This window comes from Hyphomonas pacifica, from assembly GCF_000682675.1.
GTDB lineage: Bacteria > Pseudomonadota > Alphaproteobacteria > Caulobacterales > Hyphomonadaceae > Hyphomonas > Hyphomonas pacifica.
In genome coordinates this window covers 1-57,470 of record NZ_AWFA01000015.1, presented here as the reverse complement: position 1 = coordinate 57,470, position 57,470 = coordinate 1, and the positions used below count along the sequence as shown (strand labels likewise).

Genomic DNA, 57,470 nt, shown 5'->3' with positions numbered 1-57,470 from the left:
CTCATCCTGAGCGAAGTCGAAGGATGAAGCGACGAAGAGCCAAAGCCCGTCCATCCAGGCGCAAATCACCCCAAAACGGAAAAAGGCCGCCTCCTTGCGGGGGCGGCCCTTCCCTAACCTGTAATCCCGAAGGACTAGTCAGCCTGGATCGAGTCAACGGCGGTCTTGCCGTTGCGCGGGTCCTTGGCGGTCGTGAAGGAAACCTTCTGACCTTCGGACAGCGCGTGCAGGCCAGCGCGTTCCAGCGCAGTTGCGTGCACGAACACGTCGGTGCTGCCATCATTAGGGGCAATAAAGCCGTAGCCTTTTTGGTCGTTGTAGAATTTTACGGTGCCACTTGTCATGAAACACTCCTGTATAAAGATGCGGTCCTGCAACATGCTGGTCCGCGGGAATTCGAGTTTTGTCTGGGAGTTTCTGAAATGAGTGACAGAGTGAAACTCTGACAGTCTAGGCCTGATCGTCCGGCTAAAAGTCGAATGCCCTATGTAAACGGTATTTGTGTTCAAACAAGGGCAGCGCCGCTTTTATCTTCGCTGGGGCGCCGCAGACATGAAAAAGCCCGGCCGCATAGTTGCGCCGGGCTCTTGTATCTTCTACGGGGCGCCTGCCCTACATCAGGGCATAGCCCTTGGCGTTGATATAGGTGCGCAGCTCCTGCGCGCGGCGCACCGGGTCCGGGTGCGTGGACATGAATTCCGGCGGGCGCTGGCCCTTGGAATTGGCATCCATCAGCTCCCACAGCCGCACGGACTGGGTCACGTCATAGCCGGCATTGTGCATGTAATCGACGCCGAGGCGGTCGGCCTCCAGCTCATGCCGGCGGCTATAGGGCAGCACGACGCCGAACTGCATGGCCGCCCCGCCGAGCGCCGCGATCTCGTTGCCATAGCGGCTCAGCTGGTCGGATTGCGCAATGGCAATCTGCCCGGCCATCAGGCCCACCTGGCTGGCGGTGGAGACAGACAGGCGCTCTGCCGCGTGACGGCCCACAACGTGACCGGTCTCGTGGCCCAGCACGGAGGAGAGCTGGTCGTCATTCTCGGTCAGCTCGGTGATGCCGCGATAGACCCCCACCCGGTTGCCCGGCATGACGAAGGCGTTGACGTCATCGGTGTCGAACACGGCGACATCCCAATTGGCGTTAGGGTCAATATGGCCAGCTTTTACCGCACCATTGGCAGTGCGGTCCCACACGTTGAGCACGCGGTTCTTCAGGCGCGAATTTGAGACGGTCGGTGTCTGAGCCTTCATGTCGGTCCAAGCGGTTGCGGCCATGCTGGCGACTTCCGCATCCCCGAACAGGATCAACTGGTTGGAGCCGGTCGCCGGATTGGTCGTACAGCTGGAGATGAACGGGAAGACCGTTCCTGCCGCCATGCCCGTGATCAGCGCCCGCCGTGACAGGCGTACCTTGGGCGCGCCTGCGAGGGCCTCACCATCAAATTCGACCAGCTCTGCCATCTCAAATCTCCCTTATGCCTCAAAGCGGGAACGTAACGCGCGCCCCTCAAAAAGCAATCGCTCCAAAGTCCGATATGTTCCGAACGTGCCTGTTCCTGCATGAATTTTTCCTGAACGGCAGAGCCACCGCCCATACAAATAGCGCCGTGGATCAGGCGTCTTCCTCGGCCATGTCTCCGGCCAGGATGGCGGCCTGCTCGACCCAGCCTTCGCGCACGATGCGGCCGGAGAAGTTCAGTTCGCGGTCCACCCAGGCGACATTGTCCGGTGTCCAGGCGGCGATCTGCTCATAGTGCCAGATGCCCATGCCGTTCAGCAATTCCTGGATCTTGGGGCCGATGCCGCCAATCACGGTGAGGTCATCGGCATGACCGGCCACCGGCTTGTCGAGCGCGCTCGGCGCGATGCCGACCGGTGCGTCATCCTCAGGCTCGTCGTCTTCAGAATCGTCTTCCTCAAAGTCGTCTTCTTCTGAGTCGGACTCCTCTTCGGACTCGGCGTAGACGTCTTCGTCTTGCTCGTCGCCTGCCTCGTCACTGTCGTCTTCGGCGTAGAGGTCTTCCCCGTCTTCCTCATCGGACAATTCATCAGACTCATCGTCTTCGTCGTCTAGCGCATCATCGGCGTCGAGGTCGGACTCATCATCCTCATCATAGTCCTCGTCGCCGTCTTCATCGTCAGCGTCGTCATCATCATACTCGGACTCGTCGTCTTCATCTTCGTCGAAGTCTTCATCTTCCTCGTCGAAGTCTTCGTCCTCTTCCTCGTAATCATCCTCGTCATCTTCCTCATCATAGGAAGACTCATCATCGTCATCTTCGTCGTCGGACTCATAGTCCTCGTCAGACTCGTCCTCATCCTCATAGGACTCGTCTTCCTCGTCGAAGTCTTCATCCTCTTCGGCGTCGTCATAATCCTCGTCATCATCGGAGTCCTCGTCATAGGCCTCCTCATCGTCCTGGTCTTCTTCCGCCTCGGTCTCTTCAACCTCAGCATCATCGTCCAGTTCGTCTTCGGATTCTGAGTCGTATTCCTCTGTCGCCTCGTCTTCGGCTTCGTCCTCATCATCGAGTTCGAGCGCCGCTAGAATGGCACGGCTGGCCTCTTCGCTGGAAGCAAGCGGGGTCTCGTCTTCGCTCGCCTCTTCGGCGGCCTCGTCTTCCGGCGTGTCTGAGACGGTGTCTTCTACCGCGTCCGCGTCGTCAGCGAGATCGTCTCCGGCAAGCTCTTCTGTTTCGGCCTCTTCAGCCCCAACCGTGTCTTCATAAACATCCGCGACGGTGACATAAGCCTCAACCTCGCCAGCTTCAGCATCATCCGCGTCATTGGCCTCGGCCGTCTCTACTGCCAGGGCCTCCTCTTCCGGCTGATCCTCTTCGGCCTGTTCCACCTCGACTTCGGGCGCGACCTCCTCTTCCTGAACAGGCTCGACCTCTGTCAGCGCGCCGAAGGCCGGGGCAATCGCGACCGGCGGCTCTTCGTCTGCGACGGGTTCATCTCCCTGAAAGGTGAAGCTCGGCCTGTCCTCCGGCATGGCCTCTGCCGGGATGGTCTCCACAGGCTCTTCCTCGGCCTCAACAGCAGCAGCGGTCTCAGCTGCCACGTCCTGTGCGTCGCCCTCGAAATAGGCGAGACGGCCTTCCAGGAAGCGGTTGCGCCAGCGCAGGCGTGCCAATTCTTCCTCGATTTCGCCCTCGCGCGGCGTGTGGGCGGGCGCAGCCGCGGCCGGTGCCTCAACGGGCTGGGCCGCCGCTTCGGACTTGGCCGCTTCAGCGGCCTCAAACGCCTGTTTCGCTTCGCTTTCGGCCTTGATCAATTGCTCTTCCAGCGCCTCGACGCGCTGACGCAGGAAGCCGACTTGCCATTCTTCCTTACCGTCGTCCTGTGCGGCTTCGGCCTCTGCGTTCAGGCCCACTTCGGTCGGATCCGCATCCGCGCCGCTCATCAGCGCGGCTTGCGCAGTGGCCTGCTCAGCCGCCGCCGGGCCCGCAGCGCCCTGCTCGATCAGGCTTTCGAGATGACGCACGCGGCTTTCCAGATGGCGGTTGCGCCAGACCAGCGCCGGGGCCGGATCAGACGCGACAGCCTCGCTGAGAGAGCGCGGCGCAAATGATGCGGCAGGCTTCGGCGGCTCTGGCCGGTCCTTCAATTCTTCGAGTTGTTTCTTGGCGCGTTCCAGCTCATTTGCCAGGCGGCTGATCTTCACCTCACGCTCGGCCAGCTCTTCGCGGACATTGATCTCACCACCGCCAATCGGCTTGCCCCGCTGGGCGGCATAGAGGCGCTCAATCTCGTCCTTGGCCTGCTCCAGCTCGGTCATCGTGATGTCGCGTTCGACGGTCGCGCGGCGCATCTTGCCCACCAGCAGCATGCCGCGAATGGACCAGCCCAGAAGCAGACCGAACACGGCCACGCCTGCCAGCGCTGCCCAGATATGTGCCAAAAGCCACGCCATCACTCGCTCCGTTCTCGAACCTTGAAACTGATCGGGCGATTCTTCGCCAGACCCTCCTCAGTGTCATTACTCTGCACCGGCTGGTCGGGACCATACCCGATTACAGTCAGCCTTGCAGCGTCAAATCCTGTGGAAACCATATATTCCTTCACAGCTTCAGCCCGATCCACGCTCAGCCCGGCAACGCTGTCGCGGTCTCCTGTCGCATCCGCATGTCCGCCGATTTCGATCTCAAGTCCCGGCGCGCAGAGGCCAGCCACACGGGTCAGCTTGTCCAGTGCCGGCCCGCTCTGGCGGGTGATCGCGGCGGTGCCAGGGTCGAAGGACACATCGCTGGTTTCCATCACGGCATCAAAGGCCTGCTGGCAGGCCGCCAATGGGTCTGCCCTGAAATTGATGCCGTTGATCTCGTCCACAGCCATCCCCACGCTATCGGCGAAGACTGTGACAGGATAAGGGCCATCCAGGCCGGAAAGATCCTGTTGCAGATATTGCAGCGTTGACGGCGAGGCCTCGCCCTGGACGCTGAAGCCCGTTTCAGCCGGGTCAAACGCCATCTCACCGCGTGTGAAGCGACTGAATTGCGGCAGACCCGCGCGCACGCCGGTCATCCAGCCCTCATGCGGCTCTCCGGCCACCTGCATCTCGTCGCGCACCTCGCCGCCATAATATTGACGCGCAATGCCGGTGATCTCTTCGCGCTCTGCCTCACTTGCCACTTTGCCGGACAGGATCAGCACGCCCGGCTGATGCTGTGCGGTCCACAGCGCCGGGCCGCGGATCAATGGCTCCCCCTTGAAGGGCGCGACAATATTGGCGATCTCCGCCGTCAGCCGCGCGCGGATCGGGCCTTCCATGGACAGGCCGCTGAGGCGTACACGGGTATCGCGCAGGCTCGCCTCGCCGGTGTCCAGCTGCCCCAGATCCTCCAGCACCATGCGGGCCATGCCCTGCCAGTTCGCGCCGGGCGCACCGGCGGCCAGCTGCATCCGGTCTTCCACCGGGGCGCCCGCAGCCTGAGCGGTCGCCTGCTCGACCAGCTTCTGCCGCGTACCGCGCGAAGGCACATAGCCGGTCAGCACATAGCTGCCCTCCGGCGTCTTGATCGCGCGCCATATATAAGGAGACACAGGCGGCGCGGCATCGACCGCGCTTTCGACAATCGTCACCCCGCCCATGATCACGCCGCCTGCGCCATTGGAGGTCAGCACGGTTTCCGCCGCCGCCTGAACGGCATCGGCGGACGGGGCCTGTCCATGCAGTACGGCGCGCTGTCCGCGCATCTCCACGCTGGCCCAGTCAAAGCCGCCTGCCTCCAGCGCCGCGCTGGCATTCTGCTGCAAGCGCGCTTGAAGGTTTACAGGCGTGTTTGGAGACTGGTACACGGCCCACCAGCTCGTCACACCGAGCCCGATAAGCGCCACCAGTCCGAAAAGGTAGTCGAGCAGTCTCATAGAGGCCCCGCGACCTCCTCCATGTCTAATCCCCTGTGATTGAGGGATGCCCTATTCAGCATTTTGCTGCAAGAGTCCCCCGCACAGTCACCGAATGCCACACATACACCGCATGACACGCCCAATCGAGACCATAAGCAGCGCATCCAATCCGCTCATCAAGTCTTTGAAAACCCTGGAAAGAAAAAAGGGCCGAAATGAGACCGGCCTCTTTCTGGCAGAGGGCGCACGCCTGATCGGGCAAGGCCTGGCTAATGGCTGGAAACTGGACAGCCTGGTTGTCGCCGCGTCCATGGCAGACCGCCCGCACCTGTCGGATCTTATACAGAAGGCGCAGGATCACGGTGCCCGCGTCGTGCTCGCCGCCGACAAGCTGATGAGCCGCGTGACGCACAAGGATAACGCCCAGAGCGTGATCGCCGCCTTCGCGCAAAAGCACCTGACACTGGCAGATCTGCCACAGGACAAGGCAGGCCTGTTCGTCGCCCTGTATGAAGTGCGCGACCCCGGCAATCTGGGCACCATTCTGCGCACCGCAGACTGCGCCGGCATTTCCGGGGTCATTCTGGTGGAAACCTGCTGTGATCCCTACAGCTTTGAATCTGTGCGCGCGTCCATGGGGTCGATCTTCGACATGCCCTTCGCGGCGGCCTCGTTCGAGGCCTTCAATGCCTGGCGGCAGGGCCTTGGCCTCTCCATGAGCGCGGCCAGCGTCAATGGCACCGCGCGCCACGACCATACCGATTTCAAGCAAGGCTCTGTCATCATCATGGGCAATGAGCAATCCGGCCTGACGCCAGAGGCGGAAGCGGCCTGTGACCAGCTCTGCCTCATTCCGATGCGTGGCGGTGCCGACAGCCTCAACCTTGCGCAGGCCACCGCGATCATGACCTATGAAGCCTGGCGCCAACGGGATTTCAAATGAAGACGGACACACGCCTCCTCATCGCCGATGACTGGGAAGACTATGCCCTGCTCGATAGTGGCCACCTGCAAAAGCTGGAGCGCTTCGGCAGCCAGACCGTCATCCGACCGGACCCACAGGCCTTCTGGGAACCGGCCCGCCCGACAGACAGCTGGCGCGCCGATGCCCGCTTCTCCACCAAATCCAGCGATGATGACGGCGCCGGCAATTGGGAAGTTCTCTCCCCCAAGGCGCTGGACAGCTGGCCGATGCAATGGAACGGCCTGACTTTCGAAGCCCGCCGCACGGCCTTCCGCCATATGGGCGTGTTCCAGGAGCATTCCGTGCACTGGCGGTTTGCGCAGGAGAAAATCCGCACCGCCGGCCGCCCGATCAAGGCGCTGAACCTGTTCGGCTATACCGGCATGATGTCGCTCGCCTGCGCGGCGGCGGGGGCGGAGGTGGTCCATCTCGACGCCAGCCCGAAATCAAACGGCTATGGCAAGGACAATCAGGCGATGAGCGGCCTGAATGAGCGCACGATCCGCTGGATCGCCGATGACGCAATGAAGTTCACCGCCCGCGAAATCCGCCGCGGCAACACCTATGACGCCATCATCCTGGACCCGCCAAAATTCGGCCGCGGCCCCAAGAACGAAACCTGGCGGTTCGAGGAGAATTTGCCCGAATTGCTGGACACAGTAAAAACGCTGCTGAGCGACCGCCCCCTCTTCGTCATCCTGACGGCCTATGCGGTACGCCTGTCTTACCTTGCCCTGTCCCAGGCCCTGGCAGACCGGCTCTCGCCGCTCGGCGGCACGATGGAAACCGGCGAAATGGCCCTGCCCCAGCAAGGCACGGGTCGCCTCCTCCCCACAGCAATCTATGCAAGGTGGCACTCAATATGAGCTTACAGGCAGCCCAGGCAGCAATCACCCAGGCGCAAACCCTGACAGCCAATGGCAAGATCGGAGAGGCACGCCGCACACTGATCAATGCCCTGAACGCCACCCAGTCAGCAGATGCCCGTGCACAGGTGACCGTTGCCCTTGCCGCGTTCCATAGGAGCCAGGGCAACTTTCTGGATGCCGCCATTGCCTATGGCGAGACCAGCAAGATCGCGGGCCCCATGCCGGAACTTATCCTGTCAGAGGCCCGGTGCTGGACCTCTGGCGCGAAGCCCCTGAAGGCCATTGAACGCCTGAAGGACATGCCTGACGAAGCGATGGGGAGTTATGACTATCTCTCTATCCTGGCAGACGCCCAGCGCCGGGCCAATCACTGGGAAGATGCCGTACCGACAGCACGCGCGGCCCTGAAAGTGAAGCCTTCCAGCCGGAACATGAAGATCATCCTGGCCTCCGCGCTGGGCCGCCTGAACCAGTGGGAGGAAGCAGACCAGCTGTTTGATGAACTGGGCCCGGACAGTCCCCTCTGCATAGAGATGAAGTCTGCCGCATTGATCGAGTGTGGCCGCACAGAAGAAGCTGCCAGCCTGCTACGCCTGGCTGTTGCGGACCAGCCAACCCATGCGCGTCTGCACAAGGGCCTGGCCATGCTGCTTTGGATGCAGGGCGACAAGACCAATTTCGCCGAAACGCTATTGCAGGCAGCTGACGACTACCCGGAAGATATGGACCTGACGCTGAGCGCCGCCGATATGCTGCGCCGCGCAGACCGGCACGTGGACGCGCTGGCACGTCTGGAAGCCGCCAGCACACGACTACCCAGCCCAGCCATGGAAAGTGCGGTAGCCATTCTTCTTGCTCCGGCAGGCAGAGCCGAGGAAGGCGCAGAACTGGCGGAAAAATCCGTACAGGGCGCACCGGAAACAGACTGGATACGTCGCAATGCCGCCTGCGCCCTGCTGGCCGCCGGTCAATTCGAGGCAGCGGCCCGGCATACGGCATGGGGTCTGCAAAGAGACCCGACCGACCAGGAATGGATTTCACTGGATGTAGTGGCACGGCGCGGCCTGGGTGACGAGACCTATCGCTATTTGTACGATTATGATCGCTTCGTGCAGCCATTCGACCTGGACCCACCAGAGGGGTATGACACGATCGAGAGCTTTCTTGAGGCTCTGGCAACGCGCTTGCGGGAATTGCACGTCTTTAAAAATCATCCCCTGGACCAGTCACTTAGGGGCGGCTCGCAACTCGTGCTGAACCCTGATGTGCCACAAGACCCGCTGATCGAACTGTTCTTCAAAGCCCTGGACAAGCCTATCCGTGGCTATATGGCCCACATTGGCAACGACCCCTCGCATCCGTACACGGCACGAAATACCGGCGAGTATGACCTACAGGGCGCCTGGTCTGTTCGCCTGACGCAAGGCGGCTCTCACGTCAATCATATCCATTCAGAAGGATGGATTTCATCCGCCTTCTACGTATCCGTTCCCGACGACGTAACGCCGGATGCGGCGACGGATGATGGCTGGATCACGTTTGGCGAGCCACGCTTCCCCGTACCCGGAATAAGCTATGAGAAAAAGGTCTGCCCCAAGGTGGGTCGGCTGGTGCTGTTCCCCAGCTATATGTGGCATGGCGTGCGCCCCTTCCACCAAGGCGAAGAGCGCATGACTATCGCATTTGACATCATTCCCGCCTAGAAAAAGCCCGCAGAGTCAAAGACCTGCGGGCTGTTCCTGTCATTGTGCCGGAGAGATTATTCCTTCTCCCAGCCTGGTCCGATATTCTCACGGAAAAATTGCGAGGATGCCTGCAGGATCTGCCCCCATTCCGTGCCCTGATCCGGACGCAGATAATGGTCCATGTCTTCCAGGATCATGATCTTGTAGTCCACATTCGCCTTGTCCAGGGACTTGGCCATCATGAGGGACTGTTCCACCGGAACGGTCGTGTCGTTTTCACCGTGTACGATGAGCAGCGGCATGCCGACTTTGTCAGCATTCCGGTTGGCGGAATATGTGTCCAGCTTGCCTTTGTCATCATTCGGGTCACCAATCGCATTGGCCCAGTATTTATAGGACATGCTTTGGCGCCCGCCCTGTTCTTCACGTACCCAGTCCTGCATCTTGCGCAAATCCGAGACGCCTGCCCCGGCCATGGAGCACTTATAGAGATCCGTGTTCAGGAAGCTGGCCGTGAAGGCAACATAGCCGCCATGCGACCAGCCTGCGATACAGATACGGTTCGGGTCTGCACGGCCAGCAGCGATCAGCGCACGCGTTCCCTCATTGATATCTGACTGGATCAGCTGGCCCCATTGGCCCCAGCCGGCTTCCACCCATTTGCGGCCTGTGCCTGCCCCACCGCGGAAGTGCGGCTGGAAGACCAGATAGCCCTGAGAGGCCCAGTAATTCGACATGGGATCACCAGACCACACATCACGGCCTTCAGGCCCGCCATGTGGCAGCGTAATCATGGGCATGTTCTTGGTGTCTTTTGTCGCGCCCGGCGGAATTGTCAGATAACCCCACAGGCGCGTGCCATCTTCAGCCACATAATCGAAGATTTCCTTGCTCGGCAGAAGGGCCGGATCGGCCTGCATGCGGCGAGACTGGAAGAAGGACAGCTCACGGGTTTCCACATTATAGATGTAATACGCACCCGGCTCCTGTGGGCCGATCACCAGGATCATGAAGGTCTTGTCCAGATCACCGCCTGAAGCGAGATAAATCTCATTCTCTTCACCTACAGCCTGACTGAGACCATTCCACAGCGCCTGCTGCTTGGGATCGTCGAACATGCAGATATATTTGTAGGCGTTATAACAGCCTGCTATCACTTCGTCCGTAATCGGGTCGCGCAGCACGCTGAACACATCAAACGTGTCGTTCGAGTACAGCTCTTTCTCATACTCGCCGGTGGTAGCATCGTAGAGATAAAGCGCGTTCGTGTCGCGATTGTTCGGACGGGCAGACACGATGGCTGTACCAGGGCGTGTGCCGCGGCCAAGACCGCTGAATTCAGGCGCTCCATTGGCCCCCGAAGCCCCACGGAAACGAGCGATTTCCTGCCAGTTGCCATTTCCATCCTTGCGTAACCAGGCCGTTCCCCGGCCGCCGGACACCATATCCTGACGCAAAACCGGTTTGAGCTCGCTGTCCAGAACCCACTCATAGGTCCGCATACCGCCCTGTTCAAGGATATCGGACTCGCCCGTACGGATGTTGACACGACGCAGCTGTACGCCGCCTGTCGAAGGCGTCCGCATGAGAACGTGATCTGGATCACTGCGCAGAATGTTGCTGATATTCGCACTCAACCAGCGCGGAAAGTTCTGCTCTTCTGCCGGATCATAAAGGGAGATCAGGTTGCCACCATCCAGATCAGATGCGTAAACGCGGCTGACATAATTGAACAGGCCATCATCTTCCGCCTTGCGGCCAAGACGGCCACCGCCACTTCCGGAGACAATTTCGTATTTCTGCTGAAGACCGAATAGCAGACGATCATTCCCCTTGAACATCACAAAGGTCAACTGGAGGCTTTGATCCTCACGCGCACGCTGGACAGGCCATGTCTTGCCCGTTTCACGATCATGGACGATCAGCACATCACCACTATCGTCGCGCAGAATACCTGAAATGTAGCGGCCATCCGGCGACATGCCGATTGACCGCAAATTCTCAAAGCCAACAAATGTGGAAATCTGTGCACGCGGTACATCTGCCTGAGCACCACCTGCCATGATCGTCATACACCCCATGGCTACGGCAACAGCCGCCAGGGGCGTACGGATTGAGTTCATTATAAAGCGCAAGGCCCTCACCTCCTTCGTCCTGTGTATTTCAGGAGACTAACGTTAAACGTAAGCGAGTGGGAGTGAAATTGCAGTTCGGCAAACATTTCCTGCTGTGCTAACAGTCACTTACATGACGACACCTACTGCAACCCACCCGAATCCACCGCCCCCGCAGGACATGCAGGCCGGTCTTGCCTCTTGTCAGGCGATGATCCGCCAGGGGAACCTTCCCGGCGCGGCAGACCTTGCCCAAAATCTGGTCAAACGCGCGCCGACCTTTGGGGCTGCCTGGGTGATGCTGTGCCATGCCCTGCTGCAAATGCAGAATGCCGATGTCGACGAGGTATTGGAAGAAGCCCGCACCGTGGTTCCGGAGAACGATATTGCCTGGCAATTTCTGACGGTGGAGCTGTGCCGGCTGCGCGGTGAGCAAGGCCGCGGCAGTGAAGTTGCCAAACTGGCACCGCTGGTTTCGGACCGGGAAAATCTGACGCCTCTCCAACATCATGGCCTCAGCACGGCATTGTCACAGGCTGCCCTTTTCGAGCAAGCGTTAAAACATTCCGGTGCCGCCATGCAGGCACGGCCAGACTTCATTCTGGCGCATTACCACCATGGCCTGAACCTGCGCCACCTTGGCCGCCTTGATGAAGCTGAAGCTGTTTTTGAGGAAATCCTGAAACGCGACCCCGGCAATACGATCACCCATGTCGGGCTTGCGGACCTGCGCCGCTGGACAACGGAAACCGCACATCTTCAACGCCTGCAGGCCCTGGCCGAGCGCAAGGACATGCCGGACCATGACCGGGCCCGCCTGCTCTACGCCCTGTTCAAGGAAGCCGATGATGTCGGCGAAACGAATCTGGCCTGGTCTGCGCTGGAGGAAAGCACGCGACTGAGTGCCATTTTGAATCCTGATGACCAGGAAACACGCGAAGCCTGGACCGAGCAGATGATCTCGGAATTCACGGGCAACCTGGATGTCACACCGCCAGCTGGCTCCGATACACCTGTGCCCTTCTTCATCATTGGCTTGCCACGGTCCGGCACCACACTGGTCGAACGGATATTTGCTGCCCATCCAGATGTAACCAGCATGGGAGAAACCCACGCTCTGCAGATCTCGCTGCGCGATGCACTGGGCTGTCGCAATGGCGACAAGATCGACATTGAAGCCCTGAAACGTCTCGGCACAGTCAACTGGAAGGACGTGCGCGAAGGCTATCTTGAACGAACCGCCTATCTTCGCGGCACGACCCCCTATTTCACAGAGAAGCTGCCGCAGAATTACACGATGGTGGGCGTCGCGCGCAAGGCTTTCCCGGAAGCACGCTTCATTCACCTGCGCAGGAACCCGATGGATTCCCTGTTCGGCGCCTATCGCGTTGTCTTCGCACGCAATTCCTACACATGGTCTTATACGTTTGAGGGCCTGCGCAACAATTATCGCCTGTATCGCCAGCTGACAGACCATTGGCGCAAAGAGATCGGCGCCCCCTTCATGGACATCATTCTCGAAGACCTCATCGACAATCAGGAAACCGTGATCCGGGATATGATGGAACGCTCCGGCGTCGGATTTGTTGAGGGTTGCTTGCATCCGCACGAAGTTCGCGGCGGTGTCTCGACAGCATCCAGCACACAGGTGCGCAATCCCATCAATCGAAAGGGCATTGATGCCTGGCGAAAATATGCCAGGCATCTGGAACCACTGCGTGCCATGATGCAGGAAGACGGCTATGTTGATGCAGAAGGCAAGGCTGTCTGGCCACAGACAGAGTAACCTTCTTCCCGTTTCCCTTTAAGCAGAGACAAGCCCGCTCGGCAAATGCCAGGCGGGTCTGACGCTTTGCGACTGTCATGCACGGGCAGATGCCCCCTGCCCCCGCAACGCCAGAAAAGAAAAAAGGGCGGCGAACCTGAATTCGCCGCCCTTCTAATTTTTAAATTCAAATCCGATTAGAACTTGAACTTGGCGCCGATGGAGTAGGTACGGCCAACAACCCAGCCAGCGTATTCGTTGGCGTCGACGTTGCCCTGACCACCGCCGAGCACACCCGTGATCGTTTGCGGCGGAAGTTCATCCGTAACGTTGTTGATTGCACCGGACACGGAGAAGCTGTCCGTGACGTTCCAGCTGAATGCGAAGTCGAAGTTGCTGTACTCTGGAGCTTTCGGCACGCCGTTGTCTTCCTCGGTACCGTACCAGAAGAGGCTCTGGCTGAGTGCCGGGATGTAAGCGTGGGATACCTGGAAGTACCAGTCATCCAGACGATAGCCCAGTGTGGTGTACAGTTTGTAGTCCGGGAACGAACCGCTGACACCACCAAGCGTCTGACCAGCATAGTTGTCACCAGCATCCAGATATTCATCCGTGATCGTGGTAAGGTTGGTCAGGCTGAAGGAGCCAGGTGCACCAGCGAAGACTTCATCAAGATCGAAATTGTAGTCGATCTGGATGTCGTAGCCGGTGATTTCCGTCGTGCCGGCGCTGTTTTGCAGACCGGTGTTCACGGAAACGATCTGCCCCGTCAGCGGGCTACGAACGATCTGGGCACAGTCCAGAGCGGACTGAGGTGTAGCACCCAAATTGTTGTAGCAGCTGGACAGGACCGTATCGGCACCGCGGGTGACGATGGCGTTGTCCAGCTTGATGTTCACGTAGTCGAATGAACCACGCAGACGGCCAACCGGCAGGAAGTCAGGTTCAACCACGAAACCAGCTGTGATGGTTTCAGCTTCTTCAGCTTCAAGGTCTTCAGCACCGAAGGAGAAGGCCTGAACCTGCGTGTTCACCTGACCAAAGGTCGGAGCGAACGAACCAGGGACGAAACCGCTGGAGATGTTGCCATCTGTCGTACAGAAAGCGAGCAGGTCAGCGTTACCACCCGTACGTGTGGAGTTACACGGATCGGTGTAGCGTGGGAAGCCCTGGTCACCAGAGCGGAACGTTTCGTCTGCAGACGGAGCACGAACAGCTTTGTTGAAGATCGCACGAGCGCGGATCCAGTCAGTCGGCGCATAGTTGATGCCGTACTTGTAGGATTCAACGGTACCGACGCTGCTGTAGTCAGAAACACGGTAACCAAGCTCGAGGGACAGGTCGTCAACGAAGGTCTGGTCGGAAACCAGCGGCACACCAACCTCGGTGTAAGCTTCATACACATCGATGTTACCAGCGATGTTCTGAGCAGCGTTGAAGCCTGCGATCTCACCACGGCGCTGAGCGTCGTCGTTCACACGGCGAACATCCTGGCTGCGGTACTCAAGACCAACAACACCCGTCAGCCAACCAGCCGGAAGTTCGAACACGTCGCCACGGATGAAGCCGGAGATGGCGGTTTGCTCGAGCGTGTTCTGCGTCTGGATGTCCGTGCGCAGGAAGTCCTGCATTGCCGGGGTCGTTGTATTCGGACCGAAAATGTCCACGTCGACACAGTTCGGCAGAAGGAACAGCGGATCCACATTGTCACAACCGGCCAGCCCTTGGGCCAGAGCCACAGTGTTGGTGTTGTTGCGCTGGATGGAGTCGAAGTTCACCTTGCCGTAGCCGAACGACAGGTTCCAGTCGTAACGCTCGCTCAGATCACCGTTGAAGGACAGACGGCCAAGAAGGGAGTGGTTCTTGTACTCCGCAGTACGCGGACCGAGAGCCAGCGAACGCCATGCCATGCTGAAGTCAGCAGTCGGATCGGTACGCGAAAGCAGAGCTGCGGACAGGTCCGGATGCGGATCGTCTGCAGTGCCGATGATGCCGTCAGCACCTACGATGGCTGCGGAGGTCGGAGAAACAGCAATGCCTGTGACAGGTGTTGCTGCCAACTGAACCTGTGTTTCGGACTGCTGATATGAAAGCAGAGCTTTCATTTCGATCGTGTCCGTCAGATCGTAGGTCAGCGTGGAGTAAATGCCCGTACGTTCGGAAGGCAGGTAGATGTAGTTGTCCGGAGCATAGTTATAGCGGGAAGAACCGCTTTCACGCAGCGGCATCGTACATGCGTTCGGGTTACCGACGACATAGCCGGCACCGAGCAGCGGGCTCAAATTGCCATTCGCGTCGAAGGACAGGCTGCTTGCGGAGTCAACCGTGATATTCGGCGTATCCGGGTTACAGTCATGGTCAACGGAAGCGAACGCGCCAGAGGTTGCCGGGTTCGTGGACAGACCGTTTGCGGCATTGGTGGCACCAAGAGCAATCGTGCCCCATGGCGGGGTACCGGAACCACCACCATAGATAACCGGGAGAGCGCCATCGCCGATGATCTTGTCATAGGCATTGGTGAACTCGCCCAGTGTGTCGACGACATAGGCACCATTCATGTAACCGGTGTCATAGTCGTAGCCATACATCAGGGCAGCAGAAACGCGGGAGTAGTCGAACTCGCGCTGAAGAACGCCATCCTGGTTGGAGTACTGAACGAACATGGTTGCGTTACCGCGACCGTCATCGAAGTTGCCGCCGAACAGGCCGGTGACGATTTCGCTGCCAGCCAACTGGCCGTCGGTCGTTGCACCACGGCGAACCGTGATCTCACCACCTTCATAGTCGTCCTTCAGGATGAAGTTGACAACACCGGAGATAGCGTCGGAACCGTACACAGCTGATGCACCGCCGGTCACAACGTCCACGCGCTCGATTAGGCCGGCCGGGATCGTGTTAAGGTCAACTGCGCCGCTGACGGAAGACGGCGGCACGCGCTCGCCGTTGATCAGAACCAGCGTACGGGTTGCACCCAGACCGCGAAGGTCGATGGTTGCGAAGTCTTCGCCGCCAGCGTTGTTGGACGTAACCGTGTTACCCGGGATAACCTGCGGGAGGTCGTTCAGAAGGCTCTCGACAGACAGCGAACCGCTGAGGTCGATTTGTTCTGCGCCAACCGTCGTAACAGGGCTGATTTCTGCGTAGTTCGAGCCTGCAAGACGCGAACCGGTAACGAGGATCCGCTCCTGTACCGCTTCTTCGTCAGCAGTTTCCGACGTAATCTGTACAACGTCGTCATCTGCGTCCTGAGCGACAGCCGGCATGTATGCAGCAGCAGCAAAGACTGCCCCCGCAAACACGGATGTCGTCAGCAGACGCGATTTCAAATTGTGTTCGCTCACCTGAACCTCCGAATAGGATATTTACCTGAGTTGAGCCCAAATCGGGCAAATCTGGCCCCCATGCCAGACCTTACATGCCAGTAATGATGGCACCCCCCGCCTAGTCAATCAGACAGTGCTGTGGAATCCCGGAAATTGACGAGAGTGTGACAGAAACGCATCACTCAGTGGGCACATTTGTAGCAATCCGCAACAAACAGAGCAAAAACAGGCCGCGAATACTCAAGGTGCGCAGGTAATCTTTGCAACTGAATTAAAGTCTGCAAAGTTGCATCCTTATTGAACCAGAACAGGCCTCAGGAGGGCAAACATGTCTCGGGAAAGCCGGAAAATTCTGCTACTCACGGCGGCATTCGCTGCAATGGCTTGCCACGCGCAGGCGGAGGAGCAACTGCCTTCTGCCACCAAGGAAATTTATGCCTGCACGTCCATTTCCGATGATTCCGCACGCCTGAAATGTTTTGACGACGCCGTCGGAAAGTTTCGCCTGGCCGAGGAAACCGGGGATGTTCAAACCGTGAATCGCGCTGAGTTGAAGGCCATTGAACGCGAAGCCTTTGGCTTTTCGATGCCCAGCCTGCCGCAATTATTCAAGAAACGCGCTGAGGCAAAAGATTCTGCGCCGGACAATGACGAGTTGAAAGAGATCACGGTTGCGGTGAAAAAGATCGACACCAACCGTAATGGAATTGTCACTGTATACTTGGAAGATGGGCAGATCTGGCGTCAGATCGACACGACCAAGGTACCGCGCAGCATGGCCCGCAAGGCTGAAACAGCAACCATCAAACGCGCTGTGCTTGGCAGCTATCTGATGAAACTGGACGATCATTCAACCACATTCCGTGTCCGACGCCTGAACTAGGCCTGCGGGCACGATGGGGCGCGGCCAGCGCGTGGTGCCCCTGCCCCACTGCCGACAGTGCAATATATCAGACCAGATAGAAGCTGAGGATGACGAGGCAGACGCTGAGGGTGGAGAGGATGATGGTGCTTATGAGCAGCAGGATGAGTGTGCGCATCAGGGACATGAAGCGGCCCGTGCCATAGGTTACGCGCAGCTGTTTGTAGATATAGACGACCGGCACCGTCAGGCCGAACATGACAAGCCACCAGACGTTCTGCGGCAACAAAGCGCCGACCAGCAACAGGCCAGTCAGCATGAAATAGATGAAGGTCTGGATGTGCAGCGCCGTGATCACATGATCATAGATGTACTGCTTGCGGTGCCAGACATAGAGCAGCGCCAGCAACAGCGAGAGGATGGGCATGAACAGCAGGCTGAAGCGCGGCGCCCATTCGCGGATGCGCGCGCCAAACTTGTCCTGATTTTCATAAACCGTGGCGGCATGGTCTGCCGCACGCCACATCTGTTCGTGCGCTTCGGGGGTCGCCTCGGGGCCAACCCGCTCGTCCACCGCTTGGCGCAGGGCTTCACGATCCACCCTGCCGGACGGCAGCAGGATATTGTTCATGTTGATGCCACCCTGCGCAGCGGCAAGCTGCTTGGAGATCTCTTCCCGCCGCTCATCGGAAATGTCGGAATTGGCGAGTTCGTCGCGTAAGTCCTGAACGTAGGCCTCATCGATGACGGGAACGTCTGGCGCGTCACTGTCCCCATCGGGAACGTAAGTTATCGTACCCGGAATCTCTCTGCCGATCTCATCGCCGATATGCCAGTCGCTGTACCATCCGAGCCGGTCCCCCAGGGTGAACAGGGTAAGGAAAAAGAGAACGGAGCTGAGCAGGAACAGGCGGAATGGCGGCACATAGCGTGCGCGCTTTCCATCGAGATAGTTGCGCGTCATCCGTCCCGGCCGGAACAACAGCAGCGGCAGGGAGCGGCTGAGCCGCCCGTCCAGCGCGAAGGTGTCGGCCAGGCTGCTCATCACCAGATCCCAGACCGGCCGATGGAAGTTCGAGGCGAGCTGACCGCACGTGGTGCAGTAGCGGTCTTCGACAATGGTCTTGCAATTGGCGCAGGGCTGGCCGGAGCGCACCGGATGGTGCTCCCCATGTGACACTCCCCCGGCAGAGCCGAGACCCGCGACCTCCATTTCATGTTCCATGGGCTGCCCCCCCCTGCTGCCAGGAAAGTCTATTCGGCTGACTGCATGCCATCACGGCACAGGAAGCGCGAACGGTGATTATCCTTCGCGTTCTCTTCCCAGCCGGTCAGCGTAGGATCGACCAGATTCTTGGTGACCTGGAACCACATCGGCGTGATCGGATACTCGTTCAGCATCAGCTCTTCAGCCTCAGCAAAGATTTCTGCACGCTTTTTCAGGTCCAGTTCCGTGTTCGACTTGTCCAGCAGGGCGTCATATTCCGTATTGGTATAGTCGCCATAGTTCTGCTGGCCCGTCTCACTGTCGAGCAGGTAGAGGAAGTTGATCGGATCGTCGTAATCCGCGACCCAGGCTCCGTCCGCGAAGATGAAATCCTTCTGGCGCAGGCGGGCATAGAGGACTTTGGTATCCTGCTTCACGATGACCGGCTTAACCCATGGGGCAATATCGCTCCAATTGGCCTGAGCGACCGGGGCCACTTTCGGGTTGTCGTCCGAGGAGCGGTGAATGAATTCAAACTCCAGCGGTTTGTTCGGGCCATAGCCCGCCTCTTCCAGCAGGCGGCGGGCTTCCTCAAGGCGTTGCTCGCGGGGCATGTCCTTCCATTCGACTTGCGGACGGTCGACATCATAATTGTTGATGCCCGGCGGCACGAAGGAATAGGCTGGCAGATAGCCGGTCGTCAGCACGTTCTTGACCATGAATTCGCGGTCCAGCGCCATGGACAGCGCCTGACGCACGCGCACATCATCAAATGGAGCGGTTTTCGTATTAAACGTCCAGTATGTTGCGATCAGCGCGGGCGTAGTGCGCACCCAGCCCGGCAGTTTCTCGTCCAACTCGGTATAACGCGTACCGTCAAAGCTGTTATTGATATCCAGTTCACCCGCCGTGATCTTGTTCTCGATGGCCACCTGGTCTTCCAGTTCAAGATAGACAACCCGGTCGAAGCAGGCTTCTGCCGCGCCGAAGCCGGTCGGGTTTTTGTCGGAGACCAATTGGTCTCCCGTGCGCCAGTAAACCAGCTTGTACGGGCCGTTCACCACGATGTTTTCCGGCTGGATCCAGGCATCGCCATATTGCTCAACCGCCCAGCTTGGGATCGGGAAGGTCGTGTAGTGGCTGAGCAGGCCCAGCAGGTAGGGAGCGGGATATTCCAGCGTGATTTCAAGCGTCTTGTCGTCCAGCGCCTTCACGCCCAGCTCTTCCGGCGGCAGCTGCTGACTGCTGACCTTTTCGGCATTTTTGACCAGCCACAGCAGGGATGCGTATTGAGAGGCCGTTTCCGGATTCTGAATGCGGCGGAAGCCATAGACAAAGTCCTGCGCCGTCACAGGATGGCCGTCAGACCATTGATAATCACCCAGCTTGAACGTCCAGACCAGACCATCGTCGCTGACCTCATAGCTCTCAGCCATACCCATTTGCGGGCGGCCATCCGGACCATCTGTCGTCAGGCCGATGAACATGTCACCGATGATGATGTTTTCCCATTGAGCCGAGGATTTGTTCGGGTCCAGCGTGTCGACCTTGGCCGAGATGCCGCGCCGCAGGGTCGGCACATCTTCAGACGCTTTACCGCCACCGCCGCATGCTGCCAGGGACAGCGCCAATGCAGCGGCAAGACCGGTGCTCATGAGGGATTTCAGCATATTGCAAACTCTCCTGAAAATGAGGACGGCCATTCCCTGTCAGGGGCCAGCCATGGCATATCTTTTCTCTTTATCCTCCTTGCTGCCAGAACCTTACCGTTTTGCAAAGTAGCCTGCGGCCGATGAAGTCCGGATTGAGCTGTTTTTGCCTGCCGGAAGGGCGACCGGCAAAGGCCCCTTGCGCCCAGAGGATAGGCAAAGCCCCGCTCCGCCCCCGCAACAGCCCTGCCCCGGCTTGAAAGAGAGAAGGAGCGGCCTAGCCTTTTGACCAGAACAACACCGCAGAGAAAGGGGTTCAGCATCTCCAGAAATGTGGACAAACTCGGGCGTCGCCCGCGCTGGCTGAAACGGTTCAGGCCGCCGGTCCTGTTCGCGCTGGCAGGATTTGCCTTGCTGGTGGGCACGTCATATGTGCCGGAAGACTATCTCGGCGATTTTGACCTGATCGGCCTCGCCCGGATTACTGCCAATGTGCTGTTCATCATCGCCATCGGCTGGCTGATTGCCACGATTGTGGATGCGCTGGTCAAGCGCCGGCTGGCCAATCTGCACCTGGACGCAGAGGACAATCTGGAAGCGCGCAAGGCCGCCACGCGGCTGGACGTCGTGCGTCGTATATGGATCGTCGCAGCAGGTATTGTCACGCTGGCCGCGGCCCTGACCGTCATCCCGGGTGTGAAGCAGATCGGGGTCAGCCTGTTCGCCTCGGCCGGGATTGCCGGCATCGCGATTGGGTTGGCCGCGCGGCCGATGCTGTCCAATGTCATCGCCGGGCTGCAGATTGCCTTTACCCAGCCGATCCGGATTGATGATGCCGTCGTGGTGGAAGGCGAATGGGGCTGGATTGAGGAGATCGGCCTGTTCTATGTCGTCATCCGTATCTGGGACTGGCGCCGCCTGATCGTGCCGCTGTCCTATTTCATCGAACAGCCCTTCCAGAACTGGACGCGCAAGAGCGCCTCCATTCTCGGCAGCATCTTCTGGACGGTGGATTACCACGCGCCGGTGCAGAAAATGCGCGAAAAGCTGGAAGAGATCTGCAAGGAGACTGATTTGTGGGACCGGAATGTCGTGAACCTGCAGGTCACGGAATCCCAGGGCACTTCGATCACCATCCGCGCCCTGGCTTCTGCCAGCACATCGCCCAAGGCGTGGGATCTGCGCTGTTACATCCGTGAAAAGATGATCGAATGGCTGCAGGCCGAACACCCGGAAGCCCTGCCCCGTCTGCGGGCAGACACAGATGTCAAAGGGCTGAGCCCGGACGACATGAGAGACATGGCCGCCAGCGCATCACAGCATGGCGCGCCGCAAAGCTGATCCTGCGCCTACCAGGGCAGGATATTGCCTTCATAGTCAAAGAAGCGCAGCTCCGTCGCCGGAGCGGTGCCGGTGATCACCTTGTAGAGACCGGCGGCGCTGTCTTCCGGAGAGACCAGCGCGTTCGGGCCACCCATATCCGTCTTCACCCATCCGGGATGCAATGTCAGCACACTGATGCCCTGCCCGGCCAAGCTGCGCGCTGCAGTCCGAAGCGCCATGTTCAGCGCGGCCTTTGAGGTGCGGTAGATCAGGGCTGAGGGTGCGTCCGTCACTTCTATGGAGCCCATCTTGCTGGTCAAATTCGCAATAACCTTCTTGTCACCCGCCGCAACATTGTCTGTCAGCGCTTCGATGATGCGCAGGGGGGCAATCGTATTAACGCGCAGCACATGTTCGAATTCGCCATAGTCGAGATCGCCGAGCGCCGTGCTGCTGGCAATGCCCGCATTGTTGACCAGATAATCGAGTGGTGTATCGCCCAGACCGGCCTTCAGCGCAGCGATGGAGTTCGGGTCTGCCACATCCAGCTGCATGGTTTTCGCGCCCGCAGCTTTTAGCTCGTCAGCCTTGTCCGGCTCACGCGCCGTACCGATCACGTCATATCCGTTGGACAGAAACTGCCGCGCGAGGGCGAGACCTACGCCGCGATTTGCCCCGGTGATCAGAACAGTCGGCATGGTAGCATCCTCTTTATCAGCGCCAGTATCTTGTCTCACCGTCAGCTAGCGCAGATCGCAGATCGGGCAAGCCGGCATCATTCGGGAAGGATGCGATAGACCGCCGTCGCCTTCATGACCGGCGCGCCGTTTTGCAGGGCCAGGCCACCGGTAAACAGAATGGTGCGCGTGCGCCGGTCTATCCGGGCCTCCAGCTCCGTCGGGGTATCGGCATAGGCGGCAGCGGAGACATCAATCGTGACGGAAACCATCTCGACCGCATGGGGCGCGCAGGCTGCTTCGGCATCGGCGCGAATGGCCGCCATCAGATCCAGCGCCAGCCGCTCATCCGCGTTCAGTGAATCCCGATCCTGCATGTCCGCCAGCCCTTTTGATAATCGACATCCGACATAGACAGGCTGAGGCCAAATGAAAAGGGCCGGACCCGACAAGCAGACCCGGCCCCCGTCTGTCGACCCGCACATTTCAGCGGTTAGGAATGAAATCTACAGGTCACAACTGTTACGCAGTGACCAGGCGATTGGTTCACTCTACCTGAAAATTCTTCTGCAGACATGAAAAAGCCGCCCCGAAAGGCGGCTTGCTCATATAGTCTTGGGGGCGGGCATCAGGCCGCTTGCGCAGCGGCTGCCTCTGCATCCAGGTCAGAGCCGATCAGGTCTCCCAGATGGCCAAAGCCTGTCAGGCCGTGATATTGTTCCATATAGGAAGAGATCGCGGGCAGCAGCTGGCCGATGGCCTTGTGATCCAGGCCCAAGCCGTGCAGTTCGCTAATCATGGACTGGGCCACGAGACGCTTGCCGCCGGGGGTCTGCTCGATCATGCGGGCAATCGTGCCGGTCGGCGCGCCAATGTCGCTGCCGATACGGGCAGACAGGGCCCGCGCGCCGGGAATTGTCTTGAACATGGCCAGCGCAAATGGAGACTCCTGACGCTCTGCCGCATTCAGAACAATGCCGAGGGCACGCTTTGCGGTTTCCTGCGAAAGGCCGTTATGTGTGGCGAGGTGCGCAGTAATTTCAGTCAACATGTGCGAAAGCACTCCCAGGATTAACGGCTTCAGATGCTTTATTAACCCCTGTTGTGCTTACCGCTTCGTTACCATAGAGGGGCATGGAAGCACCGTTTGAAGCCATTAGTGTTAAGAGCCGTTAGGGCCGGGTAAACAAAAAGGCCGGATCTGTTTACTTGTTATCCACAGGCCGGTTACCAGACAGACGCAAAAAGGAACAATTTGATGATCCGTATCGGGATACTCGGAGCCGCTAAGATCGGGCCTAAGGCGATGATTGAGCCAGTCTCACGGCGCGAGGATTGCACGATTACCGCCGTGGCCGCCCGAGATGGGGAACGGGCCAAGGCATATGCCGGGCAATACGGAATTCCTGCGACCGAAACCGACTATCTGGCACTGGTCGAGCGCGAGGATGTGGACCTGGTCTATAACGCCCTGCCCCCGCACCGCCATGCTGATCTAACCATTGCCGCGCTGGAAGCCGGCAAGGCGGTGCTGTGCGAGAAGCCATTTGCGATGAACACGCCCGAAGCCGTTAATATGGTTACGGCCGCCCACCGCACTGGACAGACCCTGATCGAGGCCTTCCACTATCGCTTTCACCCCGCCTTCCAGTTAGTGCTGGACATTATCCGCCGGGAAGAGCTGGGCGCGCTGCACACGCTGGAGGGCATTTTTGATGTCGAGATCCCGTATCGCGAGGGAGAACTGCGCCACACGCTGGAGCTGGGCGGCGGTGCCCTGATGGATCTCGGCTGTTACCCCGTCCACATGGTCCGTACCCTGGCCGGGACCGAGCCGCGCGTCCTGTCAGCCGAGGCTGTCTGCGAACGGGATGGCGTGGACCTCAGCATGAAAGCTCAGCTGGGCTTTCCGGGCGGCGTGCAGGCGAAGATCCAGACCAGCATGGCCCCCGGCGTGACACGTCAAACTTTCCTGCGGGCGGAATGCGCTGATGGCTCCATCGAGATGACCAATCCCGTCCATCCGCAGCTGGGCCATGAGATCACCATCCATCATATGGGCAAGACCCGCGTGGAGAGCGTTCCATCCAGCACAACCTATGATCACCAGCTAGGCCATGTGCTGAATGTGATGCGCGGACGCGCCGCACCGCTGACCGGGGGCGCCGACGCGGTTGGTAACATGTCTGCGATCGACAGCATTTATGTTGCCGCAGGCCTCAATCCGCGGGGATAACGGTCTGGTTTGACGCAATTACCTCCCTATATGCTGTCTGACAGGAGACCAATGGAAGGCTGACCCCCATGAAGACTGCAGGCATTATCTTTCTCATTCTGGGCGCTCTGGCGATCCTCTTCCCCTTCATTGCGGGCCTCTCCTACAATTTCATTCTCGCCTATCTGATCATCATTGGCGGCGTGGTTCATTTCTGGTGGGCATGGCGCCCCAGCCTGGATGGCAAGCTGCACCATCTGCTGCTGGCACTGCTGTATTTCGCAGGCGGTATCGCGCTGCTGGTCTTCCCGATGATCGGGCTTGTCTCCTTCGCGATTGTTCTTGGCGTGTCCTTCCTGGCGCAGGGCATCGTGCAGCTGGCTCTGGCACTTAGCAGCAACCACCTGCAAGGCAGCGGCAAGGGCATGCTGGTGATATCCGGCCTGCTTGGCCTGTTGGCTGGTCTGTTCATCCTGATCGGACTGCCCAGCAGCGCGACCTGGGCCGTGGGCACACTGGCCGGTGTGAACCTGCTGATCTTCGGCGCATCCCTGCTGGCGATGGACAAGGCGCTGGCCGGTCCGTTCGAGGACTGACACCTCAGCAATTCCCGATCTTGCGCGGAATAATATTCGCATGATATGGCACAGGCCTCACAACAGGCGCTGAGCGCGGTCTTATCCCCATGATGAGGCAACCGCGGCGCAGGATAAGTCCTGTGTGTGCGCCCGTTGACGGCAATCTCCAGGACCTTGCAGAGCCAGGAGTGCCAGACATGAAAACCATTATCGAACCTTTCCGCATCAAATCGGTCGAACCGATCCGCATGACGACGCGCGAGGAGCGCGAACGCCTGCTGAAACAAGCGGGCTACAATCTCTTCAAACTGCACTCGGATGATGTGCTGATTGACCTGCTGACAGACAGCGGAACCTCGGCCATGAGCGCGGCGCAATGGGGCGCCATGATGACCGGCGATGAAAGCTATGCCGGCGCGCCGAGCTTTTACCGCTTTGAAGCGGCTGTGCGTGACCTGATGGATTTCAAGCATATCATTCCCGCCCACCAGGGCCGCGCCGCAGAGCATTTGCTGTTCTCCCTGATCGCAAAGCCCGGCCTGGTCATCCCCTCCAACACGCATTTCGATACAACACGCGGTAACATCGAGGCCGCGGGTGCCGAGGCGCTGGACCTGCCCATTGCAGAGGGCAAGATCCCGTCCCTGGACCACCCGTTCAAGGGCAATATGGACCTTGCCGAGCTGGAACGCCTGATGACGAAGCGCGGCGACGCAGTGCCTTGCGTGATGATGACAATCACGAACAATGCTGGCGGCGGACAGCCGGTCAGCCTGGAGAATATTCGCGGCGCGGCAGAGATTGCCCATGCGCATGGCAAGCCCTTCTTCATTGATGGCTGCCGCTTTGCGGAGAATGCCTGGTTCATCAAGCTGCGCGAGCATGGCCAGCAGGACCGTTCCATCAAGGACATCGTGCGCGACACATTCCGCGTGGCCGACGGCATGACGATGAGCGCCAAGAAAGATGCTTTCGCCAATATTGGCGGCTGGCTGGCGCTGAATGATGACACCCTGGCCGAGCAGGCCCGCACGCGCCTGATCCAGACCGAGGGCTTCCCCACCTATGGCGGCCTTGCCGGCCGGGATCTGGACGCCATTGCGCAGGGCCTGACCGAAATTGTGGACGAGGACTATCTACGCTACCGGGTACGGACGAATGCCTATATCGCCGAGCGGCTGGACGAAATGGGCGTGCCGGTGATGAAGCCCGCAGGCGGCCATGCCGTGTTCGTGGATGCGCGCGAATGGCTGGCGCACATTCCACCGCTGGAATATCCGGGCCATGCGCTAGCCTGCGCCCTGTATGAAGAGGGCGGTATTCGTGGCTGCGAGATCGGCACGGTAATGTTCGGGCGCAAGCCGGATGGCAGCGAGGAGCCGGCCCGAATGGACCTGGTGCGCCTCGCCATGCCGCGTCGCGTCTATACCCAGTCGCATGCGGACTATATCGTCGAAGTGTTTGAGGAACTGGCGAAACGCAAGGATGACATCCGCGGCCTGAAAATCGTGAAGGAGCCGCCCATGATGCGCCACTTCACGGCGGAGTTCGAACGTCTTTAGGCGAAGACCTGAACCGGCCGCCTGGCAGGGCTAGGCGGCCGTTTTGGCCATCTCGATCCACCCATTGACTTCTTCTTCGGCAAGATAGTCGTCATCGCGGATCACGCGGTCCCCTTCCGGGGTCTGAAGGAATTCGCTGGCCAGCATGAACAGCGTGCGCGCCGGTGCCTCGGCCAGTTCGGCGCGGTTGCGGATACCTGCACCGACCAGGATTTGCGCATCATGCACGCGCAGGCCCGGCACCTCCATCATCAGGATGGTCTGGTCTTTCCAGTCATTCAGCGTGTCGACATCGATATAGGCAACATCCAGCAGGAAAACGGTTTCTTCCGGATCGCAATCCAGCAGATCGCCGACCGTAGTGATACCGGCGCGGCCAAGTCGCTTGGCGGTTTTCTTGCCAATGCTCGGCGCTTCCACGACGGGGGAGTCACGCGTGATGCGGCTGCGACGGGCGATATCTCCGCTCTCGTCATCATAGTCTTCCTCAGAGGTGGGTGCCTGCGTTTCGGCGTTCGCCTCCTCCGGTTCAAACAGAACCTCTTCAGCCTTGGGCGGGGCCTGTTTCTTCGGCGCGGGCACCTCTTCCGGCTCTTCAGACTCGGCCTCGACTTCTTCTGCAGTTTCTTCCATGATCGGTTGATCCAGAAGGATTTCTTCGGCCTCAGACTCTGCGGCACCTACATCTTCTGCGGTCTCTTCGGCGACGTTCAGCTTTGCCTCGTCCTCTATCAGCTGGGTCAGCAGGCGCTCCTCGACGGCCTTGTTCTTCGAGCCGATCGGGCCAATCTCCTGCTTGTTAAGTTCTTTCAGCGGCGTGCGCAGCACCTGTTTTGCGTGCAGCTTGCGGATCACCTTGTCATCTTCCGGCAGGGTACGGATGACTTTTCCTGTTTTCTGGAATTCCTTGTACATGCGCGTGACCGTGTGCCTGTCGGCGGCATCGGACAGCTTCGCCGTAACCCAGCGGATCGGAATATCCAGCGTCTCAATATAGCCTTGCAGGGTGAGATGGGTCTTCGGCGCGCTGACGGCAGCCTCGCGAATAGCGCGGGTCAGGATAGCGCCGAACCCGGCCGTGGCATAGGCGACCAGATCGACGATGGCGTCGAACATGGTTTCATCAAGACCGCTGGGCGGATCTTTGACGCCGGCGTCGAGATCATAATGGTCAATGAAGGTCTGGTAGTGCTCATGCGACAGGCGCGCGCCATTGCGCACCATGTCCGCCACAAAGCCGATGCCGTCCGGCACCGGAACATCCGGATAGCCGATCGTGGCGATCCGGCCGTCAATCTTGTCACGCGATTTCGCAATACTCCATTCCACGGCGCGGTGGATGGCACCCTCTTCCTCCGTCTGCCCCGTATGGAAGGGCTGGATCGGATCGGCGTAGTAATGGCTCAGCACGCCGAGGGCATAGGCGGCCTTGCTCCATTGTTTCTTGCGCAGATGGTCAACCGAATTGGCGTACCATTCCATCGCCTTGCCCGGCGCGCCGCCCCATTCGCCCTCGGAGATATGCAGGACGTGGTTCTTGAAATCCTTGAAGGTCGAGTCCGGCGCTTTCGCCCCGGCCAGCAAATGCTCATGGTGGACGAGGAACAAATCCTTCCACATCTCCGCATCATCGGTTGCGATCAGCGACAGGGCATCCATCGCAATATAATGATGCGTAGAGCGGCACCGGTGGCCGCGAATAACCCGTTCGAGCAGAGACATCTCCCGTCTCCCTTCCCGCCTGTTTCAATCTGGATCAGACGAGAAATGCCTAACGATAGTTACCGCCCGATTAACCATTCGCGCACGAGGGGAAAATTCGTAGAGATTGATCTTTGGAATTACCTGGCCAAACTGTCGCCCTGTTGATTCATTAGGGAAGGCTCAAATGGCCAAGGGCGTATTTCTACACAGACCGGGCTCCATTTATGATGACCTCCCCCATGAAAGGTATCATTTCCCAGCGCGATATCTGCGCACGGTAGAGCAAACAGTCGGAGACTGGATTGTCTATAATGAGCTTCGCGGAGGTAAGGGCTCCTCTGGTTACAACGCCATCGCAAAAGTCACACATGTACTACCCGACCCAAATCAGGAAGGTCTATTTTTCGCCTATATGGAGCATGGCAGCTATTTAGGCTTTGAGAAGTTCGTTCCCTATCGAGACGGCACCAAGTTTATGGAGTCCCGACTAGCCACCGGAACAAACAAGCCGACAGGCTACGCACAGTCTGCTGTGCGGGAGATATCGGACGAAGACTTCTATAGAATTTGCTACAAGGGCAATCCTCTTAATGAGGAGCTTCCAAGGTTCGACGAAGACGATGAGGATCTCCCTCATGATGGCTTTCGGGAAGGTCCAGCACCGTTTGTCTTTGGGGAAGAACGCGAACGATTTCAGCAAATCATCACGCGCCCCGTCAGGAAAAAGATATTCCGCAACGCGGTCATTCACGCATACGACAAAAGATGCGCTTTTACCGGAATGCAGTTTATCAACGGCAAGGGCAGAGCCGAGGTTCAGGCCGCGCATATTAAACCGGTTGAACATGACGGGCCGGATCACATCCAGAATGGTATTGCCTTATCAGGCACCATTCATTGGATGTTTGATCGCGGGCTGATCACGCTTTCGGATAATTACGACATTCAGGTTTCGCGGCAAGTGAACGATGCGGACCGGGTATGGAGCATGATGTCTCCAACCCGGAAAGCAAGCGTTCCTGCTGATCCCAAACAACGCCCTCACCCAGCCTTTTTGGAATGGCATCGCAAGGAGTGCTTCAAGCACTGAGGGATTCACCGCACCGCGAAATCGGTGGGTTCGGTGCTTTTGCCTTTGGAGTCTTTTTCACCTTTGGACTGGCCGTGTTTGCCGGGGCCCATGAAGCCGAAGAGATGCCCAGCAACCTTGCGCATCTGGATCTCTTCAGAGCCTTCCGTGATGCGATAGCGGCGGTGATGGCGATAGATGTGCTCAAACGGTTTGTGCCGGGAATAGCCCATGCCGCCATGCACCTGCATCGCCCGGTCGGCCGCGTTGCAGCAGAGGCGGTTTGCCCGGTAGTTGCACATCGAGACCTTGTCGGAGAGATGGATGGCCACGTCCGGCTTTGACATCTGGTCCATTTCCCAGGCCGTCTTGAAGATCAGCAGGCGAAGCATTTCAGCCTCGGTCGCCAGCTCCACTAGCGGGAACTGGATCGCCTGATTGGTCGCCAGCGCCTTGCCGAAGGGCTTGCGCTCGCGGGCATATTTCACGCTCTCATCAATGCAATACATGGCTGCGCCGACAGAGCTGGCGGCCTGGCGAATGCGGTTTTCATGGACGAAGTGCTGGGCCAGGGCGAGGCCCCCTTCCGGCGGGCCGAAGACGGCATCTTCCGACACCCAGACATCCTTGATTGTCAGCCGCGGATGGTCCGTCGGCATGTTGAAGGTCCACATATATTCTTCGATGATCACACCCGGATCGTCGGCCGGGATGATCAGGCAAGTGATGCCGCGGGCATCGCCATCCTCTCCACTTGTGCGGCAGAACAGCATGATGTGCGTCGCGACATGCATGCCGGTAATCCACATCTTCTCGCCATTGATCAGCCAGCCATCCTTGCCGTCTTTCTTGTGGCGCACGGCGCGCGTTTCCATATGCGTCGCGTCAGAGCCATGGTCCGGCTCGGTCAGGCCGAAACAGGCCAGGAACTTGCCCTCCAGCGCAGCGGTGGCGAGGTGTTTCTGGTCGGGGCGCGCAAAGTCTCTCAGCATCAGGATTTGCGGAAAGTTGCCGACAATCGAATGTTCGTTCTGCAAATCATTATGCAGGCCTAGGCCCTTTCTGGCAAAATGCTCACGGATAATGGCCATGCCGAGATTGGAGCCATTCTGCCCCCCAAACTCTTCCGGCAGGGCATAGCGCAGATGGCCGGCAGCATCGGCACGGCGCTTGGCTTCCTTCAGCAGCGCCTCCCATTCCGGGCGCGGCAGGCCGTCATTGTCAAAATCGGTGCGGGCCCATTCGCGGCGATGATCAAAGAAGCGGATATTATCATCCTGCTGTTCCAGCGGCTTGATCTCGTCCTCAATGAACTGGTCCAGCACTTTCAGATAGTCGGCGATATCCTGCGGAATATTGAAATCCATCTTCCTCTCCTCCTGAGCCGGGTTTGCCCGGTCATCCTGTTTCTGCCGCTACAATAGCGAGCCGACGGGCCACAGCAATTTGTTCCGCCGGGGCAAGAGGATTCGAAAAAAATGATCAGTGAATGATTGACATTTTATTCATTGATCATAATCTCTGCTTACGGTGACTGATCGCCGCAACCCGCAAGAAGGTTTCCTCCCATGCCATCTTTCCTCAAAACCCTCGCACCGCTGGCCCTGGCTGGTACGGCCCTGGCCATCGCGCCGGCAGCCAGTGCAGAAGCGCCCCGCCCGATAAGTGTTCAAATTCAATATGATGCAAGCGCTCTGACGAGCCATGACGGTGCCCTAAACGTACTGAATTCACTGCAAGAACAGGCCAGTCGCGCCTGCCGCTATGATGTTCCTGTCTCCGGCGCACCCCGCGTAGATGAAGACTGCACCGTTCAGACGGTGACCAGAGCCGTCGCCAAGATCAACGACCCCGTGCTGACCGCCGCATATCACGATAAGACGGAAACCGGCGTGCGGTTGCTGGCCTCTCAGGAGTAAACGATCACAGCGCCGCGAAAGGCTGAACAATTGACGCTTTCGTCACTATTAGTTAGTGAGCCTACACGGAAACACGGATTTCCACCCCTATTCAAGATCCACCAACCAAAAGGCATTCCTCCCATGCTACGTTCTGCTGCTCTCGGCGCTGCTTTCCTGGCCCTTACCGGCCCTGCTTTCGCGGCCACTTTCACCTTTGAAACCGCCGCCCCAGTCGGGGATGACAAAGTGGTTGCCAATGGCACTGTGTTCCTGTGCGAAAACACCGTGTGCAAAGGCGACATGAACCGCAAGAAAGCCTCTGTCCGCGACTGCAAGAAAATCGCGAAAAAAGCTGGCGAGATCGTTTCCTTCGGAACGTCCGACTCCCAGCTGAACGCTGAAGAAATTGAAGAGTGCAAGGCGACAGCACGCAAGTAGGCGCTGCACTCAACTCCAAGACCTCTCCTCGGGCCGCGTTGGTAATTGCCACGCGGCCATTTTTTTAGCTGCATTCTACGCCGCCCATACCAGACTAGGCACAAGTGAACCTTTCCCTGTCTCAAACGTTTGTCAGCCACAAGGAAAGGAATTGAATGTCCACGTCGAATAATGCTCCGTTGGAAGAAGTTCTCTCTGCCGTCGTCGAGCAGAGCGACTCCGATAAGGTTTCCATCGGTGAAATACTGGATATGTATGGCGACCGGTCGTTTGGCCCGGTGATCATGTTGCTGGGCGCATTGGTTGTTCTGCCGCCGATTGGCGCTATCCCCGGCCTGCCGATGATTGTCGGCGTGATCATCATTCTTTTCAGTATACAAATAATTTTCGGTGCCGATCACATCTGGATGCCGAATTTCATTCAAAAGCAGTCCATTGAGCGCAAAAAGCTGAAAAAGGCCGAAGAGAATGCCAAGCCCTTTCTGAAGCGCCTGGACCGGCTTATTACTGAGCGCCTGAAATGGGCGACTGGAAGTATCGCCACTTACTTTGCCGCTATTGCCGTGACGCTCATGGCACTGACGCTGGTCCCGCTGGAATTCGTGCCGTTTGCAGTTGCTGCACCGGGTTTTGTGATCATGCTATTCGGCGTGGCTCTGGTGGCACAGGATGGCGCGCTGATGTTGGTAGGGTTTGCCGGCACGCTGGCGGCTGTATTGATTACAGTCTTCCTGGTCCCTTGGGACAAGATTGCCGGCCTGTTCGGCTAGGCTTCCGAGGCGAGGCCGGACTCGACAGGTTGCCACAGTTCGATCTTGCGGCCGTCGGGGTCCATCACCCAGGCAAACTTTCCATAGCTTTCGATCATCGGCTCGCCTTCCAGCTGCCCCCCTTCCGCACGGATGCGCTCGACCATTCCGTCCAGATCATCGACCATCAGGTTTATCATGAAATCGCTGCCTGACGGTTTGAAATAGTCGCTACCTGCCTTGAAGGGCGCCCAGATAGTGCGGGCGCCAGTCGGGAATTGCATGCCTGATTCGGCATGGGAGAAGCTGGCACCGCCATATTCATCAATCTCCATGCCCAGAACGCTTTTGTACCAAGCTCGGGTCGCCTCGACATCCTTGCAGAGGAAGAAAATCCCGCCGAGCCCCAATATCTTTGCCATGGTCTGCCCCCCCTTCCCCTTCTCTTGCTTTGCTGTCAGATGGCTGCCACCGCGTCGGCCAACATGTCGCGGACCTGCCCTGCCACAGAGTGCAGCGTGTCATTTTCGATGGCCTGCATGGAGGCGACAGGGTCAATCGCGCTAACCTCCACGCCGCCGTCAACTTCGCGCAGGATAACATTACAGGGCAGCATCGCGCCGACGCGCGGCTCAATACCGATCGCCTTGAAAGCCATGTCCGGATTACAGGCCCCCAGAATGCGATAGCCCGGCATGTCGGCATCCAGCTTTTTCTTCATCGTCCCCTGCACGTCGATCTCGGTCAGCACGCCAAAGCCTTTGGAGGAAAGCGCCTCACGGGTGCGCTTGTCAGCCTCATCAAGCGAGGTGTTGGAAAGCATGCGGTTGATTGTGTAGGACATGGCCGTCTCCTGTCGCCTGCGGGATATTTCAAAACAGCCTACGCCTGATCCGCAGGATGACAAGCGGGGCGCCCCCTATTGGCCACGGGAATGCCCCGAAACCCTGCCCAAACATGGGTATTGCCTGTAGGGTCCGGGCATGACTGATTCCCATCTTCTTCCGGGCGCCGGATGTGGTGCCGCTATCCTGGATGAGGAAGGCCGCCTTCTGTTGATCCAGCGCCTGAAAGAGCCGGAGGCCGGGGCCTGGGGTCTGCCGGGCGGTAAAATTGATTTCGGCGAGCGTGCGGAAGATACCGCCCGCCGTGAGATCGAAGAGGAACTGGGCGTACGGATAGAACTGACGGGCCTCGCCTGCATCGCAGAGACGATCAATAAGGGTGATGGCAGGCACTGGGTCGCGCCGGTCTATACCGCCCGCATCCTATCCGGCGAACCGCGTGTGATGGAGCCGCACAAGCATGGCGGCTGGGGCTGGTTTGCGCTGGATGAGCTGCCCTTGCCCCTGACAAGCCCGGCGCATGACTATCTCGCCTCTCTTGGCCGGCAAGTGCCCAAGGCTTAACTGTGAATATGTAGTAAGTGTTGCGATTGTGCCCTAGCGGGCGTCGGGCATCTCGTGAATATAGCCTTCGTGAGTCGACGCATCCTGAAATTGCTGATCTGGCTGGTCATAGCAGACCTTGCCGCGACGCTCCTGTTCTGGGGCGCAACCCGCCTGTCGGACCAGACCGGCAAGGCATCCGGCGGCTTGGGCGTTGTTTTCTATACAGATAACGCGGCTGATGCCTCTGCGCGGATCGACAAGGGCATTTCCTTGCTTCAGAAGAAAAAGGTCGACCGGCTGTTAATGGTTGGAGGTCACCGTCCGCAGGATGGTCGTCTGGGCAGCCAGGAAATGGCCCTGCTGGCCGCGCGGCGCTCCGGCCTCTCCGGCCGTATCAGCGCAGACGTGGAAAGCCGGGACACGATTTCCGGCCTGTCCAATCTGGCCAAGCGCGCCGATACGCTGAAGAGCGGCAAGATCGTGTTCATTTCGAACTGCATGCATGTGCTGCGTGCCAAGGCGATCTATTCCAGCCATAAGGGCAAACAGCCCAAGGCGCTGGGTGCCTGCCCAAGCGGCGGCTACAATCCGTTCGACATCTGGCGGCGCGCACATTACGAGGCCGCGGCCTGGGTACTGTTCCTGCTGCCGGAAGGTGCCCGCGACGCGATCATCGACCAGTTGCGCGGTGACGAGGACTGACAGTCTGTTGCGCTGAGAGCGCAAACAGACTTTCTAGGCATCCGAATGGGCAGGGAGGCGGCATGAAAGATCACGGCACACGCAAGGATTTTGAGGACACTGTTGAAGACGCACTGGGCTTCAATTTCAGGTCGATCAGAACCCTGAAGGACCTGCTGATCCACCCGAACAGGGTTTTCAAGTCCTATGCGGAACGTGACCGCGAAACCTACACACCTGCGCTGAGACTCTGGTTTGGCCTGATTGGCATTCAGGTCATCATCTCTACCCTTTGGGGGGGATGGGGTGGCATTATGAAACGCCAGCTTGAAGCCAATTCTCCACGAGTGAGAGAAGTATATGTTAGCCTGACCGATGGTAGGCTGGAGCCTTTCTACGATCACTATGGCTCAGCCATGAATGTGCTGATGCCGATTGTGATTTCGTGCTTCTCAGCGCTCGGCGTGTTTTTGCTCAGCGCATTTGGCGTCAAACTCAGCTGGCCAGCCCGCCTTAACATAGCCATGGGTATCCTGGTCGCGGGATCTGTTATCGGGTTGCTGTATCAGCCAGCGGTATTCTTCGATTTCTACTATCAGTACCCATGGACAGGGCTGGTTGTTGTCATGGCAGCCTATTTTCTGACCTTCTATCGTGGGGCGCCAGGCGTGCTGGCCAGCACGAAGAAACTGGCGGCTGTGAAGGCATTCGGGTTTTCGCTTGGTATGATGGTGCTCATCATAATTGGCTCGATGATCATGCAAATTGCTGCGGTGATCTATGCGGTCATTAAGATAGGTCCGCCTGCCGGCTGAAGCATAGCTTAGTTCAGAGTGCCGCAACGACGTTCGTATTCGGCGATGGCCTCAGGCATCCATTTACGGAAATTGGCGGCGCGGGTCTCAGAGGCCGGGTGTGTGGACATCCATTCCGGCGGGCGCTGACCGCCCATCTGGCCCATGCGTTCCCATAAGTCCGGCGCTTCGCGCGGGTCGTAACAGGCGCGCACAAGCAGATCGAGACCGATCTTGTCGGCTTCCGTCTCATGCTTTCGGGAATAGGCCAGCATGCTGCCCTGCGCGGCAATGCCGAACGCCTGCAGGATGGCGCGCTGCTGGGACGGGTCCATGTCGCCCAGGCCGACCCCAACGGCGAGCTGACCCATCTGCATGACCTGTTGCTGACTCATCCGCTCTGCCCCGTGATGGGCGAGCGCGTGGCCGATCTCATGCCCCATGACAACGGCGAGCTTGTCGACATCTGAAATGTCGGCCAGCGTGACCTGCCCGTCATGATTGCCGGTAATATCCAGGATGCCGGTATAGACGGCGACATAACCGCCGGGCAGGCAGAAGGCGTTGGGGGTGTCAGAGTCGACGACATAATACGTCCAGTCGAACTGATCGGCGACAGGCGTGAAGCTGTAGCCCTCAGCCAGCAAGTCCTGCTCAAGCTGCACTGCAGCGCCCTGTAGGCGTTTGCCGATCTGCCGGACCGTGTCAGTCATTTCCTGCGCCTCTGGTCCACAGCTGCCCTCAGAGGCGCACAGGACGGTGTTTCCTTGGCTTTGTTCCTGCTGCAGGATCTGGACATAGGATTGCTGACCGAGCTGAACTTCCTGTTCCACTGAGACAGTGTTCAGCTGTTTGCGGCCTGAAAACGGCACTTCTTTCTGATTGGCCTGCCAGTAGACGAAGAGGAGGAACAGCCCGACAAGGATGAGCGTGAAACGGCTACGCAGCAGACCGCCAAGTCCCCCGGACTGCGAACGGTGGCCATAAGCATGTCGCGGATACCGCATTGGGCTGTTCTCCTGGCAAACTGGGTAAATACCTTCTTAACCTTGGCCCATCGCAAGGGAAAGCAAGGGTGACGCCTTCACGAACCGGTTGATCATCGCTATTTCAGGGATATGACCGAACAGACCACGCCCCCCCGCCTCGAGATCCGCATCATTCCCGTTACGCCTCTGCAGCAGAACACCTCGCTGATCTGGTCCACCGAAACCAAGGAAGGCGTCTTCGTCGATCCGGGCGGCGAAGTGGACAAGCTGATGGGCGCTGCCGACCAGTTCGGCGTGAAGATTGTCGGCGTCTGGCTGACCCATGGCCATCTGGACCATGCCGGCGCGGCGACCGAGATTTCAGAGCGTACGGGATGCCAGATCATCGGCCCGCACGAGGACGACCAGTGGCTGCTCGACGAGCTGGAAGCGCAGGGCGCGAAATATGGCATCACCGATGGCCGCAATGTGAAGCCGGACCGCTATCTGCATGATGGCGACGAGCTGGACCTGGCGGGCAATGCGTTCGGCGTCGCCCACTGCCCCGGCCACACGCCGGGCCATGTCGTGATCTATCACAAGGATGGCGGCCTTGCCTTTGTCGGAGATGTGCTGTTCCGCGGCTCCATCGGACGGACAGACTTCCCGCGTGGCAATCACCAGCAGCTGATCGACTCCATCACCGGCAAGCTGTGGCCGCTGGGCCCGGAAATGCGCTTTGTGCCGGGCCATGGCCCGCTCTCCACCTTCGGACAGGAGCGCCAGGACAATCCGTTCGTGGCGGACTCGATCACGGGCTATCAGGGCACAGCCACACAAGACGCCAATACGACTGACCAGAAACTCGCCAAGCGGTGGAGCTGATCGTCGGCGCTGCCCCAACGCCTCTTACTTCACACATCCTTCCCTTCTGGAGAGCCATCATGAATCTTCGCCTGACTGCCCTGACCGGGGTCTGCGCCCTCACCCTTGCCGCCTGCGGTGCCCCCAGCAATGAAGCCTCCCCCGCGCCGGTCGAACCGACCGCGGCGACGGAAGCAACCGTCGACGCCGATGCGGAATGGCATCTGGTGGATGAGGAATCCCGGCTTACTTTCGTCTCCACAAAGGCCGAAGAAATTGCCGAAGTGCACACATTTGACAGCATCATGGGGACTGTTAGCCCGCAAGGCCTCGCCACGGTCGATGTCTCTCTGAACAGTGTCGACACAAACATTGAACAGCGCGACGAACGCATGCGCACCATGCTGTTCGATACACAAGCCTATCCGACGCTGACCGTGACCGCCGAAACGCCGCTCGATGGCTTCAGCGATTTGGAGATTGGCGACCGTGAGCGCATCAACACGCCCGTGACCGTCAGCCTGCACGGCCAGGAGCGCGTCTATGATGCAGACCTCTACATCACGCGCATCGGCCCGAAAAAGGTACTGGTCGAAACAGCGAGTCCTGTGCTGACCCATGCCGCTGATTTCGGCTTGGATGTCGGCGTGGAAGCCCTGCGTGAGGTGGCCAATCTGCCCTCGATCAGCCCGGCTGTGCCGGTATCTGTGTCTTTTGTCTTTGAGCAATAGACACAAGGGATTTCCTGCATTTCGGCGAGGTTACGATACCGTAAGCCACTGAAATGCGGGGGAACCAACCTGATAAAGGGACGTTTCTCAGCCGTACACAACGGAAAGGAATGACCCATGACCGCTTATCTGAAGATTGCCGCTATTGGTGCCAGCGCTATCGCCCTGGCCGCCTGTACGCAGACTGGTACCACGGAGCGTAATGCTGCTGTTGGCGCAGCCGCAGGTGCCGCAGCAGGCGCTGTAATCGGCAACAATGTCGGCGACGGCGACGCACAACGCGGTGCAGCCATTGGTGCTGTACTCGGCGGGTCCGCTGGCGCGGCCAAAGGCTGTACGGAATCCGATGATTGCGACATGCCTGGCGTAGCCGATCAGCCGGACGAAAAAGACTCAGATGGTGATGGACGTGTCGATATGTACGACCGCTATCCTTACGATGCTTCGCGCTGGTAGCCGCTGAGGCAGTCGCGTGATGGTGAGGCCCTGCATCCCCCCGGATGCAGGGCTTTATCTTTATGGCCAGAATGACCTCATATGCTTCGCCACATTTCGCCCTGACAAGTCCACACTCTTACCCTCGCCTGCCCCGGAACGGGCATGTCGTGTTCTTCGTTTCTTAAGGGATGGCATTGTGCCAAAGCGAAAGAACTGGAGACCCTGATGGGAGAGCCCATCCTAGACCTGACCCAATTGAACATCCGCCCGGCGAAAGTCATGCCCCATGGCTCTGCGCCGGATGCCCACGCCTTGCGTCAGCGGGTGAAGGATTGGTGCCGCAGCTGGCCGGAAGGCAATCGTGGCGGCGTATTTACCCGCCGCGCGAGCCTGGCCGCCGAGGGCAGCATCCAGCTGCTAAGCGATTTCGGCAAGGATGTCGCAATCTCACACAGCCTGTCCGAGTATCACGAGCTATGGCGTCCCATCCTGAACGACACGTTCCGCAACTGGGACTTCCGCATCGTGACGCCGATTGATCTGCGCCAGACAGACGAGATGGCGGCCGTCACCTTCTTTGCCTCTCTGAACGGCACCACACATGATGGTGAGGAGATGTCACAGCTGAATGCCGTGTCGCAGATCTGGCAGAAAATCAGTGGCCAGTGGCAGCTGGTTCACGAGCATACTTCAGTGCATTCTGAAGGCCGGTAAACAGGGCCAAGCCGGACGTACTGCAAATAGACTACAGCAAATGTCCATAATCGTCCCGTTTGGCCTTGCCCCGCCCCCCGACTCCCAGCTATGAGGCAGCCGTTTGGCCGGTAGGAGTAATTTAACATGCCTAAGCGCACCGATATCAGCTCCATCCTGGTCATCGGTGCTGGTCCGATCATTATCGGCCAGGCCTGTGAGTTCGACTATTCAGGGGTTCAGGCCGTCAAGGCGCTGAAAAGTGAGGGATACCGGGTCATCCTGGTGAACTCCAACCCGGCGACGATCATGACCGATCCTGAACTTGCCGATGCCACCTATATCGAACCGATCCTTCCCGAAATCGTCGAAAAGATCATCGAGATCGAAAAGCCCGATGCCCTGCTGCCGACCATGGGCGGCCAGACCGCGCTGAACTGCGCGCTGGACATGCACTATGCCGGCATTCTGGAAAAGCACGGCGTTGAACTGATCGGAGCGCGCGCCGAAGCCATCGAGATGGCCGAAGACCGCAAGCTGTTCCGGGAAGCCATGGACCGCATCGGCCTGGAAAACCCGCGCGCGGCGATCATCGCCTCCCCCAAGAAAGAGAACGGCCAATACGACCGGATCGAAGGCCTGAAGCGCGCCATGGAAGCACTGGACGAAGTGGGCTTGCCCGCTATCATCCGCCCGGCCTTCACGCTTGGCGGCACGGGCGGCGGTGTGGCCTATAATGTTCAGGAATATGAAGAGATCTGCCGGTCTGGTCTCGCGGCTTCTCCGATGGCGCAGATCCTGGTGGATGAGAGCCTGCTGGGCTGGAAAGAGTATGAGATGGAAGTTGTTCGCGACAAGGCGGACAATGCGATCATCATCTGCTCTATTGAGAATATTGACCCGATGGGCGTCCATACCGGGGACTCCATCACTGTCGCGCCAGCCCTGACGCTGACCGACAAGGAATATCAGATCATGCGGAATGCCTCTCTCGCCGTGCTGCGCGAGATTGGCGTCGAGACCGGCGGTTCCAATGTGCAATTTGCCGTGAACCCGAAAGATGGCCGTCTGGTCGTCATCGAGATGAACCCGCGCGTCTCTCGGTCATCCGCGCTGGCCTCCAAGGCGACCGGCTTCCCGATTGCCAAGATCGCCGCGAAACTGGCCGTCGGCTTCACGCTGGACGAGCTGGACAATGACATTACGGGCGTGACGCCAGCCTCCTTCGAGCCGACCATTGATTATGTCGTGACGAAGATCCCGCGCTTTGCCTTTGAGAAGTACAAAGGCGCCGAGCCCGTGCTGACCACGGCGATGAAATCTGTTGGCGAAGCGATGGCCATCGGCAGGAACTTCCAGGAAAGCCTTCAGAAGGCGCTCTGCTCTCTCGAAACAGGCCTGTGCGGCCTCGACGAGATTGCATTCGAGACGGAAGCCGACCTGCGCACGGCGCTGGGTGTTCCCTCACCTGACCGTTTGCGTGTTGTCGCACAGGCGCTGCGGCAGGGGCTGAACGTGGACGAAGTTTACCAGATCACCTCTATCGACAAATGGTTCCTGCGCCAGATTGCCGAACTGATGGCGGTCGAGGCAGACGTGCGCAAGAGTGGCCTGCCGAAAGACAAGGCTGGCATGGTGCACCTCAAATCCCTCGGTTTCTCCGATAAGCGCCTCGGCGCCTTGGTGGGCCAGAGCGAAGGCTGGGTGCGCGGGTATCGCCACTCCCTGAATGTGCGCCCGGTCTACAAGCGCATTGATACGTGCGCGGCAGAGTTTGCGGCGAAGACGCCTTATCTCTACTCCACCTATGAACAACCGGCCTTTGGCCAGGAAGAGGCAGACTGCGAAGCCCTGCCCTCTACCCGCAACAAGGCGATGATCCTGGGCGGTGGCCCGAACCGGATTGGCCAGGGCATCGAGTTCGACTATTGCTGCTGCCATGCGGCCTTTGCCATGGAAGACCTTGGCGTTGAATCCATCATGGTCAATTGCAATCCGGAAACAGTTTCTACGGACTATGACACATCGGATCGCCTCTATTTCGAGCCGCTGACCGATGAGCATGTTCTGGAGATCATCCACAAGGAACAATCCGTTGGCACGCTGCAAGGCGTGATCGTGCAGTTTGGCGGGCAGACACCGCTGAAGCTTGCAAGCACTCTGGATGCAGAGAACATTCCGATCCTGGGCACAAGCCCGGCCTCCATCGACTTGGCGGAAGACCGTGAGCAATTCGCGGCCCTGCTCGACAAGCTGAACATCCAGCAGGCCCCGTCCCGCACGGCGCGCAGTGTGGATGAAGCCCAGGTGAAGGCCAACGAGATCGGCTATCCGGTCATGCTACGCCCGTCCTTTGTGCTGGGCGGCCGCGCCATGGAAATCGCGCGCGATGATGCAGACCTGCGCAAATTCGCGGCGGAAGCCCTGCAGGTTTCCGGCGATGCTTCCTTGTTCATCGACCGCTACCTCTCCGATGCGATCGAGGTGGATGTCGACGCGCTGTGCGACGGCGAGACCGTACATGTCGCGGGCATCATGGAGCACATCGAAGAGGCAGGCGTGCACTCTGGCGACTCCGCCTGCGCCCTGCCCCCCTACACGCTGTCTGAAAGCCTGCAGCGCCGCCTTAAGGACCAGACCATCGCCCTGGCCAAGGCCCTGCAGGTGCGTGGCCTGATCAACATCCAGTTCGCGGTGAAGGATGACGAGATCTATGTGCTGGAAGCCAATCCGCGTGCCAGCCGTACCGTGCCGTTCGTGGCCAAGGCGGTCGGCGCCCCGATTGCCAGCATCGCCGCAAAAATAATGGCCGGCCGCCTGCTGCCGGAATTTGACCTGACCAATGCCAATCCGCGCCGCGTGGCGGTGAAGGAAGCCGTGTTCCCGTTTGCCCGCTTCCCGGGTGTCGACCCACAGCTGGGTCCGGAAATGAGATCCACAGGCGAAGTCATGGGCTGGGATGATGATTTCGGCATGGCCTTCCTGAAGAGCCAACTGGCCGGCGGCGTTCACCTGCCCGAATCAGGCACCGTGTTCGTTTCCGTGAAGGATTCCGACAAAAAGGGCATCATCGAAGCGATAAGAAACCTGTCCGAGATGGGCTTTTCCATCGTTGCGACCAGCGGCACGGCAAGTTTCCTGGAAGGCGAGGGTTTGACCGTTACGCGCATCAATAAAGTGCTTGAAGGACAGCCCCATATTGTCGACGCCATGATCAATGGCGACATCCAGCTTGTGTTCAATACCACCGAAGGTGCTGCATCCATTGCAGATTCCGCCTCGATCCGTCGTACAGCGGTGAACCGGAAAATTCCGTACTTCACCACTCTTGCAGCTTCGATCGCTTCGGTGCAGGCTATTGCGAGTATGAAAGCCCGGGAAATCTCGGTTCGCGCCTTGCAATCGGCCTGAACGCGCCCCACTTGACGCCCTTCATATTTAAGACAACGATTTTTGCCGCCAACTATAGAGGTGACATCCATGGAACGCATTCCCATGACCGCAGAAGGCCATGCTGCGCTTCAGGCAGAACTGAAAACGCTGAAATCCATCGAACGCCCCAATATCATTGCGGCGATTTCTGAAGCACGCGCGCATGGTGACCTTTCGGAAAATGCCGAGTACCACGCCGCAAAAGAGAAGCAGAGCTTCATCGAAGGCCGCATTGCCGAGATCGACGACAAACTGGCCCGAGCCGATGTCATTGATGTCAGCAAGCTGACAGGCTCAAAAATCCGCTTTGGTGCAACCGTGACTTTGATTGATGTCGATACGGAAGATGAGAGCACCTACAGGATCGTGGGCGAAGACGAAGCCAATGTGAAGGATGGAAAGATTTCCATCACCTCACCGATTGCCCGTGCCCTGATCGGCAAGGAAGAAGGCGACGAAGCCGAAGTAGCCGCACCATCGGGGGCCCGGGCATACGAAATCGCCAAAGTCGAGTACAAATAAATGGCGAAGGCGGGGTCGCTCGGACCATCCGTCTGGGCGGCCTCAGACGGCCGCGCAGGTAACGCCGCGCAGGTGCGCGCAGTGCTTCAGGCACTGGGCGAAACACGCCGCTGGATACAGATTGCGCACATTCCGGGCGAAGGCCACCGGTCAGAACCGCTGGTGCTGACCCCGCGCGCGCCCTGGACCTGGCTGCCGGCAGACAAATGGCCATCTCCCCTCTCCTCCCTACCAAAGGACCAGCGCGCCCTGCTGACGCCGCCCTGGCCGAATGTCTGGATCGCGGCAGGCCGCCGCTCCGCCCCGCTGACGCGTGCCATACGTGAACTGTCTGGCGGCAAGACGCTGACCGTGCAGATCCTGGACCCGCGCATTCCGCCGGAGAATTTCGACCTTCTGGTCACGCCGAAACATGACGAGGTGGAAGGCGAAAATGTCATCCAGACCGTTGGCTCGCCCTCCTATTTCGCACCGGACCTGATCGAGGATGCCGGCCAGTCTTTCGCAGACCTGGCCGATGAACGCGGCAAGAGCGCAATTGTCATTCTGGGCGGGAACTCCCGTGCACATACATTTACAGATGCTGCTGCAGAGCGGCTGGAGTCTCAATTGCGCGTTCTGGCAGGCCAGGGCTGGCGTTTGCGGATCACCACATCGCGCCGCACGCCTGTACCGATCGTCGCGAAGTTCCGTGCGATGGCGGATGAAATCGGCGCGCGCTTCTGGTCGGGTCCTGAAGACGGCGACAATCCCTATCTGGCTTGGCTGATCTTTTCCGATTGCGCCATCGTCACAGAAGATAGCGCCAATATGCTATCCGATGCCGCCTGGCACGATCTGCCGATCCATATTGCCCGGCTGGAAGGCCGCTCGAAAAAGTTCGACAAGCTGCACCAGAGCCTGATCGATCACGGCGCTGCGCGCTGGTTCGGCGGCACGCTGGAAACCTGGAGCTACCCTGCCCTGCGGGAGGCCGACAAGGTGGCCGATGCCATCGTGAAAAAGCTGTTGCAGCAATATCCCCAGCCGGAAATGGGCGGCGACGAAACCAAGGTAGCCGCGCCGGATTGGTTGAGCTGACCTGATCTTCGATTGCATTGCCGGCCTGTTTGAGGCCTAATATGGCTCATCAGTCAGGTGGGGGCTGTTTTGATGGCAAGAAGCATGGAGTCACTTCGCGCATATTTCGGCGGCTGCCGAAAGGCAGAAAGTCTTGAAGAGCTGCGCCATACGGCTGTGACGTATTACAAGACGACCTCTGTAAAGATGGCCAGCTATATGCATTTCCCGCCCGTCGGTGCCCGGGATTTCAATGGCCAGATCCGCATTGCAGAGTTTGGCTATCCGGAAGAATGGCGACGCACCTATCTGCGCAAGCGCCTTTACCAAAACGATCCATTGGCCCGGCGCGCACAAGGCTTTATCCGCCCCTATTTCTGGAACGAAGTACAGCACTTTTCGGACCTGACTGATGAGGAGCGCAGCTATATCATCATGGTCAGTCAGGAGCAGCTGGGCGAAGGCCTCAGCGTTCCGGTATTTGGCCCCGCGCAACGAAACGGATATTGCGCGCTCGGCTTCGGTCGCGGCAATCCGATACCGTCGGACGATGAAGTGCTGGAATTGCAGGCCGCCTGTCAGATGGGACATCTGGCCTATTGTGAATTGCTACTGAAGGATCTGCCCAAAGGCACCAATCTTTCCTCTCGGGAAAGAGAGATCCTGTACTGGATTGTACGGGGGCAGACGAATGCGCAGATTGCGGAGTCCACGCGCCTCTCCCGCAATACGGTGGAGACCTATATAAGGCGCTGCTTCCAAAAGCTGGATGTGAATGATCGCGTGTCGGCTGCGCTGCGCGGCATGGCGCTGGGCATGGTGGACTAAGCCGTTAAAGGCTGAAAGCTTCCTGGATTTTCAAGGCGGCCTGCTGCGGCGTCATTTCGCCCGTGTCGATCTTCAGGTCGTAGGTTGCGCCGACATGCACGCGCCCGTACTGCCAGCGGGCCTGTCCGATGTCCCGGTCACCCCGCGCGAGTTCCCGCTGCTCCAGAATGGCCAGAGGCGCGTTGACACCGACAAAGAAGACCTGATGCTTGCTCAGCAGACGGATATAGTCGGCTTGCTCCGCGCCTTCCCTCAGCCACACATCATCCACGATCATGTTAAGATCGCTGTCTGCCATGGCGGCCACGGCCTGGCGCATGCCCGACATCAGCTTCGCGCCGTAAAGCCCTGTCTTGATTGAAACTTCTGGCGGCCCCGCGCCTTCAACCCGCTCAAAGACAAAGCCCTCAGGGTGGTTGTCCAGACGGCGCGGCTGCATGGTAAGAAAGTCATCCATTCGCACATGCAGGAATGGCTGGGATGTCACATCCTGAAGGGCGTGAGCCAGAGAGGTCTTGCCCGCGCTTGTTGTCCCATTCAGGATAATGACAATTGCCATGCGGTCACGCAGCCACCACGCGTTCATCTGCGGGTATGGCTTTCAGGATGAAGCCACCGCCCAGAATGCGCGTGCTACCTTCCGGATCATACATCACAGCGGCCTGACCGCGCGCGACACCCTCTTCCGGCTCATCAAACCAGATGACCGGCACGTCATCGCTCCAGCCAAGCTTTGCCGGAACTGGTGGGCGCGTAGACCGGACACGGACGAGTACAGGCGCGCCCGCATTGGCGGCCTCTTCAAGGGAACCATTGCCAATCCAGTTCAGCTCTTCCAGCAGCAAGCCGGACGTCATCAATGCCTCCCGCGGGCCGACAATGACCCGCCGGTTCGGCGCATCAATCTTGACCACGAAGAGGGGGTCACCCGTGGCCACACCGAGCCCCCGGCGCTGACCGATCGTGTAGTGAATGACGCCATTATGCTCGCCCAGCACGCGACCATCGAGATGCACGATCTCACCGCCGCGACCTGAACCCGGACGCAGTTTCTCCACCACATTGGCGTAAGAACCAGTCGGCACGAAGCAGATGTCCTGACTGTCCGGCTTGGAGGCCACAGGCAGGTTGAAATGCTCCGCCAGTTCACGCACCTCAGTCTTCGGCATGCCGCCCAGCGGGAAACGCAGATAGTCCAGCTGCTCCGTCGTCGTCGCAAACAGGAAATAGGACTGGTCCCGGCTCGCATCGGCGGCGCGGTGCAGTTCGGCCCCGGCCTCCCCTTCCTCGCGGCGGATGTAGTGGCCGGTCGCAAGGCAGTCCGCCCCGAGATCCTTCGCGGTTTTCAGGAGATCCGAGAATTTGACCGTCTGATTGCAGCGTATGCACGGGATCGGTGTCGAGCCGGCAAGATAGGTGTCGGCAAAATCTTCCATCACCTGTTCGCGGAACTTCGATTCATAGTCCAGCACGTAATGCGGGATGCCGATCTGATCCGAGACATTTCGGGCATCATGGATGTCCTGCCCGGCGCAACAGGCCCCTTTCTTCTCGATGGCGGCGCCATGATCGTAGAGTTGCAGCGTGATGCCGATGACATCATAGCCCTGTGCCTTCAGCAGCGCGGCCACAACGGAGCTGTCGACCCCGCCCGACATGGCGGCGACGACCCGCGTTTCAGCAGGCGGTTTGGCAAATCCAAGAGAGTTCACACGGCCATCCCAGGCCGGTGGTAATTCATAAGTCATGTCTCACTCCAACCGGGTTCAAGGCCCGGAGCAGTTTCAGGAAAGGCAAGCATATAGCGCGAGATGCGCCAAATTGCGAGGGATCAGGCTGCAGAGGCCTCGGCATTGGCGGTTCCGGCGGCAACCCAGCCGCCGCGGAAGTCTCGCGCAGGCTCCAGCTTGTCGGTGATGCCGATCAGGTTTTCCCCACTGCCAAGCAGCAGCATGGCGCCCGGCATCATCTGTTCAGCAAGGCTCTCAACCACGCGCTTGCGGGCCGGTTTCGCCATGCTGGGCAGCACGTTGCGGCACAGAATGACATCAAACTTGCCCAGACCACCCGCGCTTTCGAGCAAATTGTGCTGGCGAAAGCTGACGCGCGAGCGGAGATCCTCGGAAATCTCCCACTGGCCGGTTTCCAGACGCGTGAAATGCTTGATCAGTCGGCGAATGGAGAGGCCACGCTGAACTTCATAATGGCCGAAGCGGCCAATTCGCGCCTTCTCTGTCACCACTTTGCAGATGTCTGTCGAGAGAATGTCGATCTTGGCACCGCGCAGCGCTGGCGGCATCTCGTCTGCCAGGAGGATGGCTAGGGAATAGGCTTCCTGTCCTGTGCTGCCACCGGCGCACCAGACTTTCAGACGGCCCGTATTGGAAGCTTTCAGGCGCTTGGGCAGCACATCTTCAACGATGCGCTGCAGGCAGTCACGATCCCGGAAGAACCAGGTGTCCTTGGAGACAAGAGCGGCGGCAATCTCTGCCGCAAAGATCGGGTTGGCGCGCGATTTCAGGCAGTGCACCAGATCCGCCATGGAACCAAAGCCTTCACGCCGCGCGATGGGCGCAAGGCGGGCCTCAATCAGATAGGATTTGGATTTCGGAATTGCCTGACCAGAGCTTTTCAGCGCCAGATCTGCCAATTCGTTGAAGACCTCTTCCTGCATCAACCACTCCGACCGGACATTCTGCCCCAAAGGTTTACTCATGGGGACGTTTTATTAAGAAAGACTTCAGACCAGCCCGACTTCTGCGAATTTGCTTTCCAGAATATCGGCATCAAAAGGCTTCATGATGAATTCGTCAGCGCCGCACCGCAGCGCTTCATTAATATGCTCTGCATCATTCTCGATGGAGCAGAAGACGACGAGGGGCCGCGCGCCCCCCTCTTCCCGGCGCAGGGAGCGCAGAAAGTCCAGCCCGTTCATGACGGGCATGTTCCAGTCCAGCAGCACAGCGTCCGGCATGTTCTCGCGGCACATGCGCATCGCTTCTGCGCCGTCACCGGCTTCCATCACCTCAAACCGCAAATCCCGCACGATACGGGCAGCCACCTTCCGCACGACGCGGGAGTCATCAACAATCAGACAAGTCTTCATGGCGTGCCCTGTACGCAATAGTCCTACCGTGCAAGCTCGCTGAGGCCGGTTAAGAATTTATTGCCAAAGTGTAAATTTGCTGCGCGTGCTTACCCTTCAGCGCGAATGCCTGTAGCCATGAAAATGACCGTCTCATCTCCTTGGCTGGCCGTTAGCTCACCGTCCAGGCCATCGCAGATCATCTTGGCGAACAGCGGCTGAATGTTCTCTGGACGCCAACCGTCTTCCGGCTCCTCATTGGTGAGCGCCTTTTGGGTATCCAGGCGAAGTTTTGCGCGTTTTCCCTTGCAGGTCAGCGTGATGGTCATACCGCCCGCCTCGTTGCGGATACGTACGCTGATCACGCCACCACGGGGCAGGCTATCCACAGCCATCAGAACCATGTTCATCATCATGCGCACATGAGAGAAGCTCAAATGGTCTGTCTGGATATCGAATTCGATGCTGGGCCGGTGGCTCTTGACGAAATTCTCGGTGATCTTGCGCGCTTCATGAATGTCTGCCGCGCCAGAGTTCAGTCCGATGGAGCCAAAGGCATAGCGGAGATACTGAATGCGGGCCCCTGCCTTTTCGGCACCATCCTCCAGCAAGGCCTGCGCCTGAGCCTTCATCTCCATGTCGCCGGGATCATTTAGCAGGTCGAGCGCATTGGTCACCGAGGAGACCGGCGAGACAAGATCATGGCAGATGCGCGACGCAATATATGCAGACAGGCGTGCAGGATCGATCATGGAAATAGACAAGCCCCATTCTTGTATTAATTCGACGGCAGGATTGGGTGCGCCGCGCCGCCTGTCAATCGAAGCACCGTGAACTATACGCTACAAATACACGACTAAACGTCGTGTTCACCACGCTCATCGGGCCGGTCAATGTCATCATAGCCATGACGCGCGCTGTGGAATGTCAGCAGAAAAAGGCCAATCGACAATGCCAGAGTGAGCACACCGCCGATAATATAAGCGGCCCAGCCATGGCCTGAAATGCCATCTCGCATGTTCTGCCACAACAGGGACAACACCCAGAGCATAAGCCCGAGTATGGCGAAACTAGCGGTGATCCAAAGAACAAGTTTGCGGGACATGGCCCTTAGCTAGCCTCTGTCCCGCAACAGGCAACCTATTTCTGCTTCCAGCTGCCGCTGGCGTCCATGTAATACTGGCCAGGCTTGAGGGCTGCGATCTGTTTTTCGCCGGTCACACGCGCCACTTGGGCGACGGACGTGCCTGTCTCGGCAGCGATCTCGGCATATTTCGCCGCGCGCTTGTTGTTGATTTCCTGCACCTTGCGGACCACTGAAGGATCAGCCGAGCCGACGACGCCGAGGCGGCCGTCGATACGCTCACCCACCTGACCGGACTCAATGGCCGCATCAATGACAGGGTCTCCTGCCCAGGCAGCCGGTGCCATGCTGGCGAGCCCCAGGGCCAAAATGAGAGAGGCAAAAATCGTGCGAAGGGATTTCATGATATATCTCCTGACTTCGCTAAACTAGAACAGGTCGGGGTTATCCGCGATCAGGTCTTCGACTTCCTTGTCGAGGATGACGCGAACTTCCTGAGTGATGTTGACGTTGAGGTCTATCTTAATCGGCTTGTCGGATGGCTCAAGGCGTACCGTCGGTGTGCATGCAGCCATGGCCGTAAGGCCGGCGCCGATCAGCAGGACTTTTGGTAAGGTCATTCGGATTCGCTCCTCGATATTCGGCGTGAACATGACACACCCCACCTTAACGTCAATGAATGAGCACGTTGCCCGTCATTCAGGTTTGCCATTACGCTCTTCCTGCACCTGTTTGACTACGATGTCAGTCAGTTGTTTCTGGCTTGTGTAATATTGTGTGGACTTGAAAAGCTCGCTGAGTGCAGAATTAACACTGATGTCAAACTGGAAGGGCTGGTTCATCAGCACCTGTCCGTTCTTGCCATAAGTGATGCCCTTGCGGCTGACACCCTCCAGAAGCAGGGAGATGGTTATGCGGTCCAGCGCATTGCCGTCGAGGCCCACCTCCAGAACGGTGAAATCGAAATCCTTGAGCGCCTCGAACGCCATGCGGGCATTCGGGTCTGCCCCCGCAGCGGAGTCACCTGCCTCCCCCTGGTAGGATAGTCGACCGCCATTTGCGTCTGCCTTGAGCCTCGCGTCCCGGATCAGGATCTGCGTACCCTGAACGTCAATCGGGAAACGGCCAGAAACCGTGCCTGTGGCCTTGGTATCCGGCAGCTTCAGTGTCTCAACCAACCGAGCCAGCTCGATCTTGTCTGCGGTGACTTCCAGATGCTGGTCTTCACCGCCAAGTACCCACTTGAACGGGTCCAGGGCGAGCGCGCCACCCGCGAACGGAAAGGCTGCGGACTCGACGGACAGGGTCTTGCCGGAAATGAGCTGGAAGTCGATCTGGCCATTCTCAAGCGGAATGCCCGGATTCATTGCACCAATCGTGATGGTCTGTCCGGGCGCGGTCGTCAGGCCAAGCAAATCACTGAAGATTACTTCCCCATTTACGTTCTGCACCCGGCCAAGGCGCGTTGTCTGGAATCCGAAATCGCCTACAGCAACCTGCCCGGTCCCGGTAATCTTGCCACTGTTGATGTCCATCCGCGCAGAGACGTCAAGTGTGCCGCGTGCATCCGTGAAGACACCGCGCAGGCGGTCTGACAGGCGCCAAGGCTGAAGGCCGCCAGGCTCAAAGGTCAACGGCCGGGATGTGACCGCCGCCATGCCAGTGAGGCTGACAATGTTTATTCTGGCCAGGCTGTCCGCGATGGTCAGCCCGCCGGCTTTCAGGCGCAAAGGGCCAGACATATCTAGCAGGCCATCATCCAGCGTTGCCGTGAAGTCTGCCGTAAGCGGCTGATAAAGCGGGTCCTCTCGCAGGTCCCGCATGTTGACGCCGCTCGCCTCAAGATTGCCGCGAATGCCACTGGTTGCGGATACGCCATCAAAGCTGAAACTACCTGCTGTCACCTTGGCCGGGATCAGGGAACCGCTGAAATCCGTCTCGCCGAGACGCGCAGACAAGGCGGGCGGCGCGTTCCGGCGAGCCGCAAAGCCCATGCGCAGCTTATCTCCTTCTATCCCCAGCGTATTGCTGCCAATCGTCAGCGGCATGGAGACATGGTCAGCTGTCGCCGAGAGGCTGAGACCGCCCGCGCTATTCCAATCCATCCGGGCATTGGAAAAAATGATCTCTCCGCCGCCAGAAGAGAGTTCGAGTGGCAGCTTAAGAGCGCCGAGCCGCGCAGCGCCTGACAGCCCACCCTTGCCCGGCGTGGCAAACACGCCTTTGACGGGGCAGACATTTGTCGCGAAGGGCGTCAAGCGGATGGCTCCGAAAGAAAGCCCCTGACTGCGCCATGCGGCGCAACTTCCATCCACAGCGCTAAGCTGCCAGCCATCCGGCTGTTTTTCCGCACGCAAATCGCCCTTCAAGCTGGTGGTTTCAAATGTCACGCCAGACACGTCACCTGCGAAACCAACCTGCCCGCGCAGATCTATAATGCCAGCCTGCTGCGGAGAGTGTTGATACTCAAGGACATCAAGCTTGGCTGAAAGCGTCTTGCCGCCCGCACGCCAGGGCGCAAGGCTCAAGGCATCCGCACCCAGCCGGCTGATGCCGGATGAATCTGCAGAGACATTGAGGACCGCATCAAATTTTGGCACGCCACCGCCTGAGAAAGTGACATGGCCATTTACCGCCGTTTGCTCACCATCCCAGCTTAGCCAGGGTGCATCGCCAGTTGCTTCACCCGTAAGACGCAATCCGGACACCGCAGACAGTGCCGCGGCTTCGGTGACGACAACATGCAACTCATTCGGTACGCGCGTGACACGGGCCGGAAAGGTCACATCAAATTGCTGCAGCGCCTTGCTTACCGCGCGCCTGAGGCTGGCGCCATGATCCGAGAGCGGGCCTGGGAAAGACAGATAGCTCGTCACGCTGTCCGAAAGGCTGTCGGACGCGCTGGCCCCAGTGAGCGTGACATTAACCTGTGTCTCAAAAAGGGCATCTGCATCGCGCTGAATGTCTCCCGCAATGGACAAAATTCTCGCGCGGCCCTGTGGCGCTTCAACACCGCTGACCGAAAGCACATAGGGGCCCGAGAGAATACCCTCGCGAATTTTCAGATCGGCCTCGCCGTTCATGGCGTCACCGGAATAGTCCGCCAGGCGGAACGCCCCGCTCTTGATTTCTGCTGACACCGTTTCCAGCGCCTCAAAAATACCATTTCCGCTGGCGTCCGGAATCCGCGAGAGATACGCCTCTCCTGAGGTTTCAGCCGCTTGCAGGCTGTAATTTGTCCAGCTGCCTTGTAAGAGTGCCGCATCCCAGACAATGCGGGTTTCCCCCTCTCCATCAATCGGCGAGGACAAGAGAACGGAAAAATCCGCATCCCTGACAGAAATGCCACGAATGTCTGCGACATCCAGATCAAGAAGGGCCTGCCCTTCCAGACGGCCATTGTCAGCGACGATATTAACGCTGCCTTCGCTCCAGATGATCTTGCCCTGGGGCCCGTCAAGCGACACGGGATCCAGCACCATATGCACCGTACCGGATTTCGGGAATACGCCGTTCACATTGATTGAGGCGGCGATCTCCCCTGCACTAGTTTGCAGTAACAGACGCCCGTCAGTTATGCGTACGGCCGGTAAATCCGCCGCGCCGCCTTCCGACGTATTGCCGCTGCCTATGCGCTCCAAGCCATGAAAGCGTATGCCCTGATCATCCAGTGTGCCGCGCAGGATGGGCGCATCCACTTCAATCTGTGTCAGGGAGGGGCTGAACCAGTTCCAACTCAGACGCGCAGTTACTTCATTGGCCTGGAAAGGCACGTTATCACCAGACTTCACAACAAGATCCGACAGAACGCCGCCCCCTGCCCCAAGCTGGTCAAAATGCCCTTCGCAGACAAGCTGTTGACCTTCGCACCAAGAGGCCAGTGCCTGCTCTGCCACGGTCTTGCGGACAAACCAGAATATGGCGGCGACAACCAGAAGAAGTATTACCGGACCGGCCAACAGCCAGCGCCCCCATCGGAAGGGGCGCTCCACCGGGTCTTCAGCTTCTTTCTGTAAATCTTTGTAATCTATCGTATTCACTGAGTGTACCGGCTTGCTTCTTGCTTGGCTTGCCTACTAGAATTTCTAGGAAAGCAAGAAGGCCAAAATAAGCGCGTTGTCTTTTCTTAACAGGCAAAAGACATACAAAGCTGAAATGGAAAACACGATCCTAAGGGGTCATGGTGCCGGGGGGCACCGGGAATGAGGGAGGTCGCTTCGTGAAGCACGGCGCAGACAACACGCATACACACACCCTTTCGCAGGGACGGAATTTGTCACACGGCATCAAAAGCCTAATCGTTTTGGGCCTGCTTGGTTCCATGTCTGCTGCACTTGGCCTCATTTCGATTACATCTGGCGAAGATGGGGGCATGTCTTCCGCTCACGCCTCCCCGCCGCCGCCACCCTTGGCCACCACCCTTTTCTCAGCTGTCGAGTTTACCCCTGCTATGGCAGCCCCCGTGCGCCATAGCGGCGAGCTGAAAAGCCGCGAGACGCTGACAGAGCTTGTCACCAGCCTTGGCGCCTCCCCCTCCGATGCGGCAGCCGCCCTGCACACCATTTACGAGAAGGAGCTGCTGGACCCGCGCCGCCTGCGCCCTGGCGTGAAGGCTGAAACCTTCATTGTAGACGGCCAGATGAAAGCGCTGAACGTGAAGGCAGATGCTGACCGGAATCTGTTCATCACGCGCAACATGTCCGGCGACTGGTCTGCGTCTGAACTCAAGGCCCGACTAACGCCCGGCTATTCCAGGGTCGCTGCAGATATCGAAACCTCCATTTATGACGCGGCCCGCGCCCAGGGCGCCGGAGACCAGCAAGTCGTCGATTTCGCCAGCGCCTTTGCCTATGATGTTGACTTCCAGCGCGAGATCCATCGCGGCGACTCCTTCGAACTGGTCTATGAGACCTTCGTGGATGAGCGTGGCCATCCGGTCAAAACCGGCGATGTGGTCTATGCCAGCCTGGATGGCGATGCCCTGACCCGCAGCTTCTATCGCTTCGCGCCCAGCGATGATGGCGTGGCAGATTATTTTGACCAGAATGGCGAAAGCGCGACTAAATTCCTGATGAAGACGCCGATCAATGGCGCGCGCCTGTCATCTTCCTTCGGCAATCGCCGCCATCCGATCTCTGGCTATACCCGCCTGCACAAGGGCACAGACTTTGCCGCCCCGACCGGTACGCCCATCTATGCGGCGGGCAATGGCGTGGTCGAGCGCGCCAGCCGCTATGGCGGTTATGGCAATTATGTCCGTATCAAGCACGCCAATGGTTACAAAACCGCCTATGCCCATATGTCTCGCTATGGCCCAGGCGTGCGCGCTGGCAAGCGCGTCCGTCAGGGAGACATTATCGGCTATGTCGGGTCCACAGGTGCCTCCACCGGCCCGCATCTCCACTATGAAGTCTATATCGATAACAAGCCAGTCAATGCCATGAAGCTAAAGCTGCCGACGGGTCGCAAGCTGGCCGAGAGCCCGGAGATGCTTAAGGAATTCATCGCGCGCAAGGCAGAAATCGATGGCATCCGCTCCACCCAAGGGGCAACACTGATTGCGTCAAATCCGCTGCAGGCCCCGCCAACCCCATAAACACAGATTGTTGAATCCGCAGATCAGACCTCGCCCAGAAGGCGAGTCTGGCTTGTTTCTTGCGTGATTTCTTCTGAAAAACCACTCCGAGCCGCGCCCGGGAGTGGGACAGGAGTATCCTCATGATCAGCAAAGATACGAAGACCCCCGCCCGCGTGGACCGTCGCTTCCGCCCAAGCCGTAAGGCTGAACTGATTGCTGGCGGCACGGTCGTGCTCGCCATGCTCGTCCTGTTTACCCTGGTACGCCCGACATCCGAGGCCGCCAGCCCTGCTGCGCCGGACTGGCTGACCTATTCCGATTTCAGCCAGGACATGCCGACCATCTCAACAGCTGAACGGGTTGGCACGATCACAAGCCGCACGAAAGCTGCTGACGTTCTGGAAGTTCTGGGTGCCTCCCCCGAAGACGCTGCCCGTGCTATGGATGCCCTTCATGAGACAGGGCTGCTGGGCGGCAGCAAACTTGCTGCCGGGACGGTGCTGACCGCCTATTTCGACGAAGCCGCCAATGATGGGCTGGGACAGCTCGTTTCCGTCTCCCTCCGTGCGGACCCGCGTACCTCCCTGCTCGCCACGCGAAAACCGGACGGCACCTTCATGACCAGCACACTGACCGCTCGCGTCTTCACCAGCATGCGGCGCATTGCCGGCTCGATTGACACAAATCTGGCTGACGCGCTGATCGCTCAAGGCGGCAATGAGAGCCTGGCCGAGTCTGTCGCCGCCCTCTTCCCGGATGACACACAACTGTCCAAGGGGGGACGCAAGGGCGAACGCTTCGACATCGTCTATCAAGTGGCAGAGGATGAGCGCGGCAATGTGCTGGAAACCGGAGACCTGCTGTTTGCGGCCTATAATGGCAAACAAAGCAATGGCAGCTGGTATCGATTTGAACCCTCAGATACCGGCCGCGCCGAATTCTACAATCGCCAGGGCAGCACGCAGAAACCGCTGCTGACCCGCTATCCGCTTGGCTATGCGCAGATCAGTTCCGGCTTTGGTCGCCGCATGCACCCGGTCAGTGGCCTGCTGCTGCTACATAGCGGGGTAGATTTTCGCGCGCCGATCGGCACGCCCATCTATGCCGCAGGCGATGGCGTGATCAGCCAGATGGGCTGGAGCGATGGCTATGGCCGACAGATCCATATCGACCATAAGCGCGGATTTGAGACAGTCTATGCCCATATGTCCGGCTTCAACACGAAGCTGAGCGCAGGAATGCGCGTGAAACGCGGCGACCTGATCGGCTATGTCGGCAATAGCGGCACAGCCACCGGGCCGCACCTGCATTTCGAAATCCGGGAAGATGGCCGCTATATGAACCCGGTCTCTCTGAACCTGCCTTCAGGCCGCTCTCTGGCTGCGACACCGGAAGAGATGGATAAGCTGCGCGAGCAGATTACCACAATCGACACGCTGCGTGGCGCGACCGGGCCGGTGACAACGGCGCGACTGACGACGCTGACCATTCCGACCAATCCATGAAAAAAGCCCCGGTATCGCGACCGGGGCTTTTCATTATTGGGGTTCAGGCACCGCTTAGTTCAGGGACGCTGCGCCCTTGGCGATGTCATTCGGAATACCGTTGATGGCAAGCTGATCACCTTCCACACCGATCTTGATGGCCTCGCCATCATGTATGCGGCCTTCCAGGATCAGGCGCGCCAGCGGGTCCTGCAGCTCTTTCTGGATCACACGCTTCAGCGGACGGGCGCCATAGACCGGGTCATAGCCCCGCGCGGCCAGCCAGTTGCGGGCATCTGCGCTGAGCGTCAGCGTCATCTTGCGATCCTTCAACAGGCCTTCCAGACGCTCCATCTGGATATCGACAATGTGGTCGATCTCGTTGCGGCCCAGCCGCTTGAAGAAGACGATCTCGTCGATCCGGTTGATGAATTCCGGGCGGAAATGGCTGCGGATAGCGGCCATGACAGAGCCTTTTGCGGCCTCTGACACATCGCCTTCCTCCCCGCTCGCCAGAGCATCTGCACCAAGATTCGACGTCATGATGATGATCGTGTTCTTGAAGTCGACCGTGCGGCCCTGACCATCCGTCAGGCGACCATCATCCAGAACCTGCAGCAATGTGTTGAATAAATCCGGGTGAGCCTTCTCGACTTCATCGAACAGGATGACCTGATAGGGTCGGCGGCGGACAGATTCCGTCAGCACACCGCCTTCATCATAGCCGACATATCCCGGAGGCGCGCCGATCAGACGGGCTACGGAGTGTTTCTCCGAGAATTCCGACATGTCGAGGCGAAGGATTGCCGTATCATCATCGAACATGAATTCGGCCAGCGCCTTGGTCAGCTCTGTCTTGCCGACGCCGGTCGGGCCGACGAAGAGGAAAGAACCAATCGGACGGTTCGGGTCCTGCAGGCCCGCCCTTGCACGACGCACGGCATTTGAGACAGCCTCCAGCGCATCATCCTGACCGACGACCCGCTTGCGCAATTCATCTTCCATCTTCAGCAGCTTCTCGCGCTCGCCTTCCATCATCTTGTCGACCGGAATGCCGGTCCATTTGGAAACGACAGCCGCAATATGTTCCGGACGGACGACTTCAGAGACGAGCCCGCCTTCGCCATTACCCTGATCATCCTCGTTGCCTTCCACTTCAGCAATCTGTTTCTCAAGTTGCGGAATGGTCGAGAATTTCAGCTCGGACGCCTTGGCCAGATCGCCCTGGCGCTGGGCCTCCGCCATTTCGGCATAGGCTTTGTCCAGCTGCTCCTTGGCAGAGGCTGCACCTTTCAATTTATTCTTCTCGGCTGACCATGTTGTCGTCAGTTCGTCAGACTTTGTCTGGAGATCGGCAATCTCGCCCTCAAGCGTCTTCAGACGCTCCTTGGACGCATCATCCTTTTCCTTCTTCAAGGCTTCAGCTTCAATCTTCAGCTGCAGCAGGCGGCGGTCGATCTCGTCCAGTTCCTCAGGCTTGGAGTCCACCTGCATGCGCAGGCGGGAGGCCGCCTCGTCCATGAGGTCGATGGCCTTGTCCGGCAGGAAACGGTCCGTGATATAGCGATTGGACAGCGTTGCTGCCGATACAATCGCCGCATCGGAAACGCGTACGCCATGGTGCGCCTCATATCGGCCTTTCAGACCACGGAGGATAGAGATCGTGTCTTCCACCGTCGGCTCGTCCACATAGACCGCCATGAAACGGCGGGCGAGTGCCGCGTCACCTTCAACATATTTGCGGTATTCGTCCAGCGTGGTGGCACCGACACAGTGTAGTTCCCCCCGTGCCAGAGCGGGCTTCAGAAGGTTCGACGCATCCATCGCGC

General features: G+C 58.9%; 52 protein-coding genes. 26 read left to right on the top strand and 26 right to left on the bottom strand.

Annotated features, from left to right (window positions below; translation table 11 throughout):
* Positions 1-134: 134 nt before the first annotated feature.
* From HY2_RS06690 to HY2_RS06675, 4 genes are all read right to left on the bottom strand, one after another.
* A complete protein-coding gene (locus HY2_RS06690; RefSeq protein WP_034825963.1) occupies positions 135-344 on the bottom strand; it encodes a cold-shock protein in 210 nt (69 codons plus the stop codon).
* A gap of 268 nt (positions 345-612) precedes the next feature.
* Positions 613-1,464, bottom strand: coding sequence for a M48 family metallopeptidase (locus tag HY2_RS06685; protein WP_051594800.1), 852 nt, complete (start codon positions 1,462-1,464; stop codon positions 613-615).
* 151 nt (positions 1,465-1,615) lie between these two features.
* Positions 1,616-3,919, bottom strand: a complete 2,304-nt coding sequence (locus HY2_RS16720; RefSeq protein ID WP_051594799.1) for a hypothetical protein — start codon at positions 3,917-3,919, stop codon at positions 1,616-1,618.
* Positions 3,919-5,373, bottom strand: coding sequence for an OmpA family protein (locus tag HY2_RS06675; RefSeq protein WP_034825962.1), 1,455 nt, complete (start codon positions 5,371-5,373; stop codon positions 3,919-3,921). Before HY2_RS06675 ends, HY2_RS16720 begins: the two co-directional genes overlap by 1 nt.
* Before the next feature lie 94 nt (positions 5,374-5,467).
* Between HY2_RS06675 and HY2_RS06670 the strand changes: the two genes are divergently transcribed.
* From HY2_RS06670 to HY2_RS16715, 3 genes are read left to right on the top strand one after another with little or no spacing between them, the layout of a single operon-like run.
* On the top strand, positions 5,468-6,298 hold the full coding sequence (locus HY2_RS06670) for a TrmH family RNA methyltransferase (protein WP_034825961.1): 831 nt from the start codon (positions 5,468-5,470) through the stop codon (positions 6,296-6,298).
* Positions 6,295-7,185, top strand: coding sequence for a class I SAM-dependent methyltransferase (locus tag HY2_RS06665; protein ID WP_034825960.1), 891 nt, complete (start codon positions 6,295-6,297; stop codon positions 7,183-7,185). Before HY2_RS06670 ends, HY2_RS06665 begins: the two co-directional genes overlap by 4 nt.
* On the top strand, positions 7,182-8,891 hold the full coding sequence (locus HY2_RS16715) for a putative 2OG-Fe(II) oxygenase (protein ID WP_051594798.1): 1,710 nt from the start codon (positions 7,182-7,184) through the stop codon (positions 8,889-8,891). The genes HY2_RS06665 and HY2_RS16715 overlap by 4 nt, the downstream gene beginning before the upstream one ends.
* A 56-nt stretch (positions 8,892-8,947) precedes the next feature.
* Here HY2_RS16715 and HY2_RS06655 read toward each other — a convergent pair whose 3' ends face one another.
* Complete coding sequence (locus HY2_RS06655) at positions 8,948-11,008, bottom strand: alpha/beta hydrolase family protein (RefSeq protein WP_162173278.1); 2,061 nt, start codon at positions 11,006-11,008, stop codon at positions 8,948-8,950.
* A 112-nt stretch (positions 11,009-11,120) separates the two neighbouring features.
* Here HY2_RS06655 and HY2_RS06650 point away from each other — a divergent pair, with 112 nt between their 5' ends.
* Positions 11,121-12,773, top strand: coding sequence for a tetratricopeptide repeat-containing sulfotransferase family protein (locus tag HY2_RS06650; protein ID WP_081814965.1), 1,653 nt, complete (start codon positions 11,121-11,123; stop codon positions 12,771-12,773).
* Positions 12,774-12,949: 176 nt separating this feature from the next.
* Here the strand turns inward: HY2_RS06650 and HY2_RS06645 are convergent, their stop codons facing one another.
* Positions 12,950-16,093, bottom strand: coding sequence for a TonB-dependent receptor domain-containing protein (locus HY2_RS06645; protein ID WP_112063299.1), 3,144 nt, complete (start codon positions 16,091-16,093; stop codon positions 12,950-12,952).
* Positions 16,094-16,403: 310 nt separating this feature from the next.
* Here HY2_RS06645 and HY2_RS06640 point away from each other — a divergent pair, with 310 nt between their 5' ends.
* Entirely contained in the window at positions 16,404-16,958 is a 555-nt protein-coding gene (locus tag HY2_RS06640) for a hypothetical protein (protein WP_034825955.1), read from the top strand.
* A gap of 67 nt (positions 16,959-17,025) precedes the next feature.
* On the opposite strand, the gene HY2_RS06635 is transcribed toward HY2_RS06640, so the two are convergent.
* Together HY2_RS06635 and HY2_RS06630 are read right to left on the bottom strand one after the other, a co-directional pair.
* Positions 17,026-18,162, bottom strand: coding sequence for a DUF3667 domain-containing protein (locus HY2_RS06635; RefSeq protein ID WP_034825946.1), 1,137 nt, complete (start codon positions 18,160-18,162; stop codon positions 17,026-17,028).
* A gap of 29 nt (positions 18,163-18,191) precedes the next feature.
* A complete protein-coding gene (locus tag HY2_RS06630) occupies positions 18,192-19,814 on the bottom strand; it encodes a peptide ABC transporter substrate-binding protein (RefSeq protein ID WP_034825945.1) in 1,623 nt (540 codons plus the stop codon).
* A 312-nt stretch (positions 19,815-20,126) separates the two neighbouring features.
* Here HY2_RS06630 and HY2_RS06625 point away from each other — a divergent pair, with 312 nt between their 5' ends.
* Positions 20,127-21,134, top strand: a complete 1,008-nt coding sequence (locus tag HY2_RS06625; protein ID WP_051594797.1) for a mechanosensitive ion channel family protein — start codon at positions 20,127-20,129, stop codon at positions 21,132-21,134.
* A gap of 8 nt (positions 21,135-21,142) precedes the next feature.
* Here HY2_RS06625 and HY2_RS06620 read toward each other — a convergent pair whose 3' ends face one another.
* The 3 genes from HY2_RS06620 to HY2_RS06610 all read right to left on the bottom strand — a co-directional run bounded on the left by HY2_RS06620 (position 21,143) and on the right by HY2_RS06610 (position 22,844).
* The gene (locus HY2_RS06620; RefSeq protein WP_034825944.1) at positions 21,143-21,814 is read right to left on the bottom strand and encodes an SDR family oxidoreductase; all 672 of its coding nucleotides are present in this window, start codon (positions 21,812-21,814) and stop codon (positions 21,143-21,145) included.
* 77 nt (positions 21,815-21,891) lie between these two features.
* On the bottom strand, positions 21,892-22,170 hold the full coding sequence (locus HY2_RS06615; protein ID WP_034825943.1) for a hypothetical protein: 279 nt from the start codon (positions 22,168-22,170) through the stop codon (positions 21,892-21,894).
* 251 nt (positions 22,171-22,421) lie between these two features.
* Positions 22,422-22,844 (bottom strand): hypothetical protein, encoded by a 423-nt coding sequence (locus tag HY2_RS06610; protein WP_051594796.1) that lies wholly within the window; start codon positions 22,842-22,844, stop codon positions 22,422-22,424.
* A gap of 207 nt (positions 22,845-23,051) precedes the next feature.
* Between HY2_RS06610 and HY2_RS06605 the strand changes: the two genes are divergently transcribed.
* The 3 genes from HY2_RS06605 (at position 23,052) to HY2_RS06595 (ending at position 26,148) form a co-directional block, all read left to right on the top strand.
* Positions 23,052-24,029: a Gfo/Idh/MocA family protein gene (locus tag HY2_RS06605; RefSeq protein ID WP_051594795.1), complete on the top strand. Its 978-nt coding sequence runs from the start codon at positions 23,052-23,054 to the stop codon at positions 24,027-24,029.
* Between the two features lie 68 nt (positions 24,030-24,097).
* Positions 24,098-24,604 carry an HdeD family acid-resistance protein gene (locus HY2_RS06600; RefSeq protein WP_051594794.1) on the top strand — a complete coding sequence of 169 codons (507 nt, stop codon included), beginning with the start codon at positions 24,098-24,100 and terminating at the stop codon, positions 24,602-24,604.
* A 179-nt stretch (positions 24,605-24,783) separates the two neighbouring features.
* On the top strand, positions 24,784-26,148 hold the full coding sequence (locus tag HY2_RS06595; protein WP_034825975.1) for a tryptophanase: 1,365 nt from the start codon (positions 24,784-24,786) through the stop codon (positions 26,146-26,148).
* 30 nt (positions 26,149-26,178) lie between these two features.
* Here the strand turns inward: HY2_RS06595 and HY2_RS06590 are convergent, their stop codons facing one another.
* Complete coding sequence (locus HY2_RS06590; RefSeq protein ID WP_034825937.1) at positions 26,179-27,870, bottom strand: DUF4332 domain-containing protein; 1,692 nt, start codon at positions 27,868-27,870, stop codon at positions 26,179-26,181.
* Positions 27,871-28,036: 166 nt separating this feature from the next.
* Here HY2_RS06590 and HY2_RS06585 point away from each other — a divergent pair, with 166 nt between their 5' ends.
* Positions 28,037-28,942, top strand: a complete 906-nt coding sequence (locus HY2_RS06585) for an HNH endonuclease (RefSeq protein WP_034825936.1) — start codon at positions 28,037-28,039, stop codon at positions 28,940-28,942.
* 5 nt (positions 28,943-28,947) lie between these two features.
* On the opposite strand, the gene HY2_RS06580 is transcribed toward HY2_RS06585, so the two are convergent.
* A complete protein-coding gene (locus HY2_RS06580; protein WP_034825935.1) occupies positions 28,948-30,288 on the bottom strand; it encodes an acyl-CoA dehydrogenase family protein in 1,341 nt (446 codons plus the stop codon).
* A gap of 201 nt (positions 30,289-30,489) precedes the next feature.
* Between HY2_RS06580 and HY2_RS06575 the strand changes: the two genes are divergently transcribed.
* The 3 genes from HY2_RS06575 to HY2_RS06565 all read left to right on the top strand — a co-directional run bounded on the left by HY2_RS06575 (position 30,490) and on the right by HY2_RS06565 (position 32,030).
* Positions 30,490-30,840, top strand: a complete 351-nt coding sequence (locus HY2_RS06575) for a UrcA family protein (protein WP_034825934.1) — start codon at positions 30,490-30,492, stop codon at positions 30,838-30,840.
* Positions 30,841-30,963: 123 nt separating this feature from the next.
* Positions 30,964-31,260, top strand: a complete 297-nt coding sequence (locus tag HY2_RS06570; protein WP_034825932.1) for a DUF8200 family protein — start codon at positions 30,964-30,966, stop codon at positions 31,258-31,260.
* 155 nt (positions 31,261-31,415) lie between these two features.
* Positions 31,416-32,030 (top strand): exopolysaccharide biosynthesis protein, encoded by a 615-nt coding sequence (locus tag HY2_RS06565; RefSeq protein ID WP_034825929.1) that lies wholly within the window; start codon positions 31,416-31,418, stop codon positions 32,028-32,030.
* Here the strand turns inward: HY2_RS06565 and HY2_RS06560 are convergent.
* Positions 32,027-32,431: a VOC family protein gene (locus tag HY2_RS06560; RefSeq protein WP_034825926.1), complete on the bottom strand. Its 405-nt coding sequence runs from the start codon at positions 32,429-32,431 to the stop codon at positions 32,027-32,029. The genes HY2_RS06565 and HY2_RS06560 overlap by 4 nt on opposite strands.
* A 35-nt stretch (positions 32,432-32,466) precedes the next feature.
* Positions 32,467-32,853: a DUF302 domain-containing protein gene (locus tag HY2_RS06555; protein WP_034825923.1), complete on the bottom strand. Its 387-nt coding sequence runs from the start codon at positions 32,851-32,853 to the stop codon at positions 32,467-32,469.
* 139 nt (positions 32,854-32,992) lie between these two features.
* Between HY2_RS06555 and HY2_RS06550 the strand changes: the two genes are divergently transcribed.
* The 3 genes from HY2_RS06550 (at position 32,993) to HY2_RS06540 (ending at position 34,896) form a co-directional block, all read left to right on the top strand.
* The gene (locus HY2_RS06550; protein ID WP_034825921.1) at positions 32,993-33,418 is read left to right on the top strand and encodes an NUDIX hydrolase; all 426 of its coding nucleotides are present in this window, start codon (positions 32,993-32,995) and stop codon (positions 33,416-33,418) included.
* A gap of 69 nt (positions 33,419-33,487) precedes the next feature.
* Positions 33,488-34,102 (top strand): ElyC/SanA/YdcF family protein, encoded by a 615-nt coding sequence (locus tag HY2_RS06545; protein WP_158534001.1) that lies wholly within the window; start codon positions 33,488-33,490, stop codon positions 34,100-34,102.
* Positions 34,103-34,164: 62 nt separating this feature from the next.
* Positions 34,165-34,896, top strand: a complete 732-nt coding sequence (locus HY2_RS06540) for a DUF3667 domain-containing protein (RefSeq protein WP_034825919.1) — start codon at positions 34,165-34,167, stop codon at positions 34,894-34,896.
* Positions 34,897-34,904: 8 nt separating this feature from the next.
* On the opposite strand, the gene HY2_RS06535 is transcribed toward HY2_RS06540, so the two are convergent.
* Positions 34,905-35,882, bottom strand: a complete 978-nt coding sequence (locus tag HY2_RS06535; RefSeq protein ID WP_034825918.1) for a M48 family metallopeptidase — start codon at positions 35,880-35,882, stop codon at positions 34,905-34,907.
* Between the two features lie 111 nt (positions 35,883-35,993).
* On the opposite strand from HY2_RS06535, the gene HY2_RS06530 reads away from it, so the two are divergent.
* The 8 genes from HY2_RS06530 (at position 35,994) to HY2_RS06495 (ending at position 44,410) form a co-directional block, all read left to right on the top strand.
* On the top strand, positions 35,994-36,728 hold the full coding sequence (locus HY2_RS06530) for an MBL fold metallo-hydrolase (RefSeq protein WP_051594793.1): 735 nt from the start codon (positions 35,994-35,996) through the stop codon (positions 36,726-36,728).
* Positions 36,729-36,787: 59 nt separating this feature from the next.
* A complete protein-coding gene (locus HY2_RS06525) occupies positions 36,788-37,438 on the top strand; it encodes a YceI family protein (protein ID WP_034825916.1) in 651 nt (216 codons plus the stop codon).
* Positions 37,439-37,555: 117 nt separating this feature from the next.
* Positions 37,556-37,894, top strand: coding sequence for a YMGG-like glycine zipper-containing protein (locus tag HY2_RS06520; RefSeq protein WP_034825915.1), 339 nt, complete (start codon positions 37,556-37,558; stop codon positions 37,892-37,894).
* Between the two features lie 207 nt (positions 37,895-38,101).
* Positions 38,102-38,590, top strand: coding sequence for a nuclear transport factor 2 family protein (locus HY2_RS06515; RefSeq protein WP_034825914.1), 489 nt, complete (start codon positions 38,102-38,104; stop codon positions 38,588-38,590).
* Positions 38,591-38,716: 126 nt separating this feature from the next.
* Entirely contained in the window at positions 38,717-41,980 is a 3,264-nt protein-coding gene (carB, locus tag HY2_RS06510; protein ID WP_034825913.1) for a carbamoyl-phosphate synthase large subunit, read from the top strand.
* A gap of 69 nt (positions 41,981-42,049) precedes the next feature.
* Positions 42,050-42,523, top strand: a complete 474-nt coding sequence (gene greA, locus HY2_RS06505) for a transcription elongation factor GreA (protein ID WP_034825910.1) — start codon at positions 42,050-42,052, stop codon at positions 42,521-42,523.
* Positions 42,524-43,603: a mitochondrial fission ELM1 family protein gene (locus HY2_RS06500; RefSeq protein ID WP_034825908.1), complete on the top strand. Its 1,080-nt coding sequence runs from the start codon at positions 42,524-42,526 to the stop codon at positions 43,601-43,603. It begins immediately after the preceding gene.
* Positions 43,604-43,687: 84 nt separating this feature from the next.
* Positions 43,688-44,410: a helix-turn-helix transcriptional regulator gene (locus HY2_RS06495; protein ID WP_051594792.1), complete on the top strand. Its 723-nt coding sequence runs from the start codon at positions 43,688-43,690 to the stop codon at positions 44,408-44,410.
* A 4-nt stretch (positions 44,411-44,414) separates the two neighbouring features.
* Here HY2_RS06495 and HY2_RS06490 read toward each other — a convergent pair whose 3' ends face one another.
* From HY2_RS06490 to HY2_RS06450, 9 genes are all read right to left on the bottom strand, one after another.
* Positions 44,415-44,996 (bottom strand): chloramphenicol phosphotransferase CPT family protein, encoded by a 582-nt coding sequence (locus HY2_RS06490; RefSeq protein ID WP_034825905.1) that lies wholly within the window; start codon positions 44,994-44,996, stop codon positions 44,415-44,417.
* Positions 44,974-46,158 (bottom strand): tRNA 2-thiouridine(34) synthase MnmA, encoded by a 1,185-nt coding sequence (mnmA, locus tag HY2_RS06485; protein ID WP_034825903.1) that lies wholly within the window; start codon positions 46,156-46,158, stop codon positions 44,974-44,976. The genes HY2_RS06490 and mnmA overlap by 23 nt, the downstream gene beginning before the upstream one ends.
* Positions 46,159-46,241: 83 nt before the next feature.
* Positions 46,242-47,126 (bottom strand): CheR family methyltransferase, encoded by an 885-nt coding sequence (locus tag HY2_RS06480; protein WP_081814961.1) that lies wholly within the window; start codon positions 47,124-47,126, stop codon positions 46,242-46,244.
* 24 nt (positions 47,127-47,150) lie between these two features.
* Complete coding sequence (locus tag HY2_RS06475) at positions 47,151-47,516, bottom strand: response regulator (RefSeq protein ID WP_034825899.1); 366 nt, start codon at positions 47,514-47,516, stop codon at positions 47,151-47,153.
* A gap of 89 nt (positions 47,517-47,605) precedes the next feature.
* Entirely contained in the window at positions 47,606-48,247 is a 642-nt protein-coding gene (locus HY2_RS06470; protein WP_034825896.1) for a histidine phosphotransferase family protein, read from the bottom strand.
* Positions 48,248-48,351: 104 nt separating this feature from the next.
* Positions 48,352-48,600: a hypothetical protein gene (locus tag HY2_RS06465; protein WP_051594791.1), complete on the bottom strand. Its 249-nt coding sequence runs from the start codon at positions 48,598-48,600 to the stop codon at positions 48,352-48,354.
* Positions 48,601-48,635: 35 nt separating this feature from the next.
* Positions 48,636-48,983, bottom strand: a complete 348-nt coding sequence (locus HY2_RS06460; protein WP_034825894.1) for a YdbL family probable chaperone protein — start codon at positions 48,981-48,983, stop codon at positions 48,636-48,638.
* Positions 48,984-49,007: 24 nt separating this feature from the next.
* Positions 49,008-49,199 (bottom strand): YnbE family lipoprotein, encoded by a 192-nt coding sequence (locus tag HY2_RS06455; protein ID WP_081811313.1) that lies wholly within the window; start codon positions 49,197-49,199, stop codon positions 49,008-49,010.
* A gap of 75 nt (positions 49,200-49,274) precedes the next feature.
* Complete coding sequence (locus tag HY2_RS06450; RefSeq protein ID WP_155836545.1) at positions 49,275-52,538, bottom strand: intermembrane phospholipid transport protein YdbH family protein; 3,264 nt, start codon at positions 52,536-52,538, stop codon at positions 49,275-49,277.
* 260 nt (positions 52,539-52,798) lie between these two features.
* On the opposite strand from HY2_RS06450, the gene HY2_RS06445 reads away from it, so the two are divergent.
* Both HY2_RS06445 and HY2_RS16710 read left to right on the top strand, forming a co-directional pair.
* Positions 52,799-54,175: a M23 family metallopeptidase gene (locus HY2_RS06445; protein WP_051594801.1), complete on the top strand. Its 1,377-nt coding sequence runs from the start codon at positions 52,799-52,801 to the stop codon at positions 54,173-54,175.
* Positions 54,176-54,297: 122 nt separating this feature from the next.
* Entirely contained in the window at positions 54,298-55,662 is a 1,365-nt protein-coding gene (locus HY2_RS16710) for a M23 family metallopeptidase (RefSeq protein WP_051594789.1), read from the top strand.
* A gap of 54 nt (positions 55,663-55,716) precedes the next feature.
* Here HY2_RS16710 and HY2_RS06435 read toward each other — a convergent pair.
* The coding region (locus HY2_RS06435) for an AAA family ATPase (RefSeq protein ID WP_034825890.1) at positions 55,717-57,470 on the bottom strand (1,754 nt) is incomplete at its 5' end.

Bases quoted from the DNA above. Each gene is read 5' to 3' on its own strand.
- HY2_RS06690 (WP_034825963.1), bottom strand. From the start codon at position 344: ATGACAAGTGGCACCGTAAAATTCTACAACGACCAAAAAGGCTACGGC.
- HY2_RS06685 (WP_051594800.1), bottom strand. From the start codon at position 1,464: ATGGCAGAGCTGGTCGAATTTGATGGTGAGGCCCTCGCAGGCGCGCCC.
- HY2_RS16720 (WP_051594799.1), bottom strand. From the start codon at position 3,919: ATGGCGTGGCTTTTGGCACATATCTGGGCAGCGCTGGCAGGCGTGGCC.
- HY2_RS06675 (WP_034825962.1), bottom strand. From the start codon at position 5,373: ATGAGACTGCTCGACTACCTTTTCGGACTGGTGGCGCTTATCGGGCTC.
- HY2_RS06670 (WP_034825961.1), top strand. From the start codon at position 5,468: ATGCCACACATACACCGCATGACACGCCCAATCGAGACCATAAGCAGC.
- HY2_RS06665 (WP_034825960.1), top strand. From the start codon at position 6,295: ATGAAGACGGACACACGCCTCCTCATCGCCGATGACTGGGAAGACTAT.
- HY2_RS16715 (WP_051594798.1), top strand. From the start codon at position 7,182: ATGAGCTTACAGGCAGCCCAGGCAGCAATCACCCAGGCGCAAACCCTG.
- HY2_RS06650 (WP_081814965.1), top strand. From the start codon at position 11,121: ATGACGACACCTACTGCAACCCACCCGAATCCACCGCCCCCGCAGGAC.
- HY2_RS06640 (WP_034825955.1), top strand. From the start codon at position 16,404: ATGTCTCGGGAAAGCCGGAAAATTCTGCTACTCACGGCGGCATTCGCT.
- HY2_RS06635 (WP_034825946.1), bottom strand. From the start codon at position 18,162: ATGGAACATGAAATGGAGGTCGCGGGTCTCGGCTCTGCCGGGGGAGTG.
- HY2_RS06630 (WP_034825945.1), bottom strand. From the start codon at position 19,814: ATGCTGAAATCCCTCATGAGCACCGGTCTTGCCGCTGCATTGGCGCTG.
- HY2_RS06620 (WP_034825944.1), bottom strand. From the start codon at position 21,814: ATGCCGACTGTTCTGATCACCGGGGCAAATCGCGGCGTAGGTCTCGCC.
- HY2_RS06615 (WP_034825943.1), bottom strand. From the start codon at position 22,170: ATGCAGGATCGGGATTCACTGAACGCGGATGAGCGGCTGGCGCTGGAT.
- HY2_RS06610 (WP_051594796.1), bottom strand. From the start codon at position 22,844: ATGTTGACTGAAATTACTGCGCACCTCGCCACACATAACGGCCTTTCG.
- HY2_RS06605 (WP_051594795.1), top strand. From the start codon at position 23,052: ATGATCCGTATCGGGATACTCGGAGCCGCTAAGATCGGGCCTAAGGCG.
- HY2_RS06600 (WP_051594794.1), top strand. From the start codon at position 24,098: ATGAAGACTGCAGGCATTATCTTTCTCATTCTGGGCGCTCTGGCGATC.
- HY2_RS06595 (WP_034825975.1), top strand. From the start codon at position 24,784: ATGAAAACCATTATCGAACCTTTCCGCATCAAATCGGTCGAACCGATC.
- HY2_RS06590 (WP_034825937.1), bottom strand. From the start codon at position 27,870: ATGTCTCTGCTCGAACGGGTTATTCGCGGCCACCGGTGCCGCTCTACG.
- HY2_RS06585 (WP_034825936.1), top strand. From the start codon at position 28,037: ATGGCCAAGGGCGTATTTCTACACAGACCGGGCTCCATTTATGATGAC.
- HY2_RS06580 (WP_034825935.1), bottom strand. From the start codon at position 30,288: ATGGATTTCAATATTCCGCAGGATATCGCCGACTATCTGAAAGTGCTG.
- HY2_RS06575 (WP_034825934.1), top strand. From the start codon at position 30,490: ATGCCATCTTTCCTCAAAACCCTCGCACCGCTGGCCCTGGCTGGTACG.
- HY2_RS06570 (WP_034825932.1), top strand. From the start codon at position 30,964: ATGCTACGTTCTGCTGCTCTCGGCGCTGCTTTCCTGGCCCTTACCGGC.
- HY2_RS06565 (WP_034825929.1), top strand. From the start codon at position 31,416: ATGTCCACGTCGAATAATGCTCCGTTGGAAGAAGTTCTCTCTGCCGTC.
- HY2_RS06560 (WP_034825926.1), bottom strand. From the start codon at position 32,431: ATGGCAAAGATATTGGGGCTCGGCGGGATTTTCTTCCTCTGCAAGGAT.
- HY2_RS06555 (WP_034825923.1), bottom strand. From the start codon at position 32,853: ATGTCCTACACAATCAACCGCATGCTTTCCAACACCTCGCTTGATGAG.
- HY2_RS06550 (WP_034825921.1), top strand. From the start codon at position 32,993: ATGACTGATTCCCATCTTCTTCCGGGCGCCGGATGTGGTGCCGCTATC.
- HY2_RS06540 (WP_034825919.1), top strand. From the start codon at position 34,165: ATGAAAGATCACGGCACACGCAAGGATTTTGAGGACACTGTTGAAGAC.
- HY2_RS06535 (WP_034825918.1), bottom strand. From the start codon at position 35,882: ATGCGGTATCCGCGACATGCTTATGGCCACCGTTCGCAGTCCGGGGGA.
- HY2_RS06530 (WP_051594793.1), top strand. From the start codon at position 35,994: ATGACCGAACAGACCACGCCCCCCCGCCTCGAGATCCGCATCATTCCC.
- HY2_RS06525 (WP_034825916.1), top strand. From the start codon at position 36,788: ATGAATCTTCGCCTGACTGCCCTGACCGGGGTCTGCGCCCTCACCCTT.
- HY2_RS06520 (WP_034825915.1), top strand. From the start codon at position 37,556: ATGACCGCTTATCTGAAGATTGCCGCTATTGGTGCCAGCGCTATCGCC.
- HY2_RS06515 (WP_034825914.1), top strand. From the start codon at position 38,102: ATGGGAGAGCCCATCCTAGACCTGACCCAATTGAACATCCGCCCGGCG.
- carB (WP_034825913.1), top strand. From the start codon at position 38,717: ATGCCTAAGCGCACCGATATCAGCTCCATCCTGGTCATCGGTGCTGGT.
- greA (WP_034825910.1), top strand. From the start codon at position 42,050: ATGGAACGCATTCCCATGACCGCAGAAGGCCATGCTGCGCTTCAGGCA.
- HY2_RS06500 (WP_034825908.1), top strand. From the start codon at position 42,524: ATGGCGAAGGCGGGGTCGCTCGGACCATCCGTCTGGGCGGCCTCAGAC.
- HY2_RS06495 (WP_051594792.1), top strand. From the start codon at position 43,688: ATGGAGTCACTTCGCGCATATTTCGGCGGCTGCCGAAAGGCAGAAAGT.
- HY2_RS06490 (WP_034825905.1), bottom strand. From the start codon at position 44,996: ATGAACGCGTGGTGGCTGCGTGACCGCATGGCAATTGTCATTATCCTG.
- mnmA (WP_034825903.1), bottom strand. From the start codon at position 46,158: ATGACTTATGAATTACCACCGGCCTGGGATGGCCGTGTGAACTCTCTT.
- HY2_RS06480 (WP_081814961.1), bottom strand. From the start codon at position 47,126: ATGAGTAAACCTTTGGGGCAGAATGTCCGGTCGGAGTGGTTGATGCAG.
- HY2_RS06475 (WP_034825899.1), bottom strand. From the start codon at position 47,516: ATGAAGACTTGTCTGATTGTTGATGACTCCCGCGTCGTGCGGAAGGTG.
- HY2_RS06470 (WP_034825896.1), bottom strand. From the start codon at position 48,247: ATGATCGATCCTGCACGCCTGTCTGCATATATTGCGTCGCGCATCTGC.
- HY2_RS06465 (WP_051594791.1), bottom strand. From the start codon at position 48,600: ATGTCCCGCAAACTTGTTCTTTGGATCACCGCTAGTTTCGCCATACTC.
- HY2_RS06460 (WP_034825894.1), bottom strand. From the start codon at position 48,983: ATGAAATCCCTTCGCACGATTTTTGCCTCTCTCATTTTGGCCCTGGGG.
- HY2_RS06455 (WP_081811313.1), bottom strand. From the start codon at position 49,199: ATGACCTTACCAAAAGTCCTGCTGATCGGCGCCGGCCTTACGGCCATG.
- HY2_RS16710 (WP_051594789.1), top strand. From the start codon at position 54,298: ATGATCAGCAAAGATACGAAGACCCCCGCCCGCGTGGACCGTCGCTTC.